Below are 57,671 nucleotides of genomic sequence, written 5' to 3'. Positions count from 1 at the left end.
TAGACTAATTCACCAATTTTGTATTGATCTAACATGAATTTCCTCCTGAGATAATTGATATATCGGGCTTTGACTGTTTCCTAATGACAAGGTATATTCTAAAGGTGAACAAGCGGCGACTCAATCGACAGATTTGGCTAAACGACTAATAATAGACGATTTAGAAAGATTGTTCATTATCTTGAGAGGGGGCAGTAAGATGGCAAACCAGAATGATTTAAGAGTAGTTAAGACGCGCAAAGCGATTAAGCAGGCATTTATGCAGCTAATTCTTAATAAATCAGTCAATAAAATAACGGTCTCTGAGTTAGCGAAAATAGCCTTGATTAGTAAAGGGACTTTTTATCTGCATTATGCGGATATTTATATGTTGTACGATGAATTAGTGGCGGACGTTGCTAGTAAAAGCGCCCAAAAATTCACGTTGTATTCAGAACTATTCACTAAGCCAGAGTATTTTGTACGACAATTTTTATTTGCGGAAACAACGCCACCTAGTAGGAATGAATTAGCTTTATTAGCACCCGATAACTTAAGATTTTCAACTGCCTATCCGGCGATCTTTATTGATGCTTTTCGAGCAGAAATTTATCGTGGTGGAGAAATACTGCCGAATAAGCAAAATGATATTCGGATTGAGTTTCTGGTTACTGGGATGATCTCATTGCTAGTTAAGCCAGGATTGGTTGATGTCAAAAATCAGAATGATGTTGACGACGTTGCAGCGCTTTTAAGTGGTGTGATTAAGCAAATGTTTCCAGAATTTTATTCGTAAAATCGGGTGTAATACAGAAGCTAGTTGATGCTGATAAATGGGATAATAAAAACACTTATAATTAGTATGAATTAATAGCAGGCTAGTTGAATTGGAGCCCGATTAGTGAGTAGAGTCAAGATTAAGTTAGGCAACTTAACAAATTAATAGTTACACAAAATCCAGTTTCCTGCTTGATTAGGAAACTGGATTTTATATATTGGTAAGTAGCGAGTGGTTGATATACTACTGTTGAGCGTATTTGTCAGTTAGAATTAATGATAAAGTGATGTTTTTAACGTATGCACACGTTATTATAATCATAAGATAAATATGAACAAAATGTGACTTTTTTAGGATAACTCAGTGAAAAGTCTTCACAAGTAAATAAAAACTCGCTATAATAATTTATAAGTTATGGTAATCATTAATAATAACAAAAACAAGGAGGCGCAATAACTATGATTAAACTATTCACGCAGGTAAGTTGTAACTCGTCACGTAAGGCACGGCAATGGCTCCACGATCACAAGGTGACTTTTGAGGAAAAAAACTTCAGTTCAGAAGCACCTACGCACAATGAATTAAAACGAATTTTAAGTTTAACAGAAAATGGGTTAGAAGATATTATCTCAACCCGCTCACAACTGTATCCTACGATTGCTGAGCGGTTGCCAGATATGAGTTTTAATGAGACGTTACACTTGTTGTGTGAACAACCACAGTTATTGCGTCGTCCAATTATTGTCGGTGAAAATAAGTTGCAAATTGGATTCAACGAAGATGATATTCGTCAATTTATTCCGCGACATGTTCGTCGATTAGCGTTTATGAAAGTGTTGGATAACGCCGCGTTCTAACTATAAATTGAACGTTTTAAAATACAAATAAGTACAGAATAAAGGCCGAAAATCAATTAAGATTTTCGGCCTTTATAGTTGCTCATAATTAGGGGAAATACATTAACTATGAGTTTCTTCAATCGATTACCAGGTCGATTACAAGAAATTATTTTACAGAAAATGGATAAGATAAGCTAGAACTAATTATACTTTTTATTAGAAATTGCATACCTCTGTCTACCGATTAATATAAGAAATATTAGGGTGTTAATAGATAAAAGGGCTCGATGTTGTATATAAAGAAAGTGAAGATATATCCATAGTTTATATGCAGAAGCATAACCTACTATAGGTACGATTGTAATTGGTTGGTAAGCCAGTTCCCGATTTGGATACCACCTAGTTCTGAAAAGTGTAAGTGATCACCACTATCGAGATTAGCAGCAAGTGTTTGTTTGGCAGCAGGATCGGCGACAAAGCTAGCTAGATCAATCGTGGGAATATTTGCCAGTAACCACTGATTAACCTGTTGGCGGATCTGTTCTTTTTCGGGACTCCAAGCTGGTAAATCAGCGTTTAGCGTATTGGCGAAAGGTGTAATGGTTAGCATAACCAATGGAATGTTATGAACTGCGGCCTCGTTAGCAAGTTGTTGGTAACCCGCAATCATTTGTGATGCAGTCGGTAATTCTGACAGCGGGCTATTAGTACCTGGATGGACTAAATCATTAATTCCAATCAGACTGATAATTAGATTGGGCTGATAACTGATGACATCGTTACGAAAACGTTGAACACCGGCTGGGCCAAAACTAGGTGTCCATTGGGATGTACCAGTGCCGGATCGTAACAGGCGGTTACCAGCGATACCTGCGTTGAATCCGCTGAGGTTAGGCGTTGTTTGATATAAGTTAGTCAGTACTTGATCGGTGAAATAGGCTTGATTGGTTAATGAATCGCCAAAGAAAGCGACTGTAAATGGTTGTTGCGCTGTTTCAAAAGCTATTGAACTGACACCATAAATGAAATTACCATTCAGTTTAAGATTGGATTGGGCGATATTGTTGGAAAATACTCCAGCTGCAGTGGCTAAGGTATTAGTCTCGTTATGTGCAGATAGTTCAACGTAGAGTGCATTGTCTCTCTGGATTTGGAATGGTACCTTATCAGTCCAAAGTTGCTGGTGTGCTGGGATGGTGAATGAGGACTGGTGATTTAGTGTAACGCTGGTTGCATCGTTAAAATCTGGATTCAAGCTGATGCGTAGATTATCGATGATCAGTGGGACTGCATCAAAGCGGTTGCTTAGTTCGAGGCGGATAGCAGTACCTGCTAAGTTTTGACGGATATGCAAGTGTTCTACATGCTGATTAGGCCGGAAATTTAGATTTTGATAGTTTGAAAAAACTTGGTGCCATGCGATTTTTTCCAATTTAGAATACCCCCATATTTTAGTTGGAATGTTGATGGAATAGTAAAAATTATTGTTGAAACTTGTTAAATGGACATTTTACCTAACTTAAACTTTATTATAACGCAGGTTCATGTGGGTAAAAAGATTAGTAGAATGATGCATTCATCAAAATGTAAGCGTTGACATTGATGCGCTATGGTGTTTTAATATTGGTGTGGTTGTTATAACAACATAACAAGTTTGAGTAGGAGGCAACATCAATGGCCAATGTTGTGCCGCTTTACCAAAGTATGCTGACGGATTTAATTCGCCAGATTGAGGCTGGTGAATTACCTAGTAATAGTAAATTACCGTCTGAACAAAAACTTGGTGATCTGTATCATGTTTCCAGAATAACGGTTAGACGCGCACTAGCTGAACTGGAACGTAAACAATATATTTATAAGAAACAGGGACAGGGTTCATTTGTTCTGCAGACAGACGATCCCGAACTCGGTGCTCGATATCTGGACGTCCATAAAGCAATCGTGAATATGAATGCGGTTGCTAAAATAGAATTAGAATCTTTTCAATTGTTAGTTGATGGTTCGGCAACGTCAGCACGTGAAGCATTGGGCTTAGGCAAAGATGATTATCTATACCAGCTTAAATACATGTTCTATGCTGACGATGTCCCAACCTACCAAGAAATCGTCTATTTACCATATGAGCGATTTCCTAATATTTTTGCTAGTGAACTTGCTAATAATGATTTAATGCCATTCTTGGTTAAGAAGTACGGTTTGAAAGCAAGTTTCTTTAATCATACGCAGGCAGGCTTAATCACTAAGGATAATCGACGCATCTTTAAGTTGAACGTCGGTGCGCCATTGGTTAACCTGCAGACCAGTGGCATGGAAGAACATGAACTGGTGTACTACAGTACTGCAACCGTTGTTGGCAACTTAACCATGTTTATCATTGATTAAGTTAGCCGTTGAAAGCGAGGAATTTAAGATGGGTGAACCTAATATTGTTTTAACTCGGATTGATAATCGATTGGTACATGGGCAGGTAGGAGTCGTTTGGACTTCGTCAGTTGGTGCTAACTTATTGTTGGTTGCTAACGATGAGACTGCCAATGATCAGCTTCAACAAGAATTAATGGCAGCAACCGCTGAAACTTCAGGCGTTGGTATTCGTTTTTGGACGATTGAAAAGACCATCAGCACAATTCATAAGGCTAGTGCCCGACAACATATTTTCCTAGTATTGCGGACAGCTCAGGATGCCCGGCGAGTAGGTGAGGGTGGCGTGCCAATTAAAGATTTAAACCTTGGCAATATGCATTTTTCTAAAGGAAAGGTGCAAGTTACTAAGTATACTTATATGGATGATCAAGACAAGGAAGACTTGAAGTACTGTGCGGCCCACGGAGTTAACGTGTATGTGCAGGAGGTACCAGAAGATAAGAAGCAACCATTAGAAGAGGTGATCTAGATGCAAGTCACCCTAATTCAGGGTCTACTAGTTGGCTTATTTGCGATTATCGCGGGTGTCGATTTTTGGTTAGAAGGATTATATCTCTTCCGTCCAATGATTGTTTGTACGATAACGGGGGCTATCCTAGGTGACCTAACGCTTGGTATTATTGCTGGTGGCTTAACAGAACTTGCCTTTGCTGGTTTAACACCAGTTGGCGGTACACAGCCGCCTAACCCAATTATGGCCGGAATCATGACCGTGGTGTTAGCCTATACCACTGGTAAAACGCCTTCGACCGCCATTGGTTTGGCATTACCATTTAGTATTTTGATGCAATATATTATTTTATTCTACTACTCAGCATTTTCTGTTTTGACTAAGAAGCTGGACACATATGCGGAAAACGTCGAAACCAAGAAATTTGCACGTTTAGCAATGTTACCAACTGTGATTGTGGCACTAACGTATGGAGTTATGGCATTCTTATGTGTCTACGGTGCTCAAGAACCAATGAAAGCACTAGTTAATTCGATGCCAGTTTGGTTGAGCCATGGCTTTGAAATTGCCGGTAATATCTTACCAGCCGTTGGGTTTGGCCTGCTATTGAAGAGCATGTTAAAAGCTGAATACGTTCCGTATCTCTTACTTGGTTTCACGGCTGCTTGCTTCATCAAATTTGGCAATTTAATGCCGGTCGCTGTGATTGGGTTGGCACTAGCCTTCATTGAGTTCTATCACAATAAGAAGCAAACGGATAATGAAAAGAAACTTAGAGCAATGATTGATAGCGCTAGTGAAAGTGAGGATGATAGTGATGGCATCTAATACACCTACTGAAACCGGCCGCGGTAAACTGACGAAGCATGACGTCCGTGTGCTGGGACTACGATCAATCTTTAATCAATCCGCGATGAATTATGAGCGGATGCAAGCGGATGGCTGGACGTTAGCGATGATGCCAGCGTTGAAGAAGATCTATGGTGATGATAAGGAAGGTTTAGCGGCAGCGTTAGATGCTAACCTCCAGTTCATTAATACAAATAACTATGCGGCACCATTATTGATGGGTCTAGAAGCATCGCTAGAAGAAAATGGTGAAAAGCGTTCAACAATTGATGGTTTGCGGATTGCGTTATTTGGCCCTTTAGCTGGGATTGGTGATGCGATTACTTGGTTCACGATTTTACCAATTGTAGCTGGGATTACTGCCTCATTTGCTAAGCAGGGTAGTATCTTAGGACCATTAGTCTTCTTCCTAGTCTATGCAGCAATGTTCTTGGCACGGATGCCAATTGCGATGTTGGGCTATAATGCCGGTACGAAAGCCATCTCAAAGATTCGTGAAAATTCAGGGATTGTGTCACACTGTGCCAGTATTCTAGGTTGTACGGTTATCGGTGGTTTAATTGCAACTTACGTTCAGATTTCTGTCAAAACTAGGATTCATGTGGCTGCCGGTCACAGTATCTCGATTCAAACTGAATTCTTTGATCGTATTTTCCCTAACTTACTTCCATTGGCCTATACTTTCTTGCTTTATTACCTGTTGAAGAAGAAGAATGTTAGCCCAGTAGTGCTGATTTTAGCAACCTTTGTGCTGGCTATCGTCTTCTCATGGTTAGGAGTGCTCTAGAATGAAGATTATTGTAACGGGACATGGCAATTATGCGGACGGTTTGCAGTCAACGGTTAAGCTACTTGCAGGCGAACTAGCGAATGTAGCCTATATCAACTTTACTGGTGCGATGGATGACACTGCATTAAGAGTAGAGTTTGAAGCCGCAATCGAAGGTTCTGATCAAGTTGTCTTCATGTGTGACTTAATAGGTGGTACGCCATTCAAAGAGGCCGTTAAACTCAGTGATCAAGTTGATCAGGATGTTGCGGTAACCAGTGGATGCAATATCGGTTCATTACTAGAAGTTGGCCTTCAGCTTGCTGATTATCAAGGAACTGCGGCACAATTAGCAACACGATTAGTGGCTATCAGTAAGACGCAAACAACAGTCTTTCAGCATCGTGCGATTGTGCAGGATGATGAAGAAGACGGGATTTAATAAAAGACTGTCAAAATAACCCAATGATTAGCGTGAGAATGCTAATCATTGGGTTATTTTAGTGATTTAAAAAAACGATTAATCTATTTTAAAAATCAAACGATTTAATACTCTCAATCGTGAGGTTAGCAACCATTCACGATCGATATGAAATAACACTTCGGGGTCAACTTTGATATTAAATTCTGTTGTTTCCCCAGTGGTATTTATTCTTTAGACTCCTGCAAATATTTCAGTAATTCAGCATAGCTGTTAGTCCGGTAAAGTGCAGACAACCAATCCTTTTGTTGTAACTGTTTCATTAAGTCGCTGATAAAAGCTAGGTGTTTTTCAAAATCAATTGGTGCTAAACCAATAATCAAACGAACCTCCTTTTGTGCGGACATGACTGAAAGTGGTTTGTCTAACAAGAAGAAAGTGGCACCTAGACTATTAACGCCGTCACGGGGGGCGGCATGGGCTAACATTACACCAGAGCCAATGACCATGTATGGGCCATTCTGATTGGTTAAAGCAATAATTTGATCTACATAGTTTTTTTCAATGCTGTAATCTGCAACCAATGGTGCCATTGCGGTACGAACAGCTTGTTGCCATGTCTTTTGGTGAGTCAAGTAACCGATATGTTCGGATGGTAATAGTTTAATGAGTTCTGATGAATCTTCATGAATGTTTTTTAGCAGTGGTTCTTGCGTAAGCTGGTTAAGGTAATCGTTGAGAGCTAGCTTCAAGCCGTCTGGATTAGTAATCATTGCATAATTACCCATAATATCTAATAAAGTATCAATATTGAATAATTTAAGAGTGTCGGAGGTTGCTAAACCAGCTTTAATGATGGCATTGTCAATTATTTTCCATTCCAATTTGGACGGAAAAGCTGAAACCGTAATAATCGGTAAAGCGTTATGTGATTGCAGTCTAATGGTACTAATCACTAGGCGACTATTACTTAAATCAGAGTTTTCATACTGTAGGACATTGATGGGGCTAGAAAAATGAATACCACGATAGCGGCTCTCTAACTGCTGTAACAATAGTCGTGAAGTTCCGATACCACTAGAACAAACAACAAGTACTTCGTTTTGAGCCGGAGTGCTTGTTTTTTGTTCACGAAGGGCACCACCAAAGTAAATTGCAATCAAGGCAACTTCATCATCTGAAAGTGATTGATGAATGTACTGTTCAAACGGAACGACGACTTTTCGTGTGATTTCAAAAGTATGGTGATAATGTTGCTTAATATTTTTTAAATCAGCATATTCAAAGGGCATCCCGTATTGTGAGCGGTAATAAGTAGATAGCAAGTGAACAGTTAAACTATCACCGATTGTTTTGGCAGCAACATGGGCTCCGGAAAGATGGTTAAAGCTAGATATCATACGTATTGCGAAAGGCTTTAACTTTTGGATCAAGGCGTCATTCCAATTGACATGAGAAAATTGGCTAGAATTAACTAGTTTCACTAAGTAATCGGCTTCACTAGGATTGTTAATCTGGCAATCATTTAAGAAACTTTGAGCCCAAATATGATCGAGAGTGAGATCACTTTGAGTGAGCGATTTGTCAATAAAATGGTCAGACTGATCCTGACTGTTATTTAAATACCAAAAGAGAAATAGCTGAAGGGTTGTTCGAGCATCATCGGTTAGATACTTGCCAGTAATACGCTCAAATAACTTGATTTGACTATTAACAATTTGGGGCTGGATGACTGGATTGTCGAGCATATTAATAAGTGGCTTTAGTTGGTTAGCATGATCATAGACCCACTTACGAGTATCAATAGATGAGCCGTCGATTATCTTTCCTGTGCCTGTGTTGATTAGAGTGAGTCGGTAACCTTCAAGCTCTAGTCGAATGGTTTTTAGATCGCGGATGATTGTATTTCTCGATACATCAAATTGATAGGTTAAATCAGCTAATGACCGACCTTGTGAGTTTAGAATGCTGAAAATAATCAGTAGTTGTCGTTGCTGCACTGTATTTGCTGTCACACGTGTAGAAGATTCTTTTTGAGCAATTTTTTTGAGAAATTGAAGAGTCTCTTTAGGTAAATAGTAACCTAATTTTTTGACATTAGTAATTGGAAACTCGGCTTTTTGATCCAGTTCTTCATTTACTTTATTGATGAGATAGAACAAGCTACGACGTGAAATATGTAAACGTTGTTGTAGGGAATCGGCGGTAATATAGTCGTTTGCTGCTAATAGCAGCAATAATAAATCGTTACCATGTTTATGCTGACTAAAGTTAAGAATCATTTAAGTAACCTCACTAAATAATTTTGAAAGCACCAAAGTTGCACTATTATGAAAATCATTATTGCACTTGTGACAGACATATTCAAGTTTATACTGGTATTTGTTAGCTAGCCGTTAAATAAATGAAAGGAGGTTGGTGATATGCTTTTGGATTTAGTAAATTCAAATACAGTACAAGTGGTGGCAGGGAGTGATATGAATTGGAAGCAAGCTATTAGATTAGCTGCTGAGCCACTGATCAACAATAAAACAATCGAAAATGAATATGTGAATGAGATGCTTAAGGTAGTGGAGTCGGAGGGCCCATATATCAATATCGGTCCAAATATTGCCCTCGCACATTCTCGCCCTGCTGGAAACGTACACAAAATTGGATTATCAATTTTGAAAACTGATACTAGCATCAACCTAGTTAGTGATAAGCATCCTATTAATTTATGGTTTGTACTAGCTGCAACCGATAATAATAGTCACTTATCTGTTATTCAGGAACTAATGGAGATATTAACTGATGAATCAGCAGTTAAAGCGATGCTGAGAGCTGCAGATAAGACTGAGATATTGAATATAATTGCGCATAAACTTGAACTACAAAAATAGGAGGCCATTATAATGAAATTTTTAGCAGTTTGCCAGAGTGGATTAGGTAGTAGTTTTATGGTTCAGATGAATATTCAAAGCATTTTGAAGGATGAAAATGTTAAGGAGGATATTCAAGTAGATCATTCAGACGTCGGCAGTGTAGGAGCAGATTCTGCAGATTATTTCTTTGTTGAGTCAACTTTACAAAGTGCGTTAGGAAGTATTCCTGAAAGCAAGGTAATCTTGCTTAAAAGCTTGATCAATAAACAAGAAGTTCGGGATCATGTGAATCGAATTTTAGATCAAGAAGAAATTGAACATGAATAGCTGAATGGAAAGAGGGAAGACTATATGAAGGCTTTACTGAACTTATTTGTAGGCATAGTAACGCAGCCATCAATATTGATTGCACTAATTGCCATGCTGGGTTTGTTATTACAAAAAAAGAAGAGTACGGAAGTTGTTCAAGGTACCATTAAAACGTTCGCTGGTTTCTTAGTTCTGACTGGTGGAGCTGGGATTTTAAGCAATTCTTTAACACCGTTTGCATCAATGTTCAAATTTGCACTACACGTTCAAGGAGTCGTGCCAAGTAATGAAGCAGTGGTTGCGATGGCGCTCGTTAAATATGGTTCAACAACAGCCTTAATCATGTTGGTCGGTATGATTGTCAATATTTTGCTGGCTCGTTTTACTCGATTTAAGTATATTTTCTTAACAGGTCAAGCGATGCTGTATGTTTCGTGTTTGACAGCGGTCGTGTTAGTAAGCGCTAACATGGGTAACGGTTGGCAAACGGTACTGTTAGGCGGCCTCTTTGAAGGGACATTATTAACAGTAACGCCAGCATTGACGCAACCGTTTATGCGCAAAATTACTGGTGGCGATGATGTGGCCATGGGACATACAGGTAACATAGGATATGCGTTATCTGGCCTAATGGGAAAATGGTTTGGAAATCCTGAAAAATCAACAGAAGATCTTGAAATTCCCAAAAGTTTAGGATTTTTAAGGGACTCAACCGTATCTATTACGATTTTGATGGGGATTGTCTATATTGTCTTAGCAATAGTAGCTGGACCTGCTTATGTTGAAGCAAAACTAAGTAATGGGACTAATTACATTATTTATGCCTTAGTTCAAGCTGGGACGTTTGCAGCAGGATTTGTGGTTGTCCTACAAGGTGTGCGGATGATTTTAGCAGAAATTGTGCCTGCCTTCCAAGGAATCGCAACCAAATTGGTGCCAAATTCAAAACCAGCATTGGATGTCCCAATTATTTTCCCATACGCACCAAATGCTGTTTTACTAGGATTCTTTGTCAGTTTTATCGTAGGTACTTTAAGTATGTTTGTGATGATTGCGATGGGAACAACCGTGATTATTCCTGGGGTAGTCGGTCATTTCTTCTGTGGTGCTGCCGCAGCCATTTATGGTAATGCAACTGGTGGTCGACGGGGTGCAATTATTGGGACAACTGTTAATAGTTTATTGATTAGTTGGCTACCGTTAGTTATTCTGCCAGTTTTAGGTAGTTTGAAGTTAGCATCATCAACTTTTGCGGATACTGATTATCTGATTCCAGGAATCTTACTTGGAAAACTAGGTAGTTACGGTAGTGTAGCTATTATTACGGGCATTGTTCTATTTACAGTTATCGTAATTGCCTGCAGTATTTTTCTAACACGGCGAGCAGCTAGTGTGAAGAGTGCGTCAAAATAATGAATTATAAGAACCAATAATAAATTAGGAGATCATATAATAATGAAATTTTTCTTAGATACGGCCAATACAGAAGATATTAAACGTTATGCGCAACTAGGTCTTGTTGATGGTGTTACGACCAATCCAACCTTGGTATCACGTGAAGGACGGGATTTTGAAACCGTTATCAAAGAAATTGCGCAGATTGTCTCTGGTCCTGTGTCAGCTGAAGTTACGGCAACTAAGGCAGAAGCAATGATTGAACAAGCGCGTAATGAGGTTAAGTGGGCAGACAATATTGTTGTCAAAATCCCAATGACTGAAGAAGGCTTAAAAGCAGTTAAAGTTTTAAGCAGCGAAGGAATCAAGACTAATGTGACGTTGATCTTCTCTGTTTCTCAAGGGTTGCTAGCTGCCAAAGCTGGCGCAAGTTACATTTCACCATTCCTAGGTCGTTTGGATGATATTGGTGGCAATGGGATTCAACTAGTTAAAGATTTACGACAAGTCTTGGACACGTATAATTTTAAGACTGAAATTATTGCGGCTAGCGTTCGAGGAGCACAACACGTTCAAGAAGCTGCATTGGCAGGATCAGATATTGCAACTATTCCAGCAGCCGTCTTCGGCAAACTCTGGTCACATCCGCTGACAGATAAAGGGCTGGCAAGTTTTGCATCTGACTGGGACAAGTTTCAAGCACAGCAGAAATAGCGAATTATCCGGCTTAGGAGGAAATTGAAATGTTTGACAAAGTTGATAAACTTGGTGTTAACACCATTCGAACGTTAAGTATTGAAGCTATTCAAAAGGCTAATTCTGGTCATCCAGGACTACCAATGGGTGTGGCGCCGATGGCATACGTATTATGGACAAAGCACCTAAATATTAATCCAAAAACACACTTAAATTGGGTAAATCGCGATCGATTTATTTTATCTGCAGGTCATGGTTCCGCAATGTTATATAGTTTATTGCATCTCGCGGGATATGATGTTTCCATTGATGATTTAAAGCATTTCCGTCAATGGGGTAGTAAAACGCCGGGCCACCCAGAGTACGGGCATACTGATGGTGTGGAAGTTACGACTGGTCCGCTTGGTCAAGGGTTCGGTATGGCAGTTGGTATGGCCATGGCAGAAGCGCACTTGGCAGCACAATATAATCGGCCAGACTTCCCAATTATGGATCATTATACTTATACGATTGTTGGTGATGGCGACCTGATGGAGGGAATCTCACATGAAGCAGGATCATTAGCAGGCCATCTTAAGTTAGGAAAATTAATCGCGCTGTATGACTCAAATGGCATCTCATTGGATGGTAAGACTGATCAGTCCTTTACTGAAAATGTTGGTGACCGCTTTACGGCTTATGGCTGGCAGCATTTGGTAGTCGAGGATGGCAATGACCTTGATGCAATCAATGCGGCAATTGAACTTGCTAAACGCACACCAGATAAGCCATCATTAATCGAAGTGAAGACCGTGATCGGATACGGTGCGCCTGATCAAGGAACGAATGCGGTACATGGTAATCCAATCGGTGAGGATGGTATCAAAGCAGCTGAAAAAGTATACGGCTGGAATTACTCAGATTTTGAAGTGCCGGAAATTGTTGCAGATCGATTCAAGACAAATATTCAAGAAAAAGGAGCTCAAGCTGAACAAGCTTGGCAACGGTTATTTGAATTGTATGCGGTTAAGTATCCGCAACAAGCTCAAGCCTTTAATGCAGCGTTCAATGGCAAATTGCCCGTGGATTTAAAGGACGTGCTGCCACACTATCAAGCCGATGACGCGCTAGCTAGTCGAGCTGCCAGTGCTAATGCTATCAATACGGCTGCGAAAGCTGTCCCTTACCTGTGGGGTGGTGCTGCTGATCTATCAAGTTCTAACAAGACTATGATTGCAGATACGAAAGACTTTCAACCAGAATCTTATGATGGCCGTAATATCTGGTTCGGCGTTCGGGAATTTGGAATGGCCGCGGCAATGAATGGGATTGTCCTGCATGGTGGTACCCGCGTGTTCGGTGGGACGTTCTTCGTCTTTACTGATTATTTGCGGGCAGCAGTAAGACTTTCGGCATTACAACATGCACCAGTTATTTATGTGCTAACTCATGACTCAATTGCAGTTGGTGAAGATGGGCCTACTCATGAACCTATCGAACAATTGGCAAGTTTACGGTGCATGCCTAATGTTCAAGTTATTAGACCAGCTGACGGCAATGAAACATCAGCTGCATGGCAACAAGCCTTGAAGACTACGGATAAGCCAACTGTCTTAGTTTTAAGTCGCCAAGCGCTGAAGACTTTACCTGTAACTGTAGACACAGCTTTTGCGGGTGTTGATCAAGGTGGATACGGTGTCAGGGCTGCGAACAAAGCAACGGCTGATGGTTTATTAATTGCAACGGGCTCAGAGGTTAATCTAGCTTTGGCTGCTAAGGAAGAATTAGCTCAGCGTAATCAAGATGTAACGGTGGTTTCAATTCCAAGCTTTGATCGATTTGCACAACAAACGCCTGAATATCAAGCCAGTGTTTTACCAGGTGAAGTAACTCGTCGCGTGACGATTGAGGCTGGATCGACGTTTGGTTGGGATCGTTTTGCTGGCGACAAGGGTGTCAAAATTGGGGTTGACCGTTTTGGAGCTTCGGCACCAGGTGACCTAGTTCTTGATGAATATGGGTTTAATGTGACTAACGTGGTTGACGCCTATTTGAAATTAAAATAATAACTAATACGAAACAGAAGCGGGATAGCGCATGTCCGGTTTCTTTTCGTGCTTGCTATAAGGATGATGATATTATGGAAAAAGTTAAAATGATAGCAATCGACATTGACGGTACTTTGGTTAATTCTGAAAAACAAGTGACACCTAGGGTCAAAGCGGCAATTGGTAGGGCCAAAGAGCAGGGTATTAAAGTGGTTATTTGTACTGGGCGGCCGCTAACGGGAGTTAAATCACTACTTCAAACGTTAGGTTTGGATGCACAGGATGATCAATACGTTATTTGCTTTGGGGGCGCTGCAACGTACGCTACGGGTGGCGAATTAATTAATGAATATCCAATCAGTTACAATGATTATATTGATTTAGAAGCTTTGGCTCGTAAGCTTAAGCTACATTTTCATGCAATCTCAGAAGATCGAATTTATACGGCAGATAAAGATATTGGTGAGTATACGTTGCATGAAGCAAATTTGATTTCAATGGGGATCTCATACCGGACACCTGAGGAAATGCAGCATATTAAACTGATTAAGTCGATGTATGTTGATGATCCTGAGACTTTAGATTTAGCTATTCAGCAGCAACACCTATTTGAACAACTGCAAGATCGAGTAACCTTCACTAAAAGTGCGCCGTTTTATTATGAAGCAAATGCTAATGGTGTGAATAAAGGCCAGGCATTACAAATGTTGTGTGCAAAGCTAAAGCTAGCTGCGGACAATGTTATGGCAATTGGTGATGAAGCCAATGATTTAAGTATGATTCAATTCGCTGGCTATGGGATAGCAATGGGCAATGCAATTGTGGAGGTTAAGGATGCTGCTCAAGAGATAACGGCTGATAATGATCATGATGGTGTGGCAATGGCAATTGAAAAGATTTTGACAACGTAAAATGGGATTTATGTTTATTTTATTTTTAATACAGAAAAGCCTCGGCATATGCCGGGGCTTTTCTGTATTATTTAAATTGCATTTTTTAGCTGGTAGCTGTAAGGAGATTAGGAAAAGTTATGAAGTACTAGCAATAACTTACTTTAACGTTGTCCATTTCCAGTCTTCAACTTCAGGAAGATCCGTACCTTCAGAACGAATGTAATCGTGATGTTTATTCAGGATACTGTTCATTTCTTGAATAACATGAGCCCCTTTTTCAGTATAGGCTGGTGTAGCTAATAGTGCGGATTTAACTAAGTGGAATCGGTCGAGCTCATTACGAACCCGCATATCGAATGGAGTTGTAATGTCACCCTCTTCACGATAACCATGGACGTGTAAGTTATGGTTATGACGATCGAAGAAGAGCGTCTTTACTAAATCATCGTAAGCGTGGTATGCAAAGATGACCGGTTTGTCCTTAGTAAAGAATGCATCGAATTCAGCGTCTGATAAGCCTCGTGGGTCATCTTTCTTCAATTTCAAGAGGTCGACAACGTTAATAAAGCGAATCTTCATTTCAGGAAAATGATCATGCAAAATTGATACGGCAGCTAAACTTTCGGTAGTTGGTTCGGAACCAGCCGTTGCGAAGACAACATCAGGTTCTTCGCCATTATCAGTACTTGCCCAATCAATGACACCAAGACCATCACTGACTAAATGTTTAGCTTCATCCATTGTGAACCACTGTGGACGTGGATGTTTGCTAGCAATAATTAAGTTAATCAATTGCTTGCTTTGGATGGCTTTGTCGAAGACGGCAACCAAAGAATTAGCATCAGCTGGTAAGTAAGCTCGAATGTATTCAGTCTTCTTTTCAGCTAAGTGTGAAATAATCCCTGGGTCTTGGTGTGAATAACCATTATGATCTTGCTGGAAGGCCGTGGATGCTGCAATCACATTCAATGAAGGGACATCAACTCGCCAGGGGGTCTCTTCGTGTGAATTACGTAACCACTTGAAATGCTGGGTTAACATTGAATCCACAACCCGTAAGAATGATTCGTAGCTTGCAAAGAAACCGTAACGACCAGTTAGGTTATAGGCTTCCAGCATTCCTTCATCCATGTGTTCAGATAACATAGAATCAATAATGCGACCTTCAGGGGCTAATAAGGCATCGTTGGGTTCATGGATATCTTCCATCCATTGGCGCTTAGTATCTTCGAATGCTGCGCCTAGCTTATTGGATAGAGTCTCGTCAGGGCCCCAACCGCGGAAGTTTTTATTATCTTTATTTAAGACAATCACGTCACGGATGTACTTGCCAAGTTCAGTCATATCAGAACCATCTTGTTTACCGTGATCTTGGTTATCTAAAGCATAGTCATCAATATTTGGTGTGATTAGGTCTTTAGTTAATTTACCACCGTTGGTAACTGGGTTTGCGGCCATTCGTGCAGACCCTTGAGGAATAATAGCAGCAATTTCAGGTTTTAGAGCACCATTTTCATCAAATAGTTCCTCTGGTCGGTAGGATTTAAGCCATGCAGTTAACTTATCCGCGTGTTCCATATGATTACGGTCAACAGGAATTGGAATCTGGTGGGCACGGAATGAACCTTCAATAGGTTCGCCATCCCATGTTTTAGGACCAGTCCAGCCTTTAGGGGCACGGAATACGATCATTGGCCATTTAGGACGAGATTCATCGTGATTATCCTTAGCATTTTTACGGATATCGTGGATCTCTTCAACAACTTTATCCAATTCTGCGGCCATTAGTTTATGCATCTTGGCAGGATCCGTACCTTCAACAAAGTGAGGATCCCAGCCTAACCCCTTGAAGTAATCTTCAAGTTCTTCGTGAGATTCACGCGAAAGGGATAGTTGGGTTAGAAATTTTGAAGCCGTTTAGGTTCAAAATTGGGAGAACGGTCCCGTCCGTAATTGGATTAAGGAACTTATTAACTTGCCAAGAAGTTGCCAACGGACCAGTTTCAGATTCACCATCACCTACGACAGTTGCGGCAATTAATCCAGGATTATCAAGAACTGCGCCTGCACCATGCAAGATGGAATAACCAAGTTCGCCACCTTCATGGATAGAACCAGGTGTTTTAGGATCGGCATGTGAAGCAACACCACCTGGGAAGGAGAATTGTTTGAATAAACGTTTCATCCCAGCGTTATCTTGTGTGATTTTAGGATAAGTTGCCGTATAGGTTCCATCTAAGTAAGAATTAGAAACCATCACTTGACCACCGTGACCAGGACCTTCGATGTAAAACATGTTCAGACCATATTTATTGATAACGCGGTTCAAATGCGCGTAAATGAAATTCTGCCCGGCGATTGTTCCCCAATGACCAATTGGATGAACCTTCACATCAGAAGCCTGAATAGGGTCCTTTAGTAAGGGATTATTTAGTAAGTAGAGTTGACCAACCGAGATGTAATTAGCAGCACGCCAATATTCGTCTACACGTTTCAAATAGTCTTCTGAAGAATAATCAACCGTTTTGGATTTAATTGCTTCACTCATTATTTTGCAACTCCTTTGCATTTGTTTGCTTTATTTATCATTACGGTAATTATGATAGCGTTTTCAAAAACAAAGTCAAGGCTTATTTGCCATTGATTAGCGAAATATCTGCTAAGCGTAGCTGTTTTACCAACTGATTATTTAATTGATTATCGGTAATAATAACATCAGTATCCTTGATGTCAGCAGTTTTGTAGAGTGCATTTTTCTCGAATTTGGTGTGGTCAGCTAAAACAACATTCATACGACAGTGACTCATCATTTTCTTTGAGACTTCTACTTCTTCAATATAATGATTAGTAATACCTGCCTGCAAATCAATACCGCCGCAGCCGAAGAAGCCAATATCAGCATAGAGATTATCAATGTTATCTAAGGTAATTGGACCGGATAATGAGCCCTCACTAGTTCGCATGGTACCACCTAGTAGGACGATTTGGATATTTTCAACAAACTGTAACGAGTTTAAGACAAATGTGGAATTAGTGATGACTGTAAGATTAGTCAAGTGGCTACGTTTGATCTCTTCAGCAACTTGAAAGGTGGTAGTTCCGTAGTCTAAAAATATGGACTCGCCATCATGGAGCAAGCGCAATGCATTAGTTGCAATTTGGTTCTTTTCGCTGATGGCTTCGTGTTGACGTTTACCATATTTAGTCTCGTCAACACTTTGTGGGACCGTAGCACCGCCACGTAAGGCTCGAACCAATCCTTGTTTATCAAGGGTATAGATATCTTTTCGGATGGTTTCACGTGACACGTTAATTTTTTTACTAATGTCAGCAATCTTAACTGAGCCTTGTTTCTGTAACTGATCAAGGATGTATTGTTGACGTTGCATGATTTCCATTGATCTAGCCTCCTAAAAAAACTTTTTGTTTATATGATAGCACATATTTTGCAATATTTTGCAATTTGAATAATTAAAATAATTATACCATGAATCTTGATGTTCTTATTAAACCCTCGTTAAGTGTGTATTAATAGTTTTTATTTTCTTGAATGACAATTATGGGGTGTGGTAATTGCAAAGTGCTGTTTGCAAAATAGGCTTAAAAATATTTCAAACAAAAGTATTGCAAATGATTTGCAAAATGATACAATTTTAACTGTTGAAAGCGATTACATTAATGAGAATACAGGAAAGGAGCGATTTATTTTGAGCGATAACCTGGTAGAAGTAAGTGATTATTTAAGAGAGCCTTTGATTTTATTGAATACGGCTTTTAAAACCTCAAAGGAATTGTTTACGGCAATTAATGCTACGGCACTGGAAAATGGTTTTGTCACTGATCAATTTTTGCCGAAAATCATTAAACGGGAAGCAACGTTTCCCACTGGTTTGCAATTAGAACATCGAGGCATTGCGATTCCGCACACAGATGCGGACACAATTAAGCAAGAATTTGTTGCAGTGGTAGTCAATGATGAACCAATAGTGTTCAGCCGGATGGATGATCCAGAACAAACGGTAGGTGCCAAATTGGTGTTTGTTTTAGGCCTAAATCAGCCACATGCTCAGTTAGATATGTTGCAAGCGTTAATGAGCATTATTCAAGATGATACGTTAGTAAATTCATTGGAACATGCTGATAATACTGATCAAATTCATGAACTATTGAGTAAATAACTAAAGATAGATTAAGGAGCGATAATAATGAAAAAATTAAATGTATTAGTTGCCTGTGGAGCCGGAATTGCCACTTCGACGGTTGTAATGAAGAAGGTTGAAGATTTATTCGCTGAAAATAATATTGATGCTAACTTGATTCAGATTAAGATTGCCGAAGCTGCTTCTAAACAAGATGATGCTGACATGCTGATCTCAACGACTGTATTACCAACTGAATATCGAATTCCTGCTATTAAAGCAATGGGATTTTTAACTGGGATCGGTGCTGATAAGTTGAAAGATGAAATTTTGACTAAGGTACATGAAATTCAAGCACAATAATTCTGAGCTAGGGTTCTAAGCAGGAGGATACGTTATGAAAGTATTATCTGATGTTGTTCAGAGCATTATTAATGTCGGCCCCAGTGTCATGCTACCCATCATTATATTTATTGTTGGTTTGATTTTTAGAGTTAAACCAGGGAAGTCATTAACGGCCGGGATTACAGTTGGTATCGGTATGATTGGTATTAATCTGGTCATCAACTTACTGACTACTAGTGTTGGGCCAGCCGCGCAAGCAATGGTTAAACGCTTCGGTTTCCATCTAACGATTATCGATGCCGGTTGGCCAGCCGTATCTGCCGGGACATGGGCACAACCAATCTCAGCTGTGATGATCCCGATTATCTTAGTTGTTAACGTTGGTTTGATTCTGTTAAATGTTACTAAAACGTTAGATATTGATATTTGGAATTATTGGCATATGATTGCGGCTTCGGCAACGGCTTATGTGGTAACTAAAAATTGGTGGTTCGCTATTTTCTGCGGCATTATCTATGAGATTGCCGTCTTAATTATTGCTGATAAAACAGCACCAAAGGTTGCAGAATTCTATGGGTTAGATGGAATTAGTTTCCCAACGGGTTCAGCTGCTGCATACGGCCTAATTGGAATTCCAGTTGGTTGGGTTGTTAGTAAAATCCCTGGAATTAAAAAGTTAGATGTTGACCCCCAAATGATTCAGAAGCGTTTTGGCGTGTTCGGTGAACCCATGGTCATGGGTATCATCATTGGGATGCTACTAGCTGCTTTAGGGGGCTATAGCGTACCTAACATTCTCAAATTAGGGATGTCAATGGGTGGCGTAATGTTCTTAATGCCACGAATGGTCAAAATCTTGATGGAAGGACTAATTCCGATTCAAGAAGGTGCCCAGAAATTACTACAGGAAAAATATGGTAACCGTAAGATATACTTAGGGATGGATGCCGCTCTTTCAACGGGGTCACCAGCTACCTTAGCAACTGGTTTATTGATGGTTCCCATTACTTTATTTTTAGCAATTATCTTACCAGGTAACCGGGTCTTACCATTTGGTGATTTGGCAACAATTCCGTTTTTTGCGGCGTTGATTGTCCCTAGTCGTAAAGGAAATATCGTTCATTCGGTTATTTCTGCAACAATCGTAATGGTGTTTGCATTATTAATGGCAACAGATTTTGGTCCTACCTTAACCTCTATGATGCATGGAATCGTAGCCTTTCCAAAGGGCGCGTCAGAAGTTACTAACTTTAGATACTGGTGGTAATGTCTTGAACTGGTTGATCTTGAAGCTCTCACAATTAGTCCAGCCACTGTTTAACTAGTGTATGTTGATTTTAGAAAGGAAATAGATTATGGATACTGTAAAAACAACTGAATCCGAAAAATTAAATGGAATTAAAACGATGGAGGCCGTTGTAAAAACTGCGGCTGGTAATGATAACATGGAATTGAAAACGGTTCCTATTCCTGAAGTGACGGGTGATAAGGTGTTACTGAAGGTTGCTTATACAGGAATCTGTGGGACGGACATCCATACTTTTAAAGGGCAGTACGCTAATGCAGTTACACCACTAGTTTTAGGTCACGAATTCTCTGGTGAAGTAGTAAAGGTTGGTCCTGATGTAACAACGGTTAAACCAGGCGATCGGGTAACCAGTGAAACTACTTTTGCAACGGATGGAACTTGTATTTATTGCCAGAACAAGGAATACAACCTCTGTCCTAACCGTGAAGGAATCGGGACTAAAGCCAATGGATCAATGGCGAACTATGTGTTAACGCGCGAAGAAAGTACGCATATCTTACCAGATAATGTGTCATATAAGATGGCCGCAATGTCTGAACCTTTAGCATCATGTGTTCATGCAATGTATCAAAAAACGCCGTTTACGCTACATGACACGCTACTAATCATCGGCCCTGGACCAATGGGCTTGCTATCTTTACAGATTGCTAAGGAAATTGGTGCATATGTAATCGTTTCTGGTATTACTAAAGATGCTGATCGCTTACAAATTGCTAAAGAGTTAGGCGCTGATCTTATCGTTGACACACAGAAGCAGGATCTTGAAAAAGTCGTTATGGAAGCAACGAACGGCGTTGGTGTTACGAAAGTATATGACTGTTCAGGTGCTACACCAGCTGTTAATGCTGCTCTACCATTGGTACGGAAAGGCGGTACTTTCCAACAAGTTGGCTTATTTGCAAAATCAATGAATGAGTTGGATGAACGCTCAATTATTCAACACGAAATTACGTATAGGGGCTCACGTTCACAAAATCCTTATGACTGGGATATTGCGTTACATCTTGAAAGCAAGGGTGCTATTGATCAAGATGCGATGATTACAAAGGTTTTTGATCTTGAACATTGGCGGGACGCCTTCGACGCTATGATGGCAGGTAAAGAATTGAAAGTCATGATTGCATCGAATCCGGATGATCCGGATTTGGCAGATTAATTAGGGTGTAGATAATTGTAAGTCTTCTAACAGACTAGCTAGTGGACTTATAAATGGCAGTAATTAAAAGGGTCCTCCAGGCAGACATGTAACATGTCTACCTGGAGGACTTTAATAGTTAAGGTTAGTTGAAAAGCTCGTCATGAGTACCAGTTCTGGTTAGGATAAGGATTAGTTCTCCAGAATTACTACGTTGGTACATCAATAACCAGTTATCTTCAATGTGTAGTTCGCGAAAGGCTTTAAGACTACCTTTTAATTGATGGTCTTTGTGTCGAATCAAGTACGTTTTATCCTGGTAATAAATCGCTTTAACAGCAGCATCAATGGATTCAAAAGAATAGTGCCGTTTAGTAATCATTCTTTTGAGATCACGAGCAAAAGTAGGTGTTTGTCGAATCGAGTTACTTAGAACCGAGAATGTTTTCATTCTTCTGTTTCCAATCTTCGTAATCGGTAAAGGTTTCGCCTAGACTTGATTGAGCTTCCTGGATAGCTTGTAGTGTAGTCGCATTGAGTTGTGGAGTTGGCTGAACCTGCGGCCGAAATGGCAGTGCTTGCTCAGCAATACTTTGTTTAAGAAATAGATTAATCGCTGTGGTAGTATCCATACCAAGGTCTTTAAATAATTTGGAAGCTGCATCACGATCTGCGACAGAAACGCTGACACCGATTCGAGTTTTTTTGTTTTTTAATTTCGCATCTGTGTCCATGATAAAATTCCTTTCAGCTTAAAAGCTTTCCAATTCAAAAATGTTATTATCCTGTTTATTTAAAAAATACGCCAATTTAAAAATAAATTCACACAAAAATTTCCTAAAATACTAAAACAATTACACGGACTGGATTAAAACCAATCATAAACAAAATATCTTCCACATATGAAGAATAACATAGTATGGTATCAGCATCAAAGATTATGTGCTAATTTATTATAATAGTGTGTATAAGTAACTACATTATTATTGATTATTTGATTAATGCTAGTTTTTTTGAATAAAGAACTCAATACAAAATTATTAGACCACTGTTGACACCGCTTCCAAAGATTGTTAATATAATCAACATAAATGAAAGCGTGTTACTGATTCGATCAGGCATAACCTACTCATAAACGTACCAGCAGTCTCTTTAGTGGGATGCGATACTTTTTCAGTAGGTTTTTTGTTTGGAAATCCAGGAGGTCGTGAGTAGTGAAATTTTTAAAGAACTTCAATAACAACGCTGCTTTAGTCGTAGACGACCGGGATGTTGAATGGATTGTCGTTGGTAATGGCGTGAGATTTGGTAAGCACAAGGGTGATCAGATTGAGATGGAAAAGGTGCAGCGACGGTTTGTCGCGACCCTCAAGCAAAACGTTGGTATCACCAGTTTTCAAGATTTGAAACCACAGTCGTTTACCATTACGACCAAGGTTGTGCATTTGGTAGAACCATTATTAAAAGTCAGTTTCAGTGATTACCAGTATTTTGTCTTGGCAGATCACATTGACTTCGCGTTAAAACGAGCTAATGATGGCATTGACGTGGATAATGGAACGGTCCGTTGGGAAGTCAAGAAGCTGTTTCCACTGGAGTTTCAGGCCGCTGAACAGGCCGTTGCGTTGATCAATTCATCAGCCGAGATTGAACTGCCGAAGAGTGAGATTGTCTTCATGACGTATCACTTCGTTAACGCGGCTTCGGATGGTTCAAAGCTGCAAGAGACCATCAAGATTACGAAACTCATTAGCGGCATCGTGGATATTATCCAGTATCAATTCCAGATGCAGCTAGATCCCGAGTCATTTAATTACAACCGGTTTGTCGCTCATCTACGAGCACTCATGGTCCAACGTGTCAGTCATACGGATGTCGCTGGCAGTGATTTAGATGATTCATTGCTACAGTTGATGATGGTGAAATATCCACAAGCCTACGCAACTGTGGAGCGGATCGATGCTTTCTTACAGAGTAAGGCTGGCTGGAAATTACAACCAGATGATCAGGTGTACCTCACCCTCCATATTTGGCGGGTGACTCACCGCCAAAAAAATGAATAACTAGATTATTAAGGTGTGTTACTGCATTAGCAGGCATTAACCCAAATATCTTTTCTTGAGAGCGATGGCGACTAGGGGCACCTAGTGGCGTGGTTTGAAGAAAGGACGTTTGGGTTTTTGTTTACCGAAATATTAGATTATTGAGAAATGTGAAATTATTGATTGGAGGAAACAACAATGAAGTATGAAGAACTCAGTAAGAAGATTATCGCCGGGGTTGGTGGTAAGGATAATGTGAAGAGCGTTGTTCACTGTACGACCCGACTACGATTCAAGCTCAAAAGTGAAAGCGCTGCCCATACCGATGAATTAAAAGCGATGGATGGTGTCATCACGGTCGTTCAATCCGGTGGCCAATATCAAGTCGTTATTGGTAATGACGTAGCCGATGTCTATGAAACGCTGATCAAGGTTGGTGGTTTTGCTGATGGTGGTAGTGTTCCAGACGATGATGACGAAACGGAACGCGGAAACGTTTTTAACCGCTTTATTGATTTTATTTCTGGTGTTTTCACGCCTATGTTGGGAGTATTATGTGCCGCTGGGATGATCAAAGGTTTTACCGCAATGTTTGTTGCGTTTAACTGGTTATCTGAAAATTCTGGTACTTACAAGATCTTGTACTCGATTGGTGATGGCTTTTTCTACTTCCTCCCAATTATCTTAGGATTGACGGCAGCTAAGAAGTTACATGTTGATCAGTTTATTGGGATGGCAATCGGGATGGCGCTCTGCTACCCAGGTATTGTCGCTCTGAACAGTAGTACAACCGTATTAACGACCTTATTCAGTGGCAGTATGTTTGAATCTCAGATTCACGCCACGTTTTTAGGAATTCCAGTCGTTATGATGAGTTATACCTCTTCTGTGATTCCGATTATCTTGGCAGTGTGGTTTGCTTCCAAAGTACAGGCATTGGCAAAGCGGATCATTCCAACAGTAGTTAAAACGTTCCTCGTACCATTCGTTACGCTGCTGATTGTCGTTCCAATCACGTTCTTAATTATTGGACCAGTTGCTAGTTGGTTAAGTGACGGTATTTCAACAGTCTGTGTCATGATCTATAACTTCAGTCCACTCGTTGCGGGTGTCGTCATGGGTGCATTCTGGCAAGTCTTCGTTATCTTTGGGATTCATTGGGGATTTGTGGCTGTCATGATGGCCAACGTTGCCTCACAAGGTTATGACACCGTTTTAGGATTATCATTAGCTGCTTCATTTGCCCAAACGGGTGTTGTGTTAGGAATTCTCTTACAGACTAAGAATGAAAAGACGCGTGGGATTGCATTACCCGCCTTTATCTCTGGTATCTTTGGGGTTACAGAGCCCGCCATTTACGGGTTAACGTTACCACGTAAACGCCCATTTGTTCTGAGTTGTATTGCTTCTGCAGTCGGTGGTGGGATTATTGGTTTAGCCGGGACTAAGATGTATATGATGGGTGGTATGGGCGTGTTCTCAATTCCAGCCGCTATCAATGCTAAGACCGGGATCGATGGTTCTGTCTACGGCTTGATTATTGCGATGGCTGTTGCCATGGTTCTAGGGTTCGCACTCCAGATGTTATTCGGTCGTAAAAGTGTTGATGCTGCTGATAGTAAAGCTCAAGTTCAAGCAACTGAAGCCGAACCTGTTCTAGCTGGCGGTCCTGTCGCAGCTACAGCCAATGGTGGTGCTACTAAGATCGAACCAGAAGTTACTTATAATACAGCAACGTTGTTAAGCAGTCCTGAAACGGGTCATGTGATCCCGTTAAGCGAAGTTAAAGACGAAGTGTTCTCATCTGGTGCAATGGGCAAGGGGATTGCAATTGAACCCACAGATGGCGTTCTATACGCACCTGCTGATGGTGAAATTGCCTTAGTCTTCCCAACTGGTCATGCCGTGGGTCTCAATACCTCCGATGGTGCTGAAATTCTAATGCACATTGGGATGGATACGGTTGAATTGGATGGTAAGGGTTTTGAAACGCTGGTTGAAAAGGGTGATACTGTCAAAGCTGGTCAGCCATTGGTTAACTTCGATATTGAAGCTATTCAGGCAGCCGGCTATCCTGTGACAACGCCGATCGTTGTGACGAATTCTAAGAACTATCATGACGTTAAATTGGCGTTTCCAAATGCCACTGAAGTTAACGCAACTGAACCACTATTACAATTAAACTGATATTAAAGGAGCGATTATTATGTATTCAAAAACAATGCCAACAGGTTTTCCAAAGGATTTCTTATGGGGTGGCGCTACTGCTGCTAACCAAGTCGAGGGTGGCTGGAACGAAGCCGGCAAGGGCTTAACAACGGCTGAAGTTGTTAAGAAAGCTACCGATCGTAAGGTCATGTCAATGAATGAAGTGACTAAGGAAAACTTAGAAGTCGCTATCAATGACAAGACTGATGAAATGTATCCAAAGCGCCGCGGGGTAGATTTTTACCATCATTACAAAGAAGATATCAAGCTGTTTGCCGAAATGGGCTTCAAAGTTTACCGGCTCTCATTAGCTTGGGCACGGATCTTTCCTAAGGGTGATGAAACGGAACCTAATGAAGCTGGGTTGAAATTCTATGATAATGTCTTTGCAGAATGTCACAAGTATGGGATTGAACCACTCGTTACGATTTCCCACTATGAAATGCCATTGAACTTAACTTTAACCAATAACGGTTGGGCTAGTCGCAAGACGATTGCGGACTTTACGCGCTATACTGAAGTGCTATTCAAACGCTATAAGGGTATCGTCAAATACTGGTTAACGTTTAATGAAATCAATGCTTCAACGTGGGGATTTACCGGTACCGGTGCAATCGATAGTGACTTAAGCCTGCATGATCAGATGCAGTTACGTTACCAATCGCTACACCATGAATTTGTCGCCAGTGCGTTGGCAGTTCAACAGTGTCATGAGATTGATCCAGATGCACAAATTGGTTGTATGTTAGCGCGGATGCAGACGTATGCTAATACGCCTAATCCAGCTGATGTACGAGCTGCGCAGTTACAAGATCAATTGAACCTATTCTTTACGGATGTCCAAGTTCGTGGTGAGTATCCTGAATACATGAATCGTTACTTTGTTGAAAATGGGATTGAATTAACGATGGAAGCCGGCGATGAAGCGTTATTGAGTGCTGGTAAAGTTGATTTCTTGAGTTTCAGTTACTACATGACAACTATTACCTCAACAGCTGATGATGTGGAACAAGCCAACGGTAACCTCGTACTGGGTGGTAAGAATCCATACTTGAAGTCGAGTGCTTGGGGCTGGCAGATTGATCCAGTTGGGTTACGGATCACGTTGAATGAATTCTGGGATCGTTACCGCGTACCATTGTTCGTTGTTGAAAATGGGCTTGGCGCCGAAGATGAAATCAGTGCTGATGGCCATATTCATGATGATTACCGGATCGATTACCTCCGTCAACACGTTGAACAGATGAAGGAAGCTATCAAAGACGGTGTCGATCTGATGGGTTACACCACTTGGGGCTGTATCGATGTCATCAGTGCGGGTACTTCTGAAATGACGAAACGTTATGGCTTCATCTATGTTGATCAGGATGATGAAGGTAACGGGAGTTTGAAACGCATGAAGAAGGATTCTTTTGACTGGTATCGCAAAGTGATCGCGTCCAATGGTGAAGATTTAGCTTAGCTCACAGAGTTAATGCAGCTAAAGGTCATATTTTTCAAGAAAAATGAAAACGTTTGTTAAGTAGGTTGCTATGAGTAGTTAGGATTGATTATACTGAGATGTAAGGGCTGTCATTCGATGACGTTGCCGGAAAGGGTGTTGATGAAATGTCAAAATTTCCAGAAGGATTTTTATGGGGTGGCGCAACCGCTGCTAACCAATTAGAGGGTGGCTACCAAGAAGGCGGACGCGGTCTGTCGATTGCCGATGCGTTACCAGGCGGAAAGGATCGTTTTAAGATCGTAAGCCAACCAGATTTTGACTGGACGATTGATGAAACCAAATACACTTATCCGAACCACATGGGCATTGATTTTTACCACCATTACAAAGAGGATATCGCACTATTTGCTGAAATGGGCTTCAAATGTTACCGTTTCTCAATTGCGTGGTCACGAGTTTTTCCTAACGGTGATGAAACTCAGCCTAATGAAGCCGGATTGAAATTCTATGATGACGTCATTGATGAATGCTTGGCTCATGATATCGAACCAGTCATTACCATCTCGCATTATGAATTACCATTGAACTTAGCAAAACGTTATGGCGGCTGGAAGAATCACGACCTGATCGCCTTTTATGAAACCTTTTCACGGACCGTTTTAACGCGTTACTCTTCAAGGGTAAAGTACTGGATGACTTTCAATGAAATCAACAGTGCTGCACATTTCCCAGTGATGGGACAAGGACTCGTGCCATCAACTGGCGCTGACGATAAGCAGAACGTTTTCCAAGCTTGGCACAATCAATTTGTTGCTAGTGCTAAGGCTGTTAAGATCGGTCATGAATTACGTTCTGATATTCAAGTTGGTTGCATGATTCTCTACGCTACCAGCTATGCGTATGATTCTAACCCAGTTAACCAGCTGGCTAACTTGCAACATAACCAAGACTTTAACTTCTTCTGTGCTGATGTACAAGTACGGGGTGAATACCCAGCTTATACGAAACGATTATTAGCAGAAAATGGCTTCACTTTTGAAGATTTAGAGACAACTGACGGTGAATTAGCCTTATTGAAGCAATATCCAGTAGATTACATCGGTTTCAGTTACTACATGTCAAGTGCAGTTGAAACGACGGGTAGTGTGACTGATACGGTTGCTGGTAACTTGATGGGTGGGGTTAAAAATCCATTCTTAAAGGCTAGCGATTGGGGTTGGCAGATTGATCCGACCGGTTTACGGATTGCCTTAAACGAATTGTATGGTCGTTACCAGAAGCCATTATTTATCGTTGAAAATGGTTTGGGTGCACTTGATCAACCTGATAAAGACTTCCATGTGGAAGATGATTATCGCATCGATTACTTGCAACAACATATTGAAGCAATGGCCGGCGCGATTGACGATGGTGTTGATCTGATGGGCTATACGCCATGGGGTTGTATTGATCTAGTGAGTGCTTCAACCGGTGAAATGAGCAAGCGGTATGGTTTTATTTACGTTGACTTAGACGACCAAGGTAAGGGAACGCTCAATCGTTATCCTAAGAAGTCGTTCTATTGGTATCAAGATGTGATTAAGAATAACGGCTTAACGAAATAATATTAACTAAATGATACTAAATCTAAAAACGTTCACACCACTTTTAAAATGGTGTGAACGTTTTTTAGATTGGTATGATATTTAACGAGGACTGAGCAGCTTGGGTAGTGTGATATTAATCAATGAATTTAAACTTGCTCCAAGGCTTGATAAAGTCCAGTAACATTAGCTCGTCAGGTGTGATTCGCCCGATCCGATTCTTTCGTGGTTCGCGGTGTGGCTGAAGAACAATCTGTAATTCATTCTTATAAATACCGAAATCATCGTTGCCGACCAGTACGTCTCCTCGTTGGAACTCAATCTCATTATCGTGAGGGGCATTAGGTGTTTCTTTATAAGTGACCCGAGGCATCGTAGAGCGAATGACGTTCGGATTAATGTCGCCACGTCGGAAATGTTGTGGTGCTAACGCCACGGTTTTTTCAATTGGATTGATAGCTGGTTCCATTTCAAGGTGGAACTGGATCTGATAGCGATCAATGGCTGCTAGCGCTGCTAATTCGGCTTCACTAGCGTAGGCGTTACCGATAATCACATCGTCAATTAGACCGGCAGCGAAGAGGTGTTTAGCTTGGACTTCAATAGGCAAGCGACGGTCAGATTCAAGCGTTGGTAGACCGTCATTGACGTTCCATGGTCCCATCTGGCCAACCTGACTAGCAACAAATGCTGCAGTATGGATACCAAATTTCCGGAATCGTTCACTACATTTGACGAAGAAGTCGTAAGGTAGGGCAGTTCCAACTTGTGGATAGAAGTTATGGCAACCGTAAATGAATGGTGTGTTGGCTTGATAACTCATAATATTGTTGAGATAGTCGACGTCGTTACTCATGTTAAGTTCAATAATTAACCCGTATGAATTATAAGATAGCAGGGCTTCCGTCGCACCATTAAAACCCTCGTCTAGACGGATGCCGGCAACGTGTAGGTCGGCGAAGAACTTCAAATCTTTGTAGGAAATATTGAGTTGTTTAAAGATTCGTGGTGAAACATCAATGATGGTTTGATAGCCCAGCTGATTACCAACATCGACGATTTTCTGGTACTTAGCTTTAGTTTCATCTACAGTACCGGTTACTTCAAGCATACTCATAAAAATTCGGGTAAAACCATATTGATTACCCAATTTGAGATAAGCTTCGTCCTGTTCAAAATTACTGTGATCTGGATAGATTGATAATCCGAGTTGGCGCATTGTCATGCTTGAATTCCTCCTTGATTAGTCCATTTATGCCAATAAATAACGGCGTGGGCGTTGTTGGTATCAATATTAATGAATTTAATTTGGGGTAGTTCTCGTTGTACAGCATCAATGATGGCAGTACGCACGATGGGATTCTTTTGTAATACTGATCCTGATAATGCTACCTTGGTTGGCTTAGGATCTGTAAAGCGTTGGTAGATGGTCATAATCTGTTCGGCGAGTGACTGAGCAGCGGCAGTTAACACCATTACGGCTTCCGGGTCATCCCTGGTTGCTAGTTCTGCGATTGGTAGGGCTAGTTTGGCGTTGGTTTGGCGATTTTGAGCATAAAATTGTTTGACGGCTGCGGCAATATTGGGTGCTTGTAATTGCTTTAAAATAGCAGGCGTCAGTTGACTTGCTTTCCCCGCGTCTGCCTGAGTTAACACTTGTTTTAGGGCACGCCGACCGATGTCGTATGCGCTGCCCTCATCACCTAGTGCAGCACCCCAACCACCGACACGCAAAAACTGACTGTTCTGGCGGCCATAAACCACGGAGCCGGTACCAGCAATAACCAAGGCACCATCTTCTCCGGATAAACCATTCAGTAGTGCCAACTTGGCGTCGCTAATAACATCAATTGCGATGTGATAACGTTGAGCAATCATTTGTTGGACTTGTTCAGTTAAACCAGCAGTTTCAATACCTGCGACACCAATTAGAATATGTTCGATCTGGTCGACAGGGAGTGGGCTCACAAGTTGATCCAATACTGAGGTTAAGTTCTGCATGGCACCGTCAAAGTCGAGTAAGACGTTGCCAGGACCAGCAGTCGCTTCTTGATAAGGCTGTGATGTGGTGTCGTTACACCATGTTTGACCGACAATATGGGTACCGCCGCAGTCAACACCGATTAAATAAGTCATTGAATTATCTCCCTTATTGTATGGCTTTGCGAACCATTCCATGGGCTTTAGCCAAACGTTGCTCTGCTTCGTCGACAGAAACGGCAGCTAGATTCATGACAATAGCTGTTTTGACATTTTTGTGGGAGGCAGTAAATAAGTTACTTGCTTCAGTTGGTGAGACGCCCGTAGCTAGTTCAATCATATGTTTTGCTCGAATGACCAGTTTTTCGTTGGTTGGTTTAACGTCGACCATCAAGTTGTGATAGACTTTGCCGATTTTTACCATTGAGATAGTTGATAACATATTTAAGACCATTTTTTCAGCGGTACCAGCTTTTAAACGAGTTGATCCTGCGAGTACTTCTGGTCCGGGTGTGACTTCAATTCCAACTTGAGCGTGTTGGCTGATAATTGCATCTGTGTTGCAGGAGACACTAATCGTAGCTGCACCGACTTGTTGTGCATAATCCAATGCACCGATGACGTAAGGCGTTCGGCCACTTGCTGCTAAACCCACAACAGTATCGTTTGTTGTTAATCGAAGTTCTTGTAAATCTTGAGCACCTAATTGAGCGTCATCTTCGGCGCCTTCGACAGCCACAGTCATGGCGCTCATGCCACCTGCAATTAGGCCTTGAACCATCTCAGGGTCAGTTCCAAAGGTAGGCACACATTCGGCTGCATCGAGTACACCTAAACGGCCACTGGTACCAGCACCCATGTAAATCAAACGTCCATTGGATTTAAAAGAAGTAACGATTAATTCAATGGCGCGCGTGATATTTGGTAATTGTGGTTGGATGCTTTGACTGACCTTAGCATCTTCTTGATTCATTAACTGAACAATGTCGGCAATCGGCATTTCATCTAAGTTGCTACTGGCTGGGTTGCGGCCTTCAGTAGTGAGTTGATTAATATTTGTTTTCAATCTAAATTCCCCCGCTTCTTAAGTATGTATAAAAAGGACTGTGATAAATACACAGTCCTCACTGAACGTAGAGCAGACTCGGTGTCATTATCTGTCTTGATATAGTCATTCAGATAATTTGTTGAAGCGCTATTAAATGTTGAAAACGTTACATAACTATAGCGATTAGTTATTCGACTGCAGCGGTTTGTGCCGCTTTTTCAGCATCAGCTTTAGCAGCTGCTTGTTCAGCCTTTAATTGGTTACGATCCCAGACTTTGAAGAATGGGTAGTAGATAAAGGTTGCGACGATGATATTAATCGTACAGAGGACGGCAGCACGCCAATCCCAAGCAGTGGTCATCAAGGCACCAATTGGCCCAGGTAAGGTCCAAGGGACTAATGCAACGGTACGGCTAACCATGTGGGTAATGGTTGCAAACCAAGTAATGATCCCCATGGTTAGTGGAGCTAGTACAAATGGAATTGCAAAGTAGGGGTTCATTACAATTGGAACACCGAAAATAACGGGTTCGTTGATGTTGAAAATCCCAGGAATAATGGTAACCTTACCAATTGTTTTACCATAACTAGATTTAGAGAAGAAGGCTAATAGAATACATAGTGACAATGTAGCCCCAGCCCCACCGACATAAACGAACCACTGGAAGAATTGTTCAGTCATAAAGTGAGGAACAGTAGCTGCTGTAGCACCCTTAGAAATGGCTGCTAAGTTAGCATTCAGGTTCGGGTACCAGAGTGGCCAGAAGATTGGGGTTGCTAATGCGGCCCCGTGAATCCCAAATAGCCAAACGATATCAGTTAAGAGAATAGGAACGATAACTGAGAGTAAGTTATCGCGTCCGAAGTAGGCTAATGGACTGAAGACCCACTGTAAGAACGTGTTAACGTCGAAGTTGAAACCGATGTGAATCGTCCATGCACCGATAATTAAGAAGGTAGCAGGAATTAAAGCTGAAAATGACGCAGCAACAGCTGGTGGAACACCATCTGGCAATGTAATGACCAGATGATGATCACGACAAAGTCGAGTGACTTCAGCTGTTAAGATACCGGCAAGCATTGCGGTGAAGAGCCCTGCTGCCCCAAAATTGGTCAGCGGTACCACGGTGGCAGCCGCCTTTAACCCCAGCGCTTTGAATGCTGCGGGGGTTGTGACAATTGGTCTTACAGCGAGTAGTAAGAAGACCATCACTGAGACGACCCCAGTTGAGATATGATCAAAATGATAGCCTTCTGCTAAACGTCCTGCGATTGCAAATGCGGCATAAATGGCCATGAAGCCCATTGAAAAATTAATCGGAATAGCTAAACCAGCGGCATAAGGTTTAATAAAAGCTGTCCAAGCAGGAATTGGTAGTTGGGTTACGATTGTGAAAAATGAACCAACAATTGTAACTGGAATAATGACGGCCATCCCATCACGAATAGCCCGTAGATAGCGGTTACCCGCAATCTTACTCATCACGTCGACAGTCTTGTCTTTCCATGAACGTGAATTTTCCATAATAAATTCATCTCCTTAAAATTTTTAACATTGAGAAAGCAACGATGAAATTTATTCCTCCTTTTATTTATGTAAAGTTAATGCATTAACTTGATTTCAAATGTGAGTATAGCATAATATATAGATATAGTTAACGCTTTCATCAATGCTAAATTACAAATGCGGATAAAATTTAGTTAAGTATAGACATTTAATGCATTAAGTTGAAAATATAAGGAGAGTGTGGCGAATGAGTCGCAAAGAACCGATTTATCAAACCATTTTGAATGCGCTGATTTTGGAACTAAACACGAATCAGTTTCGGAAAAATGATCCGTTTTACAGCGAAAGTGAATTGCGCCAAAAATATCAGGTTAGTTCCACAACGGTAGTGCGTGTCTTAAATACGTTGGCTGATCAAGGTTATATCTATCGTGTGCAGGGTAAGGGGAGCTTTGTTTCAAAGTTTAACCGTGGGACAGTCGTTAGAATTACGGATACGCATACTTATGATATTGATGATGAACAGGTCGCAGTGTTAGTTGCGAATGAGTCGGAGCCGTTACCAGCCAAGGCTAAGATTGATTTAAAGTCAGCAACTTGGTACTTAGAACGCTTGCGTGTGATTAAACAAGCCCCTTTTGAATTCTCACAATCGTGGTATTTACAGTCGTTGATTCCAGCAACTAGTTTAAAGAAATTACGGTCAGTACATTCAGTATATGCGTTGATCAGGAAACATGCGCATATTGATTTAGCTCGGCAACCGTTTAAGCAGGAATATGCTGCGACGAGTGTCCCGAATCAACGCGTTGCGGATTACCTACATGTTGATATGGAGACGATCGTTATCAAGATTGAACGATGGGTGTTCCAAACGGATCAGACCTTGGAATACACGGTTAGTTATATGTTGCCGAACTACTTTGGTTTGTCGTTAAGTAGTGATTCTAAGCTAGCTGATACGAATAATATTCGGTAGTTAAGGAGTTGAGCAGATGTCGATTCACAGCAATAATTTTTATTCAAACGTACTCCGACAGCCGGTTCGTGTAGAAGTAATCTTACCGGAACCATTAGACGCGACAGGGAAAATAGAAGCGGCTTATACGAGTGGCAACCAGCTATTGCCAACGATTTGGTTATTACACGGGCTAGGCGGCGACGCAACAACGTGGCTTCGCCGGACGAATATTGAGTTGTTGGCGACTCAGTATCGGGTTGCAGTCGTTATGCCGGAAACGGGGCGTGGATTTTATACGAATATGGCTCAAGGATTGAACTATTGGGATTATCTAACGACGGAATTGCCAGCGCGGATGCGTTACATGTTCCCGCTTTCGACAATGCCAAAGGACAATTACTTGATGGGTAACTCCATGGGTGGCTACGGTGCATTGAGGTATGCGTTGACGTATCCACAACAATTCGCAGCCGTGGCGGCATTGTCGCCAGTGACTGAATTGGCTCGCTTCGGGGCGGAGCAAGCCAAGATTATGCCGGATTTTGATTTGGCATTCGGCAGCCAAGAATTACAAAACACACCAAATGATTTAGATTATTTGATTCAGCAATCACTAGATTGGTCAGGGTTGCGAGTCTTGATGACAACGGGTAGTCATGATATCTTGCGAGGCATGGATGAAGAGTTACGACCGAAACTGAAGCGAATCTTTAAAGATCACTTCGAATGGCAGTTGCAATCGGGACACCATGATTGGCAACTTTGGAACCAACAACTACCATTTGCGATGCACTGGTTAATTAAGGAGGAATGGCGTAATGTTTAGTATTAAAAATGTTCATGGTCACTATAGTTTGTTGCGACAAACGGGGTTAGCAGCGATACCGATGCTATTGGCAATAATTGCCTATCCGTTATTGCCAGCGAGGGTTTACGTACCAACTGCGCTTGCTAGTCTGGAACCGTGGGGTATTAAGGGTAATATCTTTATCTATCCTGTATTTTGCCTGATCTTATGGTTCTTTATCTGGTTATTCGTCTTCTTTAATCGGTTATACGAGAAGAATCTTAAGGTGAATCGTCAAGAGTACAACCCGCTAGAAAGCTATTATATCTGGGGTAGTTGGATTTTAGACGGATTGGCAACGGTGATGGTTTTGATTCAGATTATTGTGAGCGTGACCCATTGATGTTTGCAATCTGAAGATTAAAAACTGAAGCTGGCTAACGTAAAATAGTAGAAAATCCTCGTCGTCACCTTTAATGGTGACAACGAGGATTTTTAGGTTTAAAAGATTGAATTGATTAATTAAATTTTCGATTCCGAATCATTAACGTAATAACAATCAGTAGGCTCAGTAACGTTACTGCGGTATCGATTTGGAAAACATGTAGAACGCTAACTGCAGTGTCATCGATAATAAAGCTTGATACTAAGGGTCCTACGAAGAAAGTCAGAGCTGTTGCAAAGCTATAATAACCGGTAACTTTTCCTTTTTCAGTTGGGAAATACTGAGTTAATAGGGTTAGTCCGAGTTGCCAGATACCACCAGCAGCAAAGAAACCGATGACGATTGCGGTTAAACGTGCGCCGTCTGCACTTGGAAGTAGCACCATTTGGAGTAAGGCTAAAAATGAAACCAGTGTATAGACAAAGATTAACTTGATTGGCTTGATTCTAGTAACTAGTGATGAAGTAATAAAGACGGATACTAAGGAAGCCATTGCGTACCATGAAATCAATGATTTAGCACTGTTGGCACTTAGCTGTAGAACACTACTACCAAAGTTAGGGGCGTACTGTGAAAAGATATAAAATGTAAATGACAATGTGAAACCGACGATAATCAGCAAGCTGCCATCAATTAGCATGGAAGGTTGTGCGCTATTGCTATCTACAGGATCTGTGACAGTTGAATCAGTCGGTGTTGTCGGATTTGTGGTAGCTAATTTTTGTGGTGCAAAGCTGGCGATACCAATGAGTGCCATATCAAGCACCATAACAATTACCATTACAATTAAAGTGATATGTGCATTTGGTTGTGCTGCAACAATAAAGGGTAATACAAATTGAGCCAATGACATGGCAGCTTTGACCAGTGAGTTCATGCTTGCAGCTTGTTCTTTAAAGGCATCGGTTAGTGCTGGATAGCTAGCGGTATCGCCGAAGGAATTAGTAGCTCCCATGAACATAGCGGCAATACATGCGCTGATAAGATTAGTACTGAAAAATAATCCAATTAAGAAAATAATCTGTGCGATCATTCCGATTATCATGGTTCGTTTACGACCAAGTCGATCAGACAAGTAGCCCGCAATCAGGATAGTTAGCAGCCGGCCGATACCGATCATTGCAATAACGGTTGATAGGCCTTTAACATCTGTGTGCCAGAGTGCTTGGAACTGGTTACCATATTGTGAAACAAGGATGGTTGCCATGCCAAGAATGGCGTAGTTAAGATAGATCCCAGCAGCTAGTGGTAAATATGTTTTATGTTTCATTGCAATTCCCTGATTTCTCTTGATTTCCATAATAATCACCCACTAATTATTTAATTTCACAAACTTGTTTAAAAATAAAAATATTACCGATTTATAATTGCTTTTGAAATGTGCCAGTATATGCTAATTAACAATGCAGTAAGCGCTTGTATTTATTTTAATGAACAACTTGATATATAATTCACAATCACTTGCTTAATTCAAATTTTAGCACGTCTACTAAATGTGTCTAATAACAACTTCGCATCCAATCAATAGCTCAAAGCTATTGATTGGATGCGAAGTTGTTTTGATTCAGTTTTTAGATGTTATTGATAGAAAGAGTTTCACTCTGGTTGCGGACGAAATCTATAAATTGGCCAACAGCTGGTTGTGGTGTGCTGTGTTTAAGTGTCGCCATATAGAGAATTCGTTTCCATGTAGGGAATGAGAGGGGAATGATTTTGACTGGCATTGTTTGGAGAATAGACATATTAGGTACGATTGCAATGCCAAAGCCGCTAGCTACTAATCCAGCAATGGCTTGATCCTCTTCGACAGCGTAGGCACTGATTGGTTGGCCGCCACAGTCGTCAAATAACTTTTGCATAATTGGGTGCAAACCACTACGAGTAGAAAACGTAATTTGAGGATAAGCCAAGGTTTCGGCTAAGTTAATACTAGAACGATTGGCTAGAGGGTGATTAGTTGGTGCAATGCAGACCATGGTCTGTTCTGCTATGGGGAAAAAATCGATATCGCTGAAGTGGTCTAATTTAGAACAAAAAGCAACATCATACATATCACTTCGTAAACCGTTCAGGATGTCGGGGGAAAGCCCGGTGTCCGTATTAAATTGAAATTGAACAGCTGGTTGATCAGTCAATTGAAGGAAACGTTGAGCCATATCAGGCAGCCATTTAATACTTAGCGTGCGTAATGCTGCTAAGCGAATTAATGTTTTTTGTTGGCTGAAACTTTTGACGTTAGTAATACTTTTATCTAGTAATAATAATGAAGACTCAACATCGGTTGCGAAAACTTTGCCGGCTGGTGTTAGCGTGACACGGCGACCGTCTTTTTGAAAAAGATTAATGCTGAGTTCACCTTCTAATGAGTGAATCGCTTTGGTTAAACTTGGTTGTGTAATATGTAACAGCTTAGCCGTCTGCGTGTAATTTTCAGTTCGGGATAATGCGACGAAATAACGTAAATGATCTAGGTTCATGATGCAATTAGCCTCCTAAACGGTAATTCTGAAAGGACGAGTGCCATTAATGAAAACCTATTACTACGGTTAATATAACAGAATTAATAACTTTTAGCTATGGTTGAGAGCAACTAAAAGCAATTGGACGGCAAACGTGATAGCGATTACATTTAACTTGTAAAATAAATTATGTGAATCATACAACATGCATGTTAAGAATCCACTATTTTGGAGGAAGCTATTATGACAAAAACACATCCAATTACAATTAGTTCATGGACTTTAGGTGATCAGTGTACATTTGAAGATCGTTGCCGAGCTGCTAGTGCAGCGGGTTATGATGGTATTGGTTTACGAGCTGAGACTTACGTGGACGCCTTGAACGAAGGGCTATCAGATGATGACATTCTAGCAATTTTAAATAAATATAATATCCGTTGTACGGAAGTTGAATACATTGTGCAGTGGTGTGAAGCCCCACGTACTTATGAACAGAAATATAAGGAACAAGCTTGCTTCCACATGTGTGAACTCTTTGATGTTAAGCACATTAACACTGGCCTGATGGAAGATTATTCGATTGATTATACTGCTCAGAAGTTACAAGAATTAGCTGCTCGGGCTGGAGATCTGATTATTGCATTGGAACCAATGCCATATAGTGGGTTACCAAACTTGGACAAAACTTGGAAGATTATGCAGAAGGCTAATTGCGACAATGTCTATATGTTATTAGACATGTGGCACTGGGTACGAGCTGACCAGTCTTATGATCTATTAACTAAGGAACAAGCAAAACGAGTTATTTCAATTCAAATTGATGATGCCTATGCACGTCCATACGCAGAAACCATCCTACGTGATGAATCAATGCATGACCGTTTGGCGCCGGGTGCCGGTGACTTAGATACTGCCGGCTTTGTAAAGATGATTAAAGACGCTGGGGTTGATCCTAAGGTGATTGGGGTTGAAGTAATCTCCGATCAGTATTTGGCTAAAGGAATTGACTACGTTGCAGATTATACCTACAAACAAACCGTGGATGTTCTAAAACAGGCATGGCCTGAAATTCTGAAAGAAACTGTTGAAGCTTAATAACCTAATAGATAGAGGAGTGGAATATTAATGAATAACAATTGGCTAGGATTAACAGATAAAGTTGTTGCGATCACAGGTGCTGTTGGTGGTATGGGGACTAAGTTCTGCGAGGAATTTGCTAAGCAGGGCGCAAAGATTGTATTGATTGATATGATCGAAGACAAAACTCAAGCCTATGCTAAGAAGTTAGCTGAAGACTACGGTGTTGAAACCTTAGCGGTTAAATGCAATACAACTAGTGAAGCAGAGGTTGATGCAGCAGTTAAGGCAGTTACTGATAAATTTGGCGAAATTGACGTATTGGTTAATACGGCTGCAATCTTACGGTTCTCACCATTTGAAGATTTACGATTAGATGAATGGCAGACTGCTTTGAACGTTAACTTGACAGGTTACTTCTTAATGTCACAACGTTTTGGTCGCGTAATGATCCAACAAAAACACGGGGCAATGGTTCATATTTCAACCGTAGCTTCTCGTTATCCTGAAACTTATAGTGGCGCATACAGTACAACTAAGGCTGCAGTTAACATGATGTCTAAACAAATGGCTGCTGAATGGGGCCAATATGGCGTTCGAAGCAATTGCGTGCTTCCTTGCTTAGTAAAAACACCATTATCGAAAAACTTCTATAGTGATCCAGAAGTTGAAGATGGCCGTAAACGCCTAGTAGCGAGCCGGCGAATCGGGACGTTAGATGATATTGCTAACACCGTATTATTCATGGCTAGTGATCGTTCTGATTATACCAACGGTGGTGAAATCACGGTTGATGGTGGGTTGAACATGATGATTTCAGACATGATTCCAAAGCCAGGTGGTCGTCGCCAATATGCGATCGACAATCACCAACCAGCAAAAAAATAATAATTAAGACAGTTATATGAAAGTGTGCAAGGGACTGGGACAAGCTGTCTCGGTTCCTTTTCATTTAAATGAAGGAGTGTTAACCATGGAAAAACGAATTTCAGGGACTACCGGCTTATTCACATTATTGGGCTCACCAGTTGGACATTCAGGCTCACCTGCAATGTATAACTTCAGCTTTCAACAACAAAAACTGGATTATGCTTACTTAGCGTTTGATGTAAAAAAAGAACAGATGCCACAAGCAATTGATGCCCTACGGTTATTCAAAGTACGCGGTAGTAACGTTACCATGCCTTGCAAGAGTGTTGCAGCTGATTTAGTTGATGAATTATCACCAGCAGCTAAGATCATCGGTGCCATTAACGTTATCGTTAACGATAATGGTAAATTAACGGGCCATATCACGGATGGAATTGGTTTTGTTCGTAACCTTAAAGAAACTGGTGTCGACGTTGCCGGTAAAAAGCTGGTTGTAATTGGTGCGGGTGGTGCGGCTACTGCACTTCAGGTTCAGTGTGCATTGGATGGCGCAACTGCTTTGACGATCTTCAATCGCGATGATGAATTTTACGCGAATGCTGAAGAGACACAACGAAAGATTAAGGCAGCTAAACCGGATGTGAATGTTCAAGTTTACCCCCTTGCGGATCAAGAGAAATTAAAGGAAGAAATTGCCAACGCTGATATTTTGGTTAACGCTACCATTGTTGGGATGAAACCATTAAACGGTCAGTCACTAGTCGATCCTAGTTTCTTACGTGCGGACTTAGTTGTTGCAGATACGGTTTACAATCCATTGAAGACCAAATTAATTGAGGATGCAGAGAAAGTTGGTTGCACGGTTGCGCCAGGCAAGGGAATGTTGCTATGGCAAGGTGCTGCAGCATATACTCTTTTCACTGGAAAAGAAATGCCAACTGCGGAATACCAAGCTTATGAAGCACAACAAATCGGTAAATAGCGTAAGAGGGAGGAATTGACTGATGGAAGCACGAATTGATGGACACACAACGATGCTGGGATTATTTGGATCGCCGGTAGGGCATTCGGGATCGCCAGCTATGTATAATTACAGTTTTGAACAGGCAGGAATTAATGATGCGTATTTAGCATTTGATATTCAGGCAGATGAGATGCCACAAGCATTGGAGAAGATGCGAATTTTTAATATGCGCGGTGCAAACGTCACGATGCCGTGTAAAAATGTGGCAGCTGAACTAGTTGATGAGCTTTCGCCAGCTGCAGAATTAATTGGAGCAGTGAACACGATTGTTAATAATGATGGTGTTTTAGTGGGCCATAACACGGATGGCACGGGATATGTTGAAAACCTGCGGCACCACGGTGTTGACCCACAAGGTAAGCGACTAACAATTCTGGGCGCAGGTGGGGCAGCTACAGCCATTACAGTACAAATGGCCTTGGACGGTGCTAGTGAGATTCATATTTTCAATCCACGTGATGATTTTTATAAAAATGCTGAATTGACTGCCAATAAGATTATGAAAAAAGTACCTACTTGCCAGATCACAGTAGGCGATATCAATGATTCAGTCGCATTGGCTGCAGCAATTGAACAGAGTGATATTTTAGCTAATGCGACTAGGGCTGGTATGGCACCTAATGTTGAGCAAAGTAATATTAAAGATATGACTGTTTTTCGCCCCGATTTAGTAGTAACCGATACGGTTTATAATCCAGCAGTTACTAAGATGTTGGCGGATGCTGCTGAGTATGGCAGCAAAATAATTGGCGGTAAGGGTATGCTTGTTTGGCAAGGGGCAGCAGCTTTCAAACTATATACCGGTCAAGAAATGCCAGTTGAAGAAGTGACCCAACGATTCTTTTCCGATGATGGGGGTCGTTAAGATGACAACTAATCCAAATAAAAAATATTATGTTACGGCATTAGCCTTATATTTTGCCTATTTCATTCTTGGAACTGCGTCTTCAATTATGGGTCAGTATAAGACAGAATTTGCTAAAGCTTGGGGTGCATCGACCCTATCAAATGGTACGGTAGACGTCAGTATGGTTGTTTCTGTTATTGCAGCATATGGCTTAGGGCGATTAATAGCGTACCCGTTTGCTGGACCAATATCAGATAAAATCGGTCGTCGGATTAGTGGTTTTATTGGTATTGCGCTATATGCAGTATTCTTCTTTGGCATGATTAGTGTTCACAGTATGTGGATGGCTTATGCAGTCGGAATTGTTAACGGTATTGCTAATTCATTCTTGGATACGTGTGTCTCGCCAAGTGTGATGGAAATCTTTCCTAAATCGGCATCAATTGCTAATTTATTTACGAAGTTTGCCATTACGGTGTCTCAATTTATTTTACCGTTTGTAATTGGCTTGGTTGCAAGTGCTCAAATGTCATATAAAGCAATTTTTATTGGCTGTGGTATTTTGATGATTATTGATGCAATTCTGGTTTTAATCTTGCCGTTTCCAAAACAGAATAAGCAAGTTAAAGCTGTCAAAAACGCTGGTAGTAAAGGTAAACATCGTTTTTCTGCAGCCACAGTTGCATCTATCTTGATTGGTTTTACTAGTTCAGCCACCTTTATGATTTGGCTAAACTGTAATCAAGAATTAGGGATTAGTTACGGAATCAAGGATCCGAGCACGTTACAATCGTTTTATGCAGTTGGCGCAACGGTTGCCGTGTTGTTAACAGCCCAGTTTATTCATATGGGTTTAAAAGAAACAACTGTTTTAGTACTCTATCCCAGCATTTCAATCGTAATGCTCCTACTTTGCTATTTCATTCAAAGTCCAGTTATTCTCTATATTGGTAGCTTTGTGATTGGTTATGCTGCCGCTGGTGGTGTCTTGCAACTAGCTGTATCAACGACTGTTGGATTCTTCCCAGACAGTAAAGGACTTGCAACTTCACTAGTAATGATTGCGTCTAGTGTTGCAAACTATGTCGTTTTATCAGTTGCTGCATACTTGACTAAAGCAACTGGTGCGGATGCACCACGAACAATTATTTTAATGAATATCATTATTACACTTGTTGGTGTTGGCTTAGCCTTGGTTGTTAAATACCGTGGAAACTCAGTAAAGACAGCAACTAAATAAGTAAAAAACCAAAAGAGAGTGGGACAAAAGGCGGGTTGCTACCTCTGCTCAGCGACTAACTGACTTTGTCCTACTCTCTTTTTTAAATTAAACGTTCCTGATTGGTATAGTATTGCCAACAATAGCTGCGCGCGAATTCCTGAAAGCGATGAACGGCAGGCGTGATGAAACTATTGCGACGTATAACTAGATAGATTTGATGATTCAATGGTTGGTCAAATAGGTGTTTTAATTGAATGGCACTTTTGTCTAATAATGGTAAATATGGCATCAATGCGACGCCCATATTATGGCGTACAAATCCAGCCATGGTGTGGTCTTCTTCCACTTCGTAGGCTATTTTAGGCTGAATATGGGCATTGGAGAGAATTTGATCAATTAATGGTCTTAAGCCGCTATTTTGTGAGAATGAAATCATAGGGTAAGGGGAAAGGTCACGAACGCGCACTGCTGTTTTTGAGGCTAGCGGATGGTCAGCAGGGACAGCTGCGACAATTTCTTGTTGTACCAGTGGGATAAAGTCAAAGAGACTACTGGTCAATTGATCACCGATTTTTTCAACATTAGACGCCAAGACTAAATCGTATTTTTCACTCGCTAAGGACTTTAGAAGTTCACCAGAGTTGCCTTGCCCGAGCTCGAAAGTGATTTCTTGGTTCTCCTGTTTCTTTTGAAATTGGGTAATGAGTTCAGGGACTAACTGTTGGCCGAGGGTGTAAGTAAATCCCATGCTGATGTGACCGGTATTAGGGTTCATGAGTTGTTTTACTAGTTCATTGCCTTGTGATAAATCATTTAAAGTAGCCGTGACGTACTTTAAATAAACGCCACCAATGGAAGTTAGTTTAATATTACGCCCATCAGCTTCAAAGAGCGGTACGCCGAGCTCAGTTTCTATTTTTTTAATGGCATAACTTAAAGATGGTTGCGAAATTCCTAGATTTTCAGCGGCTTTAGCCATGTGCTGTGTTCTAGCTAGTTCTTTGAAAAAAATCAAATGCCTCAAATTCATCATTGGAGTTCTCCTTTACCAATAGAAAAGTTAAATGATTTAAACGAATTATCTATATTTATTATATTAAACTAATTTGTTAACATGGCAAGTGAATAGAGTAACAAACAGAAAATAATAATTAGGAGTGGATTTACTATGACGGAACGAATTGATGGACATACTTTATTGATTGGATTAATGGCTTATCCCATTCGGCATTCAATGTCACCAACAATGCACAATAACGCATTTGCTAAGTTAGGCTTGAACTACGCTTACCTAGCTTTTGAAGTAAATAATGAAACGTTGCCAAGTGCAATTGAATCCATTCGAACATTGGATATGCGTGGTTCAAACATTTCAATGCCTAACAAACAAAAAGTGATTCCCTTATTAGATAAATTAGATCCAGCTGCTAAGATGGTTGGCGCTGTGAATACAATTGTAAATGATAATGGTATTTTAACCGGATATACGACTGATGGCATTGGATTTATGAAAGCGCTTGATGACGAAGGGCTGGATATCCGAGGTCACAAGATGACGTTAGCTGGTGCCGGTGGTGCTGGTACGGCAATTGCAGTTCAAGCTGCCTTGGATGGCGTTAGTGAAATTTCTATTTTTAACATGAAGGATGCAACGTGGGCTAATGCAGAACGCAACGTCAAGCTGATCAACGAACAAACGGACTGTCACGCAACATTGCATTCATTAGAAGATCGTGATGATTTTAAGAGCGAAATTCAAAGTTCATACATCTACACGGATTCAACTGGCGTTGGTATGAAGCCATTGGAAGATCAAACGTTGATTGACGATCCTAGTTGGCTACGTCCAGATCTAATTGTGTTTGATACGGTATATGCTCCCCGGACAACTAAGTTAATGAAGGTAGCTCAGGATGCTGGTGTTAAGCATGTATACAATGGGCTGGGCATGATGCTGGAACAAGGTGCCGCCGCCTTTAAATTGTGGACAGGTGAAGATATGCCAGTAGATTATATTCATGAAATTCTATTTGGAGACGATCAAGATTAGTGATTGCCCGTGCCAGGAGGTTTAGAAAATGCAACCAATCGTTAAATTACGCAACATCGAATTAAGCAGTGGCCGTCCCAAGCTGGCGGTTCCGATTACCGGTAAAACGGCGGCTGAAATCTTAGCTGCCACTAAGCCAATTATTGCTGCTAAACCTGACGTAGTAGAATGGCGCATCGACTTCTTTGAAGGCGTTACGGATGCTGCTAAGCTGCAACAGATGGGCCAGCAGTTACGAGCTGCACTAGGTGAAATTGCACTACTGACAACCTTTAGAACTAATGGTGAGGGTGGCGAATTGCCATTAAGCGATGCGGACTACTTCCAAGTATGTGCCAACGTCGTAGCTGGTCAATTCACGGATGCTTTGGACGTCGAACGTTACCATAATGAAGCCGCTGTTAAAGCGTTGATTGCTCAAGCACATCAACAACAAGTCGTCATCATCATGAGCAATCATGATTTCGATAAGACGCCAGCTGCGGACGACATCGTCCAACGCCTGACGAGCATGGTGGCTTACGGTGCAGACATTGCCAAGATGGCAGTGATGCCACAGTCAGTCGAGGATGTTTTAACGTTACTCACGGCTACTAATACGGCACGACAACAGTTACAACAACCGATCATTACCATGTCGATGGGCGATCTGGGTAAGATTTCCCGCATGGCTGGCGAAGTGTTTGGCTCATGCCTCTCATTTGCCACGGTTGGTGCGGCTTCCGCGCCTGGTCAAATCGCTTTAGAGCACTTACGACCTGAATTAGAAGATTTAAAACTAAACTAAATTAGATTAGATGAGAGGAGTGTTCAAGATGGCAGCAGCCGTTCAAAAGAAATACGTGTCGCAGTTTGCGATGATGGGTACTGTTATCTCACTGACGCTCTTTGAACCTAACCAGCCAGCTGTTGAAGAGGTCTACGACTACTTGCAGCAGATGGATCAGATCTTTTCCGTTAATCGACCTGATTCTGAACTCAGTGCAATCAATCAACAAGCTGGGCAACAATCCGTTCAGGTGAGTCCCGCTTGCTTCCAATTAATTCAAGATGCGTTAGCGTACTCACAGCAGTATGCGGACAGTTTCAATGTCTTAATTGGACCGTTAGTTAAACTCTGGCGCATCGGTTTCGGCGGTCACGAAGTACCTGCAGCAGAGGCTATTCAGCAGAGTTTGCAACAGATGGACTTAGCACAGGTTACCTTGAACGCCGAGCAACACAGCGTCTATTTACGACAGCCAGGGATGCAATTGGACTTGGGTGCCATTGCCAAAGGTTACTTTGCTGATCGAATCGTCGATCAGTTAAGACAAGCCGGAATCGCTAATGCCATTGTTAACCTAGGAGGAAACGTTAAACTCCTTGGCGAGAATCCATTAGCAACCGATGCGCGCTGGCAAGTAGGCATTCAAGCGCCTGCCGCACCACGAGGCTATCCAGTGTTACAAGTAACCATGCCAGCACGAACGGTCGTCACTTCCGGAATCTTTGAGCGCTATTTCAAAATTGGCGAACAGCGGTATCACCATATCTTGGACCCGCAAACGGGCTATCCAGTTGAGAATCAAGTGGATCAAGTCAGCATTATTACTGAACAGTCAGAATTAGCTGAAGTATTAGCCACGGTGACCTATTTTCAAGGGCCTGAGCAAGGGGTGCGATTAATCGAATCGTTACCGAATACGGAAGCCATCTTTATTGATAAGCAACAGCAAATTACAGTTACCAGTGGCTTAAAGCCGCGACGCGAAGGAGTGTTTGAGATTGAGTAAAACGCAAGTAACCGGCCAAGCAATGGGCCATAACGGTATTATTAATTATGAAGTTGATGTACAGGATGACCAGATAAAGGATTTGAAGATTTTAAAACATTCCGAAACGTCCGGGATTTTTAATCAAGTTATTGATAAGCTAAAAGACAATATCATTACAGAACAGTCATTTGACGTGGATACCATCAGTGGTGCAACGGTTATGACCCAGGCATTGTTGAAGTCTGCTGATCAAGCTGTAACGGCTGCTGGGATCAATGTTACCCCAACACCAAAAGCTAAAACCAATTCTAAGAGTCAAAACTACCGTACTGACGTTTTAATTATCGGTGGTGGTGAAGCTGGGTTAGTTGCTGGTTGTCGTGCGCTAACCATGGGCCAGTCAGTGACGTTAGTTGAAAAGAATGGTTACCTAGGTGGTGCCACGATTTTGAACGGTTCAAACGTCGTTGGGACCGGCTCAAAGGTTGCAGCCCAGATTTTTGATAACAACCATGATACGCCAGAAATGCTGGCTCAAGATGTCAGTCACGAAAGTCTGGAGAGTAATTATCCAGCTTTGACGGACTTAATGGTCAAGAATATCGGTTCTGCAATTGACTTTATCAGCGAATTTGCCGATTTACATTATCAAAAAGCACAAACGCAAACGCCAGAACATTCGATCAACCGTCAAATCGAATTACCTTCAGCCAGCAGCTATGAATTCATTCAAAAGGTTTCCAAAGCCTTTGAAGATGCTGGCGGCAAGGTAATGTTGGATACGCGTGTTGAAGAATTAATGTTTGATCGGCAACACGTACTTAACGGCATTATTGGTCAACAACATGACCAGACGATCAAGATCAAAGCTCGCTCAGTCGTACTAGCTACGGGTGGTCACGGTGCTAACCAAAAGATGCGCGGCGACGAAAGCCAAGGTATTGATTACTATGGTCCAATGACTTCGACTGGTGATGCCTATCAATTTAATGATGCCCTCAACTTGAAGACCCATGATTTGGATTGGTATAAAATTTATCCACACGGCGTGGAAGTAGAACCCGGTGTTGCCAAATTGACGACCTACGCTTCCAAACAAGCGACTGATATGGGTGCAATCTATGTCAATTCCAAAGGTGATCGGATCGTTAATGAATCAAACGTCTACACTGCTTTCCGAAACGCTATCCTGAAACAAGATGATAAAGTTGCATACATGGTGATGGACGAACGGACTTGGAAAAAAGTCTATGACTTATTGATTCTTCATGACTTTACACCGCAAGAGATTCAACAGTTCTTTGAAGACCCAACGAAACGACCAGTCTTTGTTAAGGGTGATCTGCAGACTGCTGCTAAACAAGCGGGAATCGCTGTTGATGAACTTGCTAAGACGGTTAAGAATTATCAAGGCTATGTTCAAGATGGCCACGATCGTGAATTTGGTCGGAATCCAAAATTCCTGCACCAATTTGATGGTGAGACGTTCTACATTATTGAACAACGTGACCGTTTTGCAACGACATTAGGTGGTTACAGCGTCAACGCCGATAATTTACAATTGTTGGCAGCTAATGATGCACCGGTAGCTAATTATTATGGTGCTGGTGAAGTCATCGGTGGTGCGAATGGTCATGATTCAATGCCAAGTATGATGAATACTTGGGGCATCTCGTCCGGCTACGTTGCCGGAGCTGCTGCTAGTGTTAATGCTAAACGCCAAGCTGCGGCAGGCGATAATGAAGCTAATATCGTGGCTTTAGTCGGGACCAACGCCTCTAAGTCTTACAACCGTAAATTACTCTTCGCCATGAAGGAAATGTTTGATACCCAAGTTAATTTTGAAATTTGTGAGATCAAAGATTTACCATTGTTTAACGAAGATGATCTTGATAACGAACCAGATAACGTCAAAGCATTGGGTGCTAAGATCGATGCTGCGGACGGGGTCGTTATCGGGGTACCAGAATATGATCACTCGATTCCAGCGGCGTTAAAGAGCGCTATTGAATGGTTATCTTGTGCGGAACATCCATTTAAGGACAAGCCAGTTATGATTGTTGGGACTTCACTTGGTATTCAAGGGACGGTCCGCGCACAGATGAATTTACGTCAAATTCTGGACTCACCAGGTGTTGATGCGAAAGTGATGCCCGGCAATGAATTCATGTTGCCACAAGCAGGAACGAAGTTTGACGAGCACGATCAGTTGAACGATGATGGCAGTGAACATTTCTTGAAGCAATGTTTCAACCACTTCTTAGACTATTTACCATTAGTTGAAGAGAAGCTGGTTACAACTAAATAAATGAAATCAAAAAATGGTGCGGCTCATCTAGTAAGGTGAACCGCACCATTTTTGGTTAATCGCTGAAGGTGTTTTTTCTGAAAATGGTAGCTTAGTAAAAAAGTGAAGTTGTATTTTACTAATGAAAGCGGTACCTTTAGTTATTGAATGACTTAAAAGGAGTGTTGAAGATGTACCAAGCAGACAGAACGCGTTATGATCAAATGGTTTATAACCGGGTGGGGCAGAGTGGTCTCAAGATATCCGCAATTGGACTCGGTCTATGGAATAATTTTGGGAGTGTAGATCCGTTAGAGAATCAAAAGGCAATTATTCATCAGGCTTTTGATCTGGGAATTACCTATTTTGATTTAGCCAATAACTACGGCCCCGAACCGGGGAGTGCTGAGACGAACTTTGGTCAAATTATGGCGACTGATATGCGGCCATACCGTGATGAAATGGTGATTGCCAGTAAGGCTGGCTACGTGATGTGGCCTGGCCCTTATGGCAACTGGGGGTCACGGAAGAGTATTATTGCGAGTGCTGATCAGAGTTTGAAACGCACTGGTTTAGACTATTTTGATATCTTCTACAGTCATCGTCCTGATCCGGAAACACCGCTAGCTGAAACGGCGCAAGCATTGGATCAACTCGTGCGTGATGGTAAGACGTTGTACGTCGGTTTATCCAATTACAATGGCGAACAGACCGCTGCTATGACGGCTATTTTTGACGAGCTGAAGACGCCTTATATTATCCATCAGCCACGCTACAATATGTTTAATCGTCAGGCGGAAGGTGACTTGTTCCCAGTGCTTGAGAAGACGCACAAGGCCGCTGTTGGATTTAGTTCACTGTCACAAGGACTATTGACTGATAAGTACTTACACGGTATTGCAGCGGATTCGCGAGCTACCAAGCAGACGATTCCATTCTTGGGTACGTCGCAGGTTGAACAGACGCTGACGACTGTTCAACGCTTGAATGAGGTTGCTCAGCAGCGTGGACAAAGCTTAGCTCAGATGGCGTTAGCGTGGAATCTTCGGCAACCAGCGTTAGCTAGTGTACTGATTGGTGCTAGTCGGCCACAGCAAGTGATTAATAACGTAGCGGCCTTGGATAATCTGGACTTTAGTGCGGATGAATTAGCGACTATTGAACAGATATTGGCGGAACAGCCGGTGATTGATTGGAGTAGGGAGAAATAGCAATATAGCGTTTGACCTGCATTCGCTACACTGGCAATACTAGAAAATTCAAATTATGATTAACGTATGGATCACATTGTAAAATGGATCCATTTTTTAGTTTGAAAGTAAAAATAATTGTCATACATAATTTAGTTATTACGTTAACTTTATCGAAGTAATTAGTGATTAAATTCGCCAATTTTCACATTTAATGATAAAGTTTTACATAATAGTTATCACGATAATTAAGGTAATCTAGCAAAGATAGTAAACTACTATACTTGAGAATTTAATAATTTGAAAATTGATGAAGCGATAGCGATTTTGATTGAAATAGTTTGAATGAGGGGGTCTAGCCATGGCAGCAACGTTAAAAGACATTGCGAAAGAAGTTGGGGTATCGTTGGCAACGGTATCGCGCGTACTGAATAAAGATCAGTCACTCTCAGTAAGTGATGATACTAGGCAACGAATTTTCGAGGTTGCAGAGGAGTTGCAATACTCTAAGAATAAGCGACGGACGATGCCGACGATTCGTAAACGTTTAGCGATCATCCAATGGTATTCTGAGTCGAAGGAACAAGATGACTTGTACTATATGTCGGTACGAATGGGGATTGAGCAGCGGGGACAAACGACACAATTTGATGTGACGCGGATTTTTCAGAATAATCTGCAAGAATTGAGTACAGATATTGATGCTGTTATTGCAGTTGGCAAATTCAGTCCACAACAGGTAGCGGATATGTCTGCTGCGACTGATAATTTAGTCTTTGTAGATGATGATCAGTTCGATGCTGGTTTTGATAGTGTCGTGACCGATTTTCGCTTGGCAACTGAAAAAGTAGTCGAATATTTCTGGCAGCGTGGTTTACACCAAATTGGGTTTATTCATGGGTCAGAAATGACGACTGATCGTCAATTATCAGTTGTTGATCGCCGGATGCTGGGATTTCGCTCGGCGATGGAACGGCGGCATGCCTTTGATCCTAAGTTAGTTTTTAAGGGCGATTATACAAGTGAATCTGGTTTTAAAATGATGCAAAAGGCTATTCGAACGTTAGGTGATCAGTTACCAACTGCTTTCTTTGTAGCCAATGATCCAATGGCAGCAGGCGCATTAAAGGCGCTACAAGCAAATGATATTAAAGTTCCAGAACGAGTGAAACTATTTAGTTTCAATAATACCTCGTTAGCAACGTTCGTTTACCCTGAACTAAGCGCGGTTAACGTAGATACTGAGTTAATGGGTGCTACGGCGGTAAACCTAGTAATCAGTCGTTTGGAAGGTCGTCAGACTGCCCAACGAGTTGAATTAGGAACGAACTTAGTTGAACGTGCAAGTACGAAATAAGTGGAAAGGTTATGCTACGTAGATGTGGCATAACCTTTTTTGTTTAACTAAAACTTTTACTCAAAGATAGAAAAGTCTGTTATACTGAATGAAAGCGTTTTAAATACATGGAGGTGTCATAATTTTGGAAACTAAAAAAACAGTATTCGATCAATTAGAAGGCCAGGATGTTATGCGTTATACGCTAATTAATGACCAAAAAACTCGAGTTTCAGTACTTAGTTATGGTGGGACGTGGCAAGAATTTGTTGTCAACGAAGATGGTGTTGAGCGTCCTTTGATTTGGGGATTAGACAACATGGCTGATTATCAGCGAGTTGGTTACTGCTTGTGTCAATCAATTGGCCGAGTAGCAGGCAGAATTGGTGGTGCCCACTTTAAGATTGATAACCAAGATTATGACGTTGAAATGAATGAACAAACTCACTCATTGCATGGTGGCGACCACGGATTCAACACTTTGAACTTTGAGGGCCAGTTTAGCCAGGATATGGATAGCGTCAGCGTTACTTTGACTAAACATATTGAAGCTACTGATGACCAGTATCCTGGTAACTTAGACGTTGCAATTAAGTTTACGTTAGACAATCAAAACCAAGTGTCAATCGCATTTACGGGTGATACTGACGCAGCCACACTCTTCAATCCAACGAACCATGTTTATTGGAACACGACTGATGACCGGGACAGTTTAGCACAACAGTGGTTACAAATTACGAGTGCGGCGCATTTGGAATTTGATCAAGAAAAAGTACCAACTGGTAAAAAGGTTGCCGTTAAAGGGACTGCCTACGATTTCAATGAAAAACAACCAGTTGAAACTGCTTTAGCACAGCTAAAAGCTGAGAGCAATGGCATTGAATTTGATGATGCCTATGAGGTTACACCAAGCGAGGATCAACCAATTGCAATGGTTGGTGATACGGACGGCAAACGTCGGGTCAAACTATACTCTGATCGGAATAGTTTGATTGTCTTTACGGCTAATCCCTTCGATCCAGCCAAAGAAGACGCACATCAATACAACGCATTAGCAACGGAAGCACAGACTTTACCAGATGCAATCAATCATCCTGACTTTGGGGATATTGTTTTGCGTCCTGGTCAACCAGCTACGCATACTATTCGTTACCAATATGAACGTTTGAACTAGATATTAGTGAACACCGGACGATAATTATGTTCGGTGTTTTTTTGTCTTAAAGAGTTTTAGATCCGGTAAACAGTAATTATCAGGTGATACTGATTAGCCCGTCACTATATAATAAGCCGCCATTACTAAACAGTAACTTGGCGACATCAGATTGATCGTAATACCTAGCAGAGAAGGGTTGCTAGGTATTGGATGCTTACAAAAGCAGCTCGTAAAAGTAAACGGAATTTGCTTTAACTAAAATAATTACGCAAATTTTACTAAAAATCGTTGACACCGAACTTGAAAACGATTACATTAAGAGTTGTAAATTATAACAAGGAAGATGTGAGGCGATATCATGGATGCAAATACTCAACAGAGTAAGTCTCGTAAGATTACATCACGACTAGCTTATTCGTTCGGTGCGTTTGGGCACGATGCCTTTTACGCGACACTGTCAACTTATTTTATTATGTTTGTGACTTCCCATTTATTCGACAAGAGTAGTGGGGCACAAGGAACTCGAATGATCGCATACATCACGATGATCATTGCGGGCTTACGATTTGTCGAATTAGCGATTGATCCATTAATTGGTAACGCTATCGATAATACGAATTCTCGTTGGGGCCATTTCAAGCCATGGATCGTGATCGGTGGGACGATTGGTTCAGTTGTTTTAGCACTTTTATTCACTACTATGGGTGGCTTAAATAGTTCTAACCCCGTCCTATACTTAATTCTTTTTGCAATTTTATATATTACGATGGATATCTTCTATTCATTCAAGGACGTCGGTTTCTGGTCAATGATTCCTGCCATTTCATTTGATTCTGCGGAACGTGAAAAGACAGCTACTTATGCCCGGGTTGGTTCTAACATCGGTGCCAATATTGTTGGGATCGTCGTTATGCCTATCGTATTGATGTTCTCTACTAAGGCTAACAGTGGTCAAGGGGACAATCGTGGTTGGATGGTCTTCGGGATTGTAATCGCTGCCGTTGCCTTGATTTCTGCAATTGTTGTTGCCTTAGGGACTAAGGAAAATGATTCTGAATTACGTAAGAATACTGAAAAGACTTCCTTCAAACAAGTTTTCAAAGTGTTGGCTCGTAATGATCAATTAATGTGGTTATCTTTGACTTACGGAATTTACACGGCCGGGATTGCCATTACTAACTCACTAGAACTTTACTACTTTACCTACATTTTAGGCGATGCTTCTAAATTTACCCTTTTGGGTTCATTGAATGCGATTATTGGGATCTTTGCCGTGTTGGCTTTCCCACCATTAGCAAAGAAATTCAGTCGTCGTAAGGTTTTCTTCTTAGCCGTTGTTGTTATGATGATTTCCTTAATACTATTCGCATTTGCTGGTCAATCATTACCAATGATCTTGACTGCCGCTGTCTTATTCTACATTCCACAACCACTAATCTTCTTAGTTGTTTTGATGGTCTTGAGTGATTCAGTTGAATATGGTCAATTGAAATTCGGTCACCGTGACGAATCATTGACGTTATCTGTTCGTCCATTACTTGATAAATTAGGTGGTGCCATTTCTAATGGTGTCGTTGGTTTAACTGCCGTTTGGGCTGGGATGACTGCTGGTGCAACTTCAGGCGATGTTTCAGCACATGGTCAAGCTATCTTCAAACTGATGATGTTTGGGGTACCCGCTGCCATGATTCTTATCGGAACATTTATCTTCTTCAAGAAGGTTAAATTGGACGAAAAGATGCATGCTGAAATCGTTGATGAACTTGAAAAGACTTGGTCAACTCATTTAGATACAGACGAAACACCTGCTGAAGTTGAAGCAAACGCAAAGACGACGCTTTACCAAGATCCTGTTGAAGGTGAATTGCTCAGTCTTAGTGATGTTGCTGATGAAACCTTTGCTAGCGGTAGCATGGGTAAAGGGTTTGCGATCAAACCAACGGATGGCCGCGTATTAGCACCGTTCGATGGTGAAGTCGTTGCAACCTTCCCAACTCGTCATGCGATTGGATTACGTTCAGATACTGGTATCTTGACACTGATCCATATTGGAATTGGCACTGTTCAGATGCGTGGGACTGGGTTTGTCCAGTATGTTGAAAAAGGTGATCACGTCAAACGAGGTCAAGAATTGATTGAATTCTGGCAACCAGCAATTAAGAAGGCTGGCTTGGATGATACGGTCATGGTTGTTATTACGAACCACAAAGATATGCCCGAATTTAAGTATTTAAAGGATTCAGGAAGCTCAGTGTTAGATAGTGAAGATGTCTTACAATTATCGAACGTCGGCTTACCAGATCAAGCATAGTTTCTTCCTCGAGAGCTATCAATGACGTCAGCCATTGATAGCTCTTTTTATATAAAATTGGTCGTCATAAAAGGAGATTTATAAACATGTCAGTAACCTTGAAACCAAATCTAATTGATGTTGATGAACAACAACTTATTTTCCACCTTCATAATGAGCAGATCTCGTATATCTTAGGCGTTGAAACGGGTAACGTGTTGGCCCACTTGTACTTTGGCCCACGAGTTCGCGGTTACCATGGTGAGCGACGTTATCCACGGATCGACCGGGGGTTCTCAGGGAACTTACCAGATACGCTGGACCGAACTTATTCAAAAGATGATCTACCACAGGAATACGGCGGTAACAACACGGGGGATTACCGGCAACCTGCAGCGATTATTAAAGCGGCCAACGGTGCTCGAACGGTTGATTTTCGTTATCAGGACTGCCGTTTGGAAGCCGGGAAGCCTAATTTAACTGGCTTACCACAGACTTACGTGGAAGACGAAGATGAAGCTCAGACGTTGATCGTAACGTTAGTAGATGACGTGATCGATATCACGTTGGAACTGGCCTATACGATCTACCGTGATCGTCCCGTAATTACACGCAGCGCTCGGTTTATCAATCAAAGTGAAGAAATGGTTGATCTTGAAAAAGCAGCTTCGATGCAACTAGATTTACCAACTCAACCTCTAGACGCCATTTCATTGCCAGGTAGTTACGCGCGCGAACGACAATTAACGCGCCAGCGCCTACACCGTGGTGTAACGCAATTTGAAAGCCGCCGTGGTGGGAGTTCGCATCATATGAATCCGTTCGTGGCCTTAGCTGAACCGCAGACTACTGAATTTAGCGGAAATGTGATGGGTGCGCTGTTGATCTATTCCGGTAACCATCAATTTAGTTTGGAACGTGATCCAATCGGTCAGACCCGTCTGACGGTCGGAATCAACGAATATAACTTTGACTGGCAATTGACGGCCGGCCAAAGCTTCCAGACACCAGAAGTTGCATTGGTCTATTCTACGGATGGTCTCAATGGTATGTCTCAAGCCTATCACCAATTATTGCGTGAACGGGTTGCTCGCGGCCAATATAAAAATGAGTTGCGGCCGGTCTTGATTAATAACTGGGAGGCCACGTACTTTGACTTTGATGCCGATAAGATTCAGAGCATTCTGGATGCTGCTTCACCGTTAGGCATTGAAATGTTTGTATTGGATGACGGTTGGTTTGGTCATCGTAATGACGATAACAGCTCATTAGGCGACTGGTCTGTGAACCGGAAGAAATTACCAGCCGGTTTAGCCGACATCAGTAAACGTACCCATGACAAAGGGATGCGCTTTGGCCTTTGGTTCGAACCAGAGAATGTCTCAGCGGATTCAACGATGTTTAAAGAACATCCAGACTGGGTACTTGGCGTTCCCAATCGCGGCCGAACACTTTCGCGGAATGAATACGTGCTCGATTTCAGTCAACCGGCCGTTGTCGACAATCTCTTTGAACAAATGACAGCTGTACTAGACGAAGTGCCAATCGACTACATTAAATGGGATATGAATCGTAATTTAACAGAGGTCTATTCGCCACATAGCGTTTCTGACCAGGAAGGCGAAACTAGTCACCGCTTCATTCTAGGCGTCTATGACTTGATGGAACGCTTAACGAAACGCTATCCACAAATCTTATTTGAAGGTTGTTCCGGTGGTGGCGGTCGTTTTGACGCTGGTTTGATGTACTATATGCCACAGAGCTGGCCATCAGATAATAACGACCCCGTTGAACGCCTGCGTATTCAGTATGGGACGTCACTGGTTTATCCAATCTCTGCTATCACAGCGCACGTCGGGACTAGTCCAGACGAATTACTCGGACGTTCAACCACGATGGCAATGCGCAGTGCGGTTGCGATGAGTGGCACGTTGGGCTATGAACTGGATGCGGCTAAGTTGAGTGCGGCTGATCGTGAAGCTGTTCAACAACAGGTTGCATTCTATAAGCAACACCGGCGACTGATTCAGTACGGAACTTTCTACCGTTTAGAGAGCCCGTTTGAATCGAACACGGTTGCGTGGATGTTCGTGAGTCCGGATCAAAAGGAAGCGTTGCTCTACACCTTCGTTATTTTGGGCGCCGTTCAGCCGGAACCACATATTACGAAGCTAGCTGGGCTGAATCCTGACCAGAATTACGTTGAAGAAGCGACTACTGAAGTCTATGGTGGCGATGAACTTATGCAATTAGGGTTGTATACCACTCCCGTTCAGACGAGTGACTTTATGGCACAAATTCGGTATTTCAAGGTACAAGATTAACTAAATAAAAGTGGGACAAAGGTATAATAATCAGCCTCTGTCCCACTTTTTAACTGTAAATGTAAAGGTTGAAAGTTAATGATCCGCTGGAAATATTGGTATGACAACGATTGAAAAGCTAAAATCAGTCACTATTTTCGCCTCCGGTAGGGAGT

The 57,671-nt window shown here is 41.5% G+C and carries 50 protein-coding genes and 2 pseudogenes (1 of these 52 cut by a window edge); 38 read left to right on the top strand and 14 right to left on the bottom strand.

Annotated elements, in window-relative coordinates:
• On the bottom strand, positions 1-35 hold the beginning of the coding sequence (locus ACG95_RS14565; protein WP_173425496.1) for a hypothetical protein. The gene continues 136 nt to the left of window position 1, outside the view; the window shows 35 of its 171 coding nt (coding positions 1-35); the start codon lies at positions 33-35; its stop codon lies beyond the left edge, outside the window.
• A 164-nt stretch (positions 36-199) separates the two neighbouring features.
• Here ACG95_RS14565 and ACG95_RS13900 point away from each other — a divergent pair, with 164 nt between their 5' ends.
• Both ACG95_RS13900 and ACG95_RS00285 read left to right on the top strand, forming a co-directional pair.
• On the top strand, positions 200-775 hold the full coding sequence (locus ACG95_RS13900) for a TetR/AcrR family transcriptional regulator (protein WP_053072617.1): 576 nt from the start codon (positions 200-202) through the stop codon (positions 773-775).
• Between the two features lie 440 nt (positions 776-1,215).
• The gene (locus tag ACG95_RS00285) at positions 1,216-1,614 is read left to right on the top strand and encodes a Spx/MgsR family RNA polymerase-binding regulatory protein (protein WP_047998569.1); all 399 of its coding nucleotides are present in this window, start codon (positions 1,216-1,218) and stop codon (positions 1,612-1,614) included.
• Between the two features lie 328 nt (positions 1,615-1,942).
• Here ACG95_RS00285 and ACG95_RS00280 read toward each other — a convergent pair whose 3' ends face one another.
• On the bottom strand, positions 1,943-3,028 hold the full coding sequence (locus ACG95_RS00280) for a GDSL-type esterase/lipase family protein (RefSeq protein WP_047998568.1): 1,086 nt from the start codon (positions 3,026-3,028) through the stop codon (positions 1,943-1,945).
• A gap of 242 nt (positions 3,029-3,270) precedes the next feature.
• Between ACG95_RS00280 and ACG95_RS00275 the strand changes: the two genes are divergently transcribed.
• The 5 genes from ACG95_RS00275 to ACG95_RS00255 are packed head-to-tail and all read left to right on the top strand — an operon-like array spanning position 3,271 to position 6,531.
• Positions 3,271-3,978 carry a GntR family transcriptional regulator gene (locus tag ACG95_RS00275; protein WP_047998567.1) on the top strand — a complete coding sequence of 236 codons (708 nt, stop codon included), beginning with the start codon at positions 3,271-3,273 and terminating at the stop codon, positions 3,976-3,978.
• A gap of 28 nt (positions 3,979-4,006) precedes the next feature.
• Positions 4,007-4,489, top strand: coding sequence for a PTS galactosamine transporter subunit IIB (gene agaB / locus ACG95_RS00270; RefSeq protein WP_047998566.1), 483 nt, complete (start codon positions 4,007-4,009; stop codon positions 4,487-4,489).
• Positions 4,490-5,299 carry a PTS galactosamine transporter subunit IIC gene (gene agaC, locus ACG95_RS00265; RefSeq protein ID WP_047998565.1) on the top strand — a complete coding sequence of 270 codons (810 nt, stop codon included), beginning with the start codon at positions 4,490-4,492 and terminating at the stop codon, positions 5,297-5,299.
• Positions 5,289-6,107, top strand: coding sequence for a PTS galactosamine transporter subunit IID (agaD, locus tag ACG95_RS00260; RefSeq protein WP_047998564.1), 819 nt, complete (start codon positions 5,289-5,291; stop codon positions 6,105-6,107). The genes agaC and agaD overlap by 11 nt, the downstream gene beginning before the upstream one ends.
• A 1-nt stretch (position 6,108) precedes the next feature.
• Complete coding sequence (locus tag ACG95_RS00255) at positions 6,109-6,531, top strand: PTS sugar transporter subunit IIA domain-containing protein (protein WP_047998563.1); 423 nt, start codon at positions 6,109-6,111, stop codon at positions 6,529-6,531.
• Between the two features lie 206 nt (positions 6,532-6,737).
• On the opposite strand, the gene ACG95_RS00250 is transcribed toward ACG95_RS00255, so the two are convergent.
• Positions 6,738-8,792 carry a BglG family transcription antiterminator gene (locus ACG95_RS00250; RefSeq protein WP_047998562.1) on the bottom strand — a complete coding sequence of 685 codons (2,055 nt, stop codon included), beginning with the start codon at positions 8,790-8,792 and terminating at the stop codon, positions 6,738-6,740.
• Between the two features lie 141 nt (positions 8,793-8,933).
• On the opposite strand from ACG95_RS00250, the gene ACG95_RS00245 reads away from it, so the two are divergent.
• From ACG95_RS00245 to yidA, 6 genes are all read left to right on the top strand, one after another.
• Complete coding sequence (locus ACG95_RS00245) at positions 8,934-9,392, top strand: PTS sugar transporter subunit IIA (RefSeq protein ID WP_047998561.1); 459 nt, start codon at positions 8,934-8,936, stop codon at positions 9,390-9,392.
• Positions 9,393-9,404: 12 nt separating this feature from the next.
• Positions 9,405-9,701 (top strand): PTS sugar transporter subunit IIB, encoded by a 297-nt coding sequence (locus tag ACG95_RS00240; RefSeq protein WP_047998560.1) that lies wholly within the window; start codon positions 9,405-9,407, stop codon positions 9,699-9,701.
• 24 nt (positions 9,702-9,725) lie between these two features.
• Positions 9,726-11,096: a PTS ascorbate transporter subunit IIC gene (locus ACG95_RS00235; RefSeq protein ID WP_047998559.1), complete on the top strand. Its 1,371-nt coding sequence runs from the start codon at positions 9,726-9,728 to the stop codon at positions 11,094-11,096.
• A 42-nt stretch (positions 11,097-11,138) separates the two neighbouring features.
• Positions 11,139-11,792 carry a fructose-6-phosphate aldolase gene (gene fsa / locus ACG95_RS00230; protein ID WP_047998558.1) on the top strand — a complete coding sequence of 218 codons (654 nt, stop codon included), beginning with the start codon at positions 11,139-11,141 and terminating at the stop codon, positions 11,790-11,792.
• Positions 11,793-11,821: 29 nt separating this feature from the next.
• Positions 11,822-13,819, top strand: a complete 1,998-nt coding sequence (gene tkt / locus ACG95_RS00225) for a transketolase (RefSeq protein ID WP_047998557.1) — start codon at positions 11,822-11,824, stop codon at positions 13,817-13,819.
• 74 nt (positions 13,820-13,893) lie between these two features.
• A complete protein-coding gene (yidA, locus tag ACG95_RS00220) occupies positions 13,894-14,712 on the top strand; it encodes a sugar-phosphatase (protein ID WP_047998556.1) in 819 nt (272 codons plus the stop codon).
• Between the two features lie 138 nt (positions 14,713-14,850).
• Here the strand turns inward: yidA and ACG95_RS00215 are convergent.
• Positions 14,851-17,242: pseudogene (locus ACG95_RS00215) on the bottom strand (phosphoketolase family protein).
• A gap of 82 nt (positions 17,243-17,324) precedes the next feature.
• Complete coding sequence (locus ACG95_RS00210) at positions 17,325-18,092, bottom strand: DeoR/GlpR family DNA-binding transcription regulator (RefSeq protein WP_047998555.1); 768 nt, start codon at positions 18,090-18,092, stop codon at positions 17,325-17,327.
• Positions 18,093-18,401: 309 nt separating this feature from the next.
• Between ACG95_RS00210 and ACG95_RS00205 the strand changes: the two genes are divergently transcribed.
• The 4 genes and pseudogenes from ACG95_RS00205 to ACG95_RS00190 all read left to right on the top strand — a co-directional run bounded on the left by ACG95_RS00205 (position 18,402) and on the right by ACG95_RS00190 (position 21,643).
• On the top strand, positions 18,402-18,872 hold the full coding sequence (locus ACG95_RS00205) for a PTS sugar transporter subunit IIA (protein ID WP_047998554.1): 471 nt from the start codon (positions 18,402-18,404) through the stop codon (positions 18,870-18,872).
• 27 nt (positions 18,873-18,899) lie between these two features.
• Positions 18,900-19,196 (top strand): PTS sugar transporter subunit IIB, encoded by a 297-nt coding sequence (locus tag ACG95_RS00200; protein WP_047998553.1) that lies wholly within the window; start codon positions 18,900-18,902, stop codon positions 19,194-19,196.
• Between the two features lie 34 nt (positions 19,197-19,230).
• Positions 19,231-20,503, top strand: a pseudogene (locus ACG95_RS00195) (PTS galactitol transporter subunit IIC).
• Between the two features lie 30 nt (positions 20,504-20,533).
• Positions 20,534-21,643 carry a zinc-binding dehydrogenase gene (locus tag ACG95_RS00190; protein ID WP_047998552.1) on the top strand — a complete coding sequence of 370 codons (1,110 nt, stop codon included), beginning with the start codon at positions 20,534-20,536 and terminating at the stop codon, positions 21,641-21,643.
• A gap of 124 nt (positions 21,644-21,767) precedes the next feature.
• Here ACG95_RS00190 and ACG95_RS00185 read toward each other — a convergent pair whose 3' ends face one another.
• Together ACG95_RS00185 and ACG95_RS13895 are read right to left on the bottom strand one after the other, a co-directional pair.
• A complete protein-coding gene (locus tag ACG95_RS00185; protein WP_047998551.1) occupies positions 21,768-22,073 on the bottom strand; it encodes a type II toxin-antitoxin system YafQ family toxin in 306 nt (101 codons plus the stop codon).
• Positions 22,048-22,356: a type II toxin-antitoxin system RelB/DinJ family antitoxin gene (locus tag ACG95_RS13895; protein ID WP_053072616.1), complete on the bottom strand. Its 309-nt coding sequence runs from the start codon at positions 22,354-22,356 to the stop codon at positions 22,048-22,050. Before ACG95_RS13895 ends, ACG95_RS00185 begins: the two co-directional genes overlap by 26 nt.
• A 480-nt stretch (positions 22,357-22,836) precedes the next feature.
• Here ACG95_RS13895 and ACG95_RS00175 point away from each other — a divergent pair, with 480 nt between their 5' ends.
• The 4 genes from ACG95_RS00175 (at position 22,837) to ACG95_RS00160 (ending at position 28,920) form a co-directional block, all read left to right on the top strand.
• Positions 22,837-23,685: a PRD domain-containing protein gene (locus ACG95_RS00175; RefSeq protein WP_047998550.1), complete on the top strand. Its 849-nt coding sequence runs from the start codon at positions 22,837-22,839 to the stop codon at positions 23,683-23,685.
• A gap of 177 nt (positions 23,686-23,862) precedes the next feature.
• Positions 23,863-25,851 (top strand): beta-glucoside-specific PTS transporter subunit IIABC, encoded by a 1,989-nt coding sequence (locus ACG95_RS00170; protein ID WP_047998549.1) that lies wholly within the window; start codon positions 23,863-23,865, stop codon positions 25,849-25,851.
• 19 nt (positions 25,852-25,870) lie between these two features.
• Positions 25,871-27,334, top strand: coding sequence for a glycoside hydrolase family 1 protein (locus tag ACG95_RS00165; RefSeq protein WP_047998548.1), 1,464 nt, complete (start codon positions 25,871-25,873; stop codon positions 27,332-27,334).
• A 146-nt stretch (positions 27,335-27,480) separates the two neighbouring features.
• Entirely contained in the window at positions 27,481-28,920 is a 1,440-nt protein-coding gene (locus ACG95_RS00160; protein WP_047998547.1) for a glycoside hydrolase family 1 protein, read from the top strand.
• 115 nt (positions 28,921-29,035) lie between these two features.
• Here the strand turns inward: ACG95_RS00160 and ACG95_RS00155 are convergent, their stop codons facing one another.
• The 4 genes from ACG95_RS00155 to ACG95_RS00140 all read right to left on the bottom strand — a co-directional run bounded on the left by ACG95_RS00155 (position 29,036) and on the right by ACG95_RS00140 (position 33,452).
• A complete protein-coding gene (locus tag ACG95_RS00155; protein WP_047998546.1) occupies positions 29,036-30,124 on the bottom strand; it encodes a DUF871 domain-containing protein in 1,089 nt (362 codons plus the stop codon).
• Entirely contained in the window at positions 30,121-31,035 is a 915-nt protein-coding gene (locus ACG95_RS00150) for a BadF/BadG/BcrA/BcrD ATPase family protein (RefSeq protein WP_047998545.1), read from the bottom strand. Before ACG95_RS00150 ends, ACG95_RS00155 begins: the two co-directional genes overlap by 4 nt.
• Positions 31,036-31,048: 13 nt before the next feature.
• The gene (murQ, locus tag ACG95_RS00145) at positions 31,049-31,945 is read right to left on the bottom strand and encodes an N-acetylmuramic acid 6-phosphate etherase (protein ID WP_047998544.1); all 897 of its coding nucleotides are present in this window, start codon (positions 31,943-31,945) and stop codon (positions 31,049-31,051) included.
• Positions 31,946-32,114: 169 nt separating this feature from the next.
• Complete coding sequence (locus tag ACG95_RS00140) at positions 32,115-33,452, bottom strand: PTS sugar transporter subunit IIC (RefSeq protein WP_047998543.1); 1,338 nt, start codon at positions 33,450-33,452, stop codon at positions 32,115-32,117.
• Positions 33,453-33,681: 229 nt separating this feature from the next.
• Here ACG95_RS00140 and ACG95_RS00135 point away from each other — a divergent pair, with 229 nt between their 5' ends.
• The 3 genes from ACG95_RS00135 to ACG95_RS00125 are packed head-to-tail and all read left to right on the top strand — an operon-like array spanning position 33,682 to position 35,585.
• A complete protein-coding gene (locus tag ACG95_RS00135) occupies positions 33,682-34,413 on the top strand; it encodes a GntR family transcriptional regulator (protein ID WP_047998542.1) in 732 nt (243 codons plus the stop codon).
• A 16-nt stretch (positions 34,414-34,429) separates the two neighbouring features.
• Complete coding sequence (locus tag ACG95_RS00130; protein WP_047998541.1) at positions 34,430-35,221, top strand: alpha/beta hydrolase; 792 nt, start codon at positions 34,430-34,432, stop codon at positions 35,219-35,221.
• The gene (locus ACG95_RS00125) at positions 35,214-35,585 is read left to right on the top strand and encodes a hypothetical protein (protein WP_047998540.1); all 372 of its coding nucleotides are present in this window, start codon (positions 35,214-35,216) and stop codon (positions 35,583-35,585) included. Before ACG95_RS00130 ends, ACG95_RS00125 begins: the two co-directional genes overlap by 8 nt.
• Positions 35,586-35,700: 115 nt before the next feature.
• Here ACG95_RS00125 and ACG95_RS00120 read toward each other — a convergent pair whose 3' ends face one another.
• Positions 35,701-36,927 (bottom strand): MFS transporter, encoded by a 1,227-nt coding sequence (locus ACG95_RS00120; RefSeq protein ID WP_047998539.1) that lies wholly within the window; start codon positions 36,925-36,927, stop codon positions 35,701-35,703.
• A 271-nt stretch (positions 36,928-37,198) separates the two neighbouring features.
• Positions 37,199-38,104: a LysR family transcriptional regulator gene (locus ACG95_RS00115; RefSeq protein ID WP_047998538.1), complete on the bottom strand. Its 906-nt coding sequence runs from the start codon at positions 38,102-38,104 to the stop codon at positions 37,199-37,201.
• A gap of 225 nt (positions 38,105-38,329) precedes the next feature.
• On the opposite strand from ACG95_RS00115, the gene ACG95_RS00110 reads away from it, so the two are divergent.
• The 5 genes from ACG95_RS00110 to ACG95_RS00090 all read left to right on the top strand — a co-directional run bounded on the left by ACG95_RS00110 (position 38,330) and on the right by ACG95_RS00090 (position 43,144).
• Entirely contained in the window at positions 38,330-39,181 is an 852-nt protein-coding gene (locus ACG95_RS00110; RefSeq protein ID WP_047998537.1) for a sugar phosphate isomerase/epimerase family protein, read from the top strand.
• A 30-nt stretch (positions 39,182-39,211) separates the two neighbouring features.
• Positions 39,212-40,051, top strand: coding sequence for an SDR family NAD(P)-dependent oxidoreductase (locus tag ACG95_RS00105; protein WP_047998536.1), 840 nt, complete (start codon positions 39,212-39,214; stop codon positions 40,049-40,051).
• A gap of 85 nt (positions 40,052-40,136) precedes the next feature.
• Positions 40,137-41,015 (top strand): shikimate dehydrogenase, encoded by an 879-nt coding sequence (locus ACG95_RS00100; RefSeq protein ID WP_047998535.1) that lies wholly within the window; start codon positions 40,137-40,139, stop codon positions 41,013-41,015.
• A 22-nt stretch (positions 41,016-41,037) separates the two neighbouring features.
• Positions 41,038-41,922 (top strand): shikimate dehydrogenase, encoded by an 885-nt coding sequence (aroE, locus tag ACG95_RS00095; RefSeq protein WP_047998534.1) that lies wholly within the window; start codon positions 41,038-41,040, stop codon positions 41,920-41,922.
• A 1-nt stretch (position 41,923) separates the two neighbouring features.
• The gene (locus ACG95_RS00090; RefSeq protein WP_047998533.1) at positions 41,924-43,144 is read left to right on the top strand and encodes an MFS transporter; all 1,221 of its coding nucleotides are present in this window, start codon (positions 41,924-41,926) and stop codon (positions 43,142-43,144) included.
• An 82-nt stretch (positions 43,145-43,226) separates the two neighbouring features.
• On the opposite strand, the gene ACG95_RS00085 is transcribed toward ACG95_RS00090, so the two are convergent.
• The gene (locus ACG95_RS00085; protein ID WP_047998532.1) at positions 43,227-44,156 is read right to left on the bottom strand and encodes a LysR family transcriptional regulator; all 930 of its coding nucleotides are present in this window, start codon (positions 44,154-44,156) and stop codon (positions 43,227-43,229) included.
• A gap of 138 nt (positions 44,157-44,294) precedes the next feature.
• Between ACG95_RS00085 and ACG95_RS00080 the strand changes: the two genes are divergently transcribed.
• The 9 genes from ACG95_RS00080 (at position 44,295) to ACG95_RS00040 (ending at position 57,516) form a co-directional block, all read left to right on the top strand.
• A complete protein-coding gene (locus ACG95_RS00080; protein WP_047998531.1) occupies positions 44,295-45,176 on the top strand; it encodes a shikimate dehydrogenase in 882 nt (293 codons plus the stop codon).
• 28 nt (positions 45,177-45,204) lie between these two features.
• A complete protein-coding gene (aroD, locus tag ACG95_RS00075; RefSeq protein WP_047998530.1) occupies positions 45,205-45,963 on the top strand; it encodes a type I 3-dehydroquinate dehydratase in 759 nt (252 codons plus the stop codon).
• Between the two features lie 28 nt (positions 45,964-45,991).
• Complete coding sequence (locus tag ACG95_RS00070) at positions 45,992-46,951, top strand: FAD:protein FMN transferase (protein ID WP_047998529.1); 960 nt, start codon at positions 45,992-45,994, stop codon at positions 46,949-46,951.
• Entirely contained in the window at positions 46,944-49,241 is a 2,298-nt protein-coding gene (locus ACG95_RS00065; RefSeq protein ID WP_047998528.1) for an FAD-dependent oxidoreductase, read from the top strand. Before ACG95_RS00070 ends, ACG95_RS00065 begins: the two co-directional genes overlap by 8 nt.
• A gap of 170 nt (positions 49,242-49,411) precedes the next feature.
• Positions 49,412-50,431, top strand: a complete 1,020-nt coding sequence (locus ACG95_RS00060; RefSeq protein ID WP_047998527.1) for an aldo/keto reductase — start codon at positions 49,412-49,414, stop codon at positions 50,429-50,431.
• 340 nt (positions 50,432-50,771) lie between these two features.
• Entirely contained in the window at positions 50,772-51,767 is a 996-nt protein-coding gene (locus ACG95_RS00055) for a LacI family DNA-binding transcriptional regulator (protein WP_047998526.1), read from the top strand.
• 118 nt (positions 51,768-51,885) lie between these two features.
• Positions 51,886-52,920 (top strand): aldose epimerase family protein, encoded by a 1,035-nt coding sequence (locus tag ACG95_RS00050; protein ID WP_152668251.1) that lies wholly within the window; start codon positions 51,886-51,888, stop codon positions 52,918-52,920.
• A gap of 340 nt (positions 52,921-53,260) precedes the next feature.
• Positions 53,261-55,213 carry a sugar MFS transporter gene (locus ACG95_RS00045; protein WP_047998524.1) on the top strand — a complete coding sequence of 651 codons (1,953 nt, stop codon included), beginning with the start codon at positions 53,261-53,263 and terminating at the stop codon, positions 55,211-55,213.
• Between the two features lie 86 nt (positions 55,214-55,299).
• Positions 55,300-57,516, top strand: a complete 2,217-nt coding sequence (locus ACG95_RS00040) for an alpha-galactosidase (protein WP_047998523.1) — start codon at positions 55,300-55,302, stop codon at positions 57,514-57,516.
• Positions 57,517-57,671: the final 155 nt, after the last annotated feature.

The sequence above is a fragment of the Lactiplantibacillus herbarum genome (genome assembly GCF_001039045.1).
GTDB classification, from domain to species: domain Bacteria; phylum Bacillota; class Bacilli; order Lactobacillales; family Lactobacillaceae; genus Lactiplantibacillus; species Lactiplantibacillus herbarum.
Note: the sequence above shows the minus strand (reverse complement) of the source record. Positions and strands in the feature narration are given on the sequence as shown.

Coding starts and splice junctions, on each gene's coding strand:
- ACG95_RS00135 (WP_047998542.1), top strand. CDS start 33,682: ATGAGTCGCAAAGAACCGATTTATCAAACCATTTTGAATGCGCTGATT.
- ACG95_RS00200 (WP_047998553.1), top strand. CDS start 18,900: ATGAAAAAATTAAATGTATTAGTTGCCTGTGGAGCCGGAATTGCCACT.
- aroE (WP_047998534.1), top strand. CDS start 41,038: ATGGAAGCACGAATTGATGGACACACAACGATGCTGGGATTATTTGGA.
- ACG95_RS00090 (WP_047998533.1), top strand. CDS start 41,924: ATGACAACTAATCCAAATAAAAAATATTATGTTACGGCATTAGCCTTA.
- ACG95_RS13900 (WP_053072617.1), top strand. CDS start 200: ATGGCAAACCAGAATGATTTAAGAGTAGTTAAGACGCGCAAAGCGATT.
- agaD (WP_047998564.1), top strand. CDS start 5,289: ATGGCATCTAATACACCTACTGAAACCGGCCGCGGTAAACTGACGAAG.
- ACG95_RS00125 (WP_047998540.1), top strand. CDS start 35,214: ATGTTTAGTATTAAAAATGTTCATGGTCACTATAGTTTGTTGCGACAA.
- ACG95_RS00250 (WP_047998562.1), bottom strand. CDS start 8,792: ATGATTCTTAACTTTAGTCAGCATAAACATGGTAACGATTTATTATTG.
- ACG95_RS00185 (WP_047998551.1), bottom strand. CDS start 22,073: ATGAAAACATTCTCGGTTCTAAGTAACTCGATTCGACAAACACCTACT.
- ACG95_RS00155 (WP_047998546.1), bottom strand. CDS start 30,124: ATGACAATGCGCCAACTCGGATTATCAATCTATCCAGATCACAGTAAT.
- aroD (WP_047998530.1), top strand. CDS start 45,205: ATGCAACCAATCGTTAAATTACGCAACATCGAATTAAGCAGTGGCCGT.
- ACG95_RS00190 (WP_047998552.1), top strand. CDS start 20,534: ATGGATACTGTAAAAACAACTGAATCCGAAAAATTAAATGGAATTAAA.
- ACG95_RS00080 (WP_047998531.1), top strand. CDS start 44,295: ATGACGGAACGAATTGATGGACATACTTTATTGATTGGATTAATGGCT.
- ACG95_RS00110 (WP_047998537.1), top strand. CDS start 38,330: ATGACAAAAACACATCCAATTACAATTAGTTCATGGACTTTAGGTGAT.
- ACG95_RS00100 (WP_047998535.1), top strand. CDS start 40,137: ATGGAAAAACGAATTTCAGGGACTACCGGCTTATTCACATTATTGGGC.
- ACG95_RS13895 (WP_053072616.1), bottom strand. CDS start 22,356: ATGGACACAGATGCGAAATTAAAAAACAAAAAAACTCGAATCGGTGTC.
- ACG95_RS00140 (WP_047998543.1), bottom strand. CDS start 33,452: ATGGAAAATTCACGTTCATGGAAAGACAAGACTGTCGACGTGATGAGT.
- ACG95_RS00240 (WP_047998560.1), top strand. CDS start 9,405: ATGAAATTTTTAGCAGTTTGCCAGAGTGGATTAGGTAGTAGTTTTATG.
- agaB (WP_047998566.1), top strand. CDS start 4,007: ATGGGTGAACCTAATATTGTTTTAACTCGGATTGATAATCGATTGGTA.
- ACG95_RS00130 (WP_047998541.1), top strand. CDS start 34,430: ATGTCGATTCACAGCAATAATTTTTATTCAAACGTACTCCGACAGCCG.
- ACG95_RS00045 (WP_047998524.1), top strand. CDS start 53,261: ATGGATGCAAATACTCAACAGAGTAAGTCTCGTAAGATTACATCACGA.
- yidA (WP_047998556.1), top strand. CDS start 13,894: ATGGAAAAAGTTAAAATGATAGCAATCGACATTGACGGTACTTTGGTT.
- tkt (WP_047998557.1), top strand. CDS start 11,822: ATGTTTGACAAAGTTGATAAACTTGGTGTTAACACCATTCGAACGTTA.
- ACG95_RS00115 (WP_047998538.1), bottom strand. CDS start 38,104: ATGAACCTAGATCATTTACGTTATTTCGTCGCATTATCCCGAACTGAA.
- ACG95_RS00070 (WP_047998529.1), top strand. CDS start 45,992: ATGGCAGCAGCCGTTCAAAAGAAATACGTGTCGCAGTTTGCGATGATG.
- ACG95_RS00165 (WP_047998548.1), top strand. CDS start 25,871: ATGTATTCAAAAACAATGCCAACAGGTTTTCCAAAGGATTTCTTATGG.
- ACG95_RS00285 (WP_047998569.1), top strand. CDS start 1,216: ATGATTAAACTATTCACGCAGGTAAGTTGTAACTCGTCACGTAAGGCA.
- ACG95_RS00160 (WP_047998547.1), top strand. CDS start 27,481: ATGTCAAAATTTCCAGAAGGATTTTTATGGGGTGGCGCAACCGCTGCT.
- ACG95_RS00255 (WP_047998563.1), top strand. CDS start 6,109: ATGAAGATTATTGTAACGGGACATGGCAATTATGCGGACGGTTTGCAG.
- ACG95_RS00055 (WP_047998526.1), top strand. CDS start 50,772: ATGGCAGCAACGTTAAAAGACATTGCGAAAGAAGTTGGGGTATCGTTG.
- agaC (WP_047998565.1), top strand. CDS start 4,490: ATGCAAGTCACCCTAATTCAGGGTCTACTAGTTGGCTTATTTGCGATT.
- ACG95_RS00235 (WP_047998559.1), top strand. CDS start 9,726: ATGAAGGCTTTACTGAACTTATTTGTAGGCATAGTAACGCAGCCATCA.
- ACG95_RS00060 (WP_047998527.1), top strand. CDS start 49,412: ATGTACCAAGCAGACAGAACGCGTTATGATCAAATGGTTTATAACCGG.
- ACG95_RS00170 (WP_047998549.1), top strand. CDS start 23,863: ATGAAGTATGAAGAACTCAGTAAGAAGATTATCGCCGGGGTTGGTGGT.
- ACG95_RS00150 (WP_047998545.1), bottom strand. CDS start 31,035: ATGACTTATTTAATCGGTGTTGACTGCGGCGGTACCCATATTGTCGGT.
- ACG95_RS00085 (WP_047998532.1), bottom strand. CDS start 44,156: ATGAATTTGAGGCATTTGATTTTTTTCAAAGAACTAGCTAGAACACAG.
- ACG95_RS00040 (WP_047998523.1), top strand. CDS start 55,300: ATGTCAGTAACCTTGAAACCAAATCTAATTGATGTTGATGAACAACAA.
- fsa (WP_047998558.1), top strand. CDS start 11,139: ATGAAATTTTTCTTAGATACGGCCAATACAGAAGATATTAAACGTTAT.
- ACG95_RS00275 (WP_047998567.1), top strand. CDS start 3,271: ATGGCCAATGTTGTGCCGCTTTACCAAAGTATGCTGACGGATTTAATT.
- ACG95_RS00105 (WP_047998536.1), top strand. CDS start 39,212: ATGAATAACAATTGGCTAGGATTAACAGATAAAGTTGTTGCGATCACA.
- ACG95_RS00210 (WP_047998555.1), bottom strand. CDS start 18,092: ATGGAAATCATGCAACGTCAACAATACATCCTTGATCAGTTACAGAAA.
- ACG95_RS00120 (WP_047998539.1), bottom strand. CDS start 36,927: ATGGAAATCAAGAGAAATCAGGGAATTGCAATGAAACATAAAACATAT.
- ACG95_RS00245 (WP_047998561.1), top strand. CDS start 8,934: ATGCTTTTGGATTTAGTAAATTCAAATACAGTACAAGTGGTGGCAGGG.